General features: G+C 72.2%; 54 protein-coding genes and 1 pseudogene (1 of these 55 cut by a window edge). 34 read left to right on the forward strand and 21 right to left on the reverse strand.

Annotated features, from left to right (window positions below):
- Positions 1–112: 112 nt before the first annotated feature.
- A complete protein-coding gene (locus ACZ79I_RS24565; protein ID WP_471505194.1) occupies positions 113–733 on the reverse strand; it encodes a 2-oxo-4-hydroxy-4-carboxy-5-ureidoimidazoline decarboxylase in 621 nt (206 codons plus the stop codon).
- A 273-nt stretch (positions 734–1,006) separates the two neighbouring features.
- Between ACZ79I_RS24565 and ACZ79I_RS24570 the strand changes: the two genes are divergently transcribed.
- Both ACZ79I_RS24570 and ACZ79I_RS24575 read left to right on the forward strand, forming a co-directional pair.
- Complete coding sequence (locus ACZ79I_RS24570; RefSeq protein WP_471499621.1) at positions 1,007–2,662, forward strand: beta-N-acetylhexosaminidase; 1,656 nt, start codon at positions 1,007–1,009, stop codon at positions 2,660–2,662.
- Positions 2,663–2,823: 161 nt separating this feature from the next.
- The gene (locus tag ACZ79I_RS24575; RefSeq protein ID WP_471499622.1) at positions 2,824–3,393 is read left to right on the forward strand and encodes a hypothetical protein; all 570 of its coding nucleotides are present in this window, start codon (positions 2,824–2,826) and stop codon (positions 3,391–3,393) included.
- 13 nt (positions 3,394–3,406) lie between these two features.
- On the opposite strand, the gene ACZ79I_RS24580 is transcribed toward ACZ79I_RS24575, so the two are convergent.
- Positions 3,407–3,901, reverse strand: a complete 495-nt coding sequence (locus tag ACZ79I_RS24580; RefSeq protein ID WP_471499623.1) for a DUF1877 family protein — start codon at positions 3,899–3,901, stop codon at positions 3,407–3,409.
- Positions 3,902–4,067: 166 nt separating this feature from the next.
- On the opposite strand from ACZ79I_RS24580, the gene ACZ79I_RS24585 reads away from it, so the two are divergent.
- The 5 genes from ACZ79I_RS24585 (at position 4,068) to ACZ79I_RS24605 (ending at position 8,293) form a co-directional block, all read left to right on the forward strand.
- Positions 4,068–4,463: a hypothetical protein gene (locus ACZ79I_RS24585; RefSeq protein WP_471499624.1), complete on the forward strand. Its 396-nt coding sequence runs from the start codon at positions 4,068–4,070 to the stop codon at positions 4,461–4,463.
- A gap of 129 nt (positions 4,464–4,592) precedes the next feature.
- Positions 4,593–5,225, forward strand: coding sequence for an RNA polymerase sigma factor (locus tag ACZ79I_RS24590; protein ID WP_471505196.1), 633 nt, complete (start codon positions 4,593–4,595; stop codon positions 5,223–5,225).
- 59 nt (positions 5,226–5,284) lie between these two features.
- A complete protein-coding gene (locus ACZ79I_RS24595; protein ID WP_471499625.1) occupies positions 5,285–6,061 on the forward strand; it encodes a hypothetical protein in 777 nt (258 codons plus the stop codon).
- 511 nt (positions 6,062–6,572) lie between these two features.
- The gene (locus tag ACZ79I_RS24600; protein ID WP_471499626.1) at positions 6,573–7,247 is read left to right on the forward strand and encodes an RNA polymerase sigma factor; all 675 of its coding nucleotides are present in this window, start codon (positions 6,573–6,575) and stop codon (positions 7,245–7,247) included.
- Positions 7,247–8,293: a hypothetical protein gene (locus ACZ79I_RS24605; RefSeq protein ID WP_471499627.1), complete on the forward strand. Its 1,047-nt coding sequence runs from the start codon at positions 7,247–7,249 to the stop codon at positions 8,291–8,293. Before ACZ79I_RS24600 ends, ACZ79I_RS24605 begins: the two co-directional genes overlap by 1 nt.
- Positions 8,294–8,528: 235 nt before the next feature.
- Here ACZ79I_RS24605 and ACZ79I_RS24610 read toward each other — a convergent pair whose 3' ends face one another.
- Positions 8,529–9,356, reverse strand: a complete 828-nt coding sequence (locus tag ACZ79I_RS24610; protein ID WP_471499628.1) for a L,D-transpeptidase family protein — start codon at positions 9,354–9,356, stop codon at positions 8,529–8,531.
- A gap of 246 nt (positions 9,357–9,602) precedes the next feature.
- Between ACZ79I_RS24610 and ACZ79I_RS24615 the strand changes: the two genes are divergently transcribed.
- The 3 genes from ACZ79I_RS24615 to leuE all read left to right on the forward strand — a co-directional run bounded on the left by ACZ79I_RS24615 (position 9,603) and on the right by leuE (position 12,574).
- Positions 9,603–11,183 carry an acyl-CoA mutase large subunit family protein gene (locus tag ACZ79I_RS24615; protein WP_471499629.1) on the forward strand — a complete coding sequence of 527 codons (1,581 nt, stop codon included), beginning with the start codon at positions 9,603–9,605 and terminating at the stop codon, positions 11,181–11,183.
- 92 nt (positions 11,184–11,275) lie between these two features.
- Positions 11,276–11,857 carry a Uma2 family endonuclease gene (locus ACZ79I_RS24620; protein ID WP_471499630.1) on the forward strand — a complete coding sequence of 194 codons (582 nt, stop codon included), beginning with the start codon at positions 11,276–11,278 and terminating at the stop codon, positions 11,855–11,857.
- 60 nt (positions 11,858–11,917) lie between these two features.
- Positions 11,918–12,574, forward strand: a complete 657-nt coding sequence (leuE, locus tag ACZ79I_RS24625) for a leucine efflux protein LeuE (protein ID WP_471499631.1) — start codon at positions 11,918–11,920, stop codon at positions 12,572–12,574.
- 42 nt (positions 12,575–12,616) lie between these two features.
- On the opposite strand, the gene ACZ79I_RS24630 is transcribed toward leuE, so the two are convergent.
- The 3 genes from ACZ79I_RS24630 to ACZ79I_RS24640 all read right to left on the reverse strand — a co-directional run bounded on the left by ACZ79I_RS24630 (position 12,617) and on the right by ACZ79I_RS24640 (position 16,263).
- Positions 12,617–13,783: an acyltransferase family protein gene (locus tag ACZ79I_RS24630; RefSeq protein WP_471499632.1), complete on the reverse strand. Its 1,167-nt coding sequence runs from the start codon at positions 13,781–13,783 to the stop codon at positions 12,617–12,619.
- A 171-nt stretch (positions 13,784–13,954) separates the two neighbouring features.
- Positions 13,955–15,289, reverse strand: a complete 1,335-nt coding sequence (locus ACZ79I_RS24635; protein ID WP_471499633.1) for an alpha-2,8-polysialyltransferase family protein — start codon at positions 15,287–15,289, stop codon at positions 13,955–13,957.
- Positions 15,286–16,263, reverse strand: coding sequence for a glycosyltransferase family 2 protein (locus ACZ79I_RS24640; protein ID WP_471499634.1), 978 nt, complete (start codon positions 16,261–16,263; stop codon positions 15,286–15,288). Before ACZ79I_RS24640 ends, ACZ79I_RS24635 begins: the two co-directional genes overlap by 4 nt.
- A 198-nt stretch (positions 16,264–16,461) precedes the next feature.
- On the opposite strand from ACZ79I_RS24640, the gene ACZ79I_RS24645 reads away from it, so the two are divergent.
- From ACZ79I_RS24645 to ACZ79I_RS24670, 6 genes are all read left to right on the forward strand, one after another.
- Entirely contained in the window at positions 16,462–17,805 is a 1,344-nt protein-coding gene (locus tag ACZ79I_RS24645) for a DUF6716 putative glycosyltransferase (RefSeq protein ID WP_471499635.1), read from the forward strand.
- A gap of 41 nt (positions 17,806–17,846) precedes the next feature.
- Complete coding sequence (locus ACZ79I_RS24650) at positions 17,847–19,154, forward strand: cytidylyltransferase domain-containing protein (protein WP_471499636.1); 1,308 nt, start codon at positions 17,847–17,849, stop codon at positions 19,152–19,154.
- 14 nt (positions 19,155–19,168) lie between these two features.
- The gene (locus ACZ79I_RS24655) at positions 19,169–20,107 is read left to right on the forward strand and encodes an N-acetylneuraminate synthase family protein (RefSeq protein ID WP_471499637.1); all 939 of its coding nucleotides are present in this window, start codon (positions 19,169–19,171) and stop codon (positions 20,105–20,107) included.
- A 26-nt stretch (positions 20,108–20,133) separates the two neighbouring features.
- Positions 20,134–21,330: a hypothetical protein gene (locus ACZ79I_RS24660; protein WP_471499638.1), complete on the forward strand. Its 1,197-nt coding sequence runs from the start codon at positions 20,134–20,136 to the stop codon at positions 21,328–21,330.
- A gap of 623 nt (positions 21,331–21,953) precedes the next feature.
- The gene (locus ACZ79I_RS24665; RefSeq protein ID WP_471499639.1) at positions 21,954–23,174 is read left to right on the forward strand and encodes an amidohydrolase; all 1,221 of its coding nucleotides are present in this window, start codon (positions 21,954–21,956) and stop codon (positions 23,172–23,174) included.
- Positions 23,175–23,481: 307 nt separating this feature from the next.
- Complete coding sequence (locus ACZ79I_RS24670) at positions 23,482–24,510, forward strand: BMP family lipoprotein (RefSeq protein ID WP_471499640.1); 1,029 nt, start codon at positions 23,482–23,484, stop codon at positions 24,508–24,510.
- 102 nt (positions 24,511–24,612) lie between these two features.
- Here the strand turns inward: ACZ79I_RS24670 and ACZ79I_RS24675 are convergent, their stop codons facing one another.
- The gene (locus ACZ79I_RS24675; protein WP_471499641.1) at positions 24,613–24,957 is read right to left on the reverse strand and encodes a hypothetical protein; all 345 of its coding nucleotides are present in this window, start codon (positions 24,955–24,957) and stop codon (positions 24,613–24,615) included.
- Between the two features lie 308 nt (positions 24,958–25,265).
- On the opposite strand from ACZ79I_RS24675, the gene ACZ79I_RS24680 reads away from it, so the two are divergent.
- The 8 genes and pseudogenes from ACZ79I_RS24680 to ACZ79I_RS24715 all read left to right on the forward strand — a co-directional run bounded on the left by ACZ79I_RS24680 (position 25,266) and on the right by ACZ79I_RS24715 (position 33,028).
- On the forward strand, positions 25,266–26,315 hold the full coding sequence (locus ACZ79I_RS24680) for a BMP family lipoprotein (protein WP_471499642.1): 1,050 nt from the start codon (positions 25,266–25,268) through the stop codon (positions 26,313–26,315).
- 274 nt (positions 26,316–26,589) lie between these two features.
- Entirely contained in the window at positions 26,590–28,254 is a 1,665-nt protein-coding gene (locus ACZ79I_RS24685; protein ID WP_471505198.1) for an ABC transporter ATP-binding protein, read from the forward strand.
- Entirely contained in the window at positions 28,251–29,381 is a 1,131-nt protein-coding gene (locus tag ACZ79I_RS24690) for an ABC transporter permease (protein WP_471499643.1), read from the forward strand. The genes ACZ79I_RS24685 and ACZ79I_RS24690 overlap by 4 nt, the downstream gene beginning before the upstream one ends.
- Complete coding sequence (locus tag ACZ79I_RS24695) at positions 29,381–30,643, forward strand: ABC transporter permease (protein ID WP_471499644.1); 1,263 nt, start codon at positions 29,381–29,383, stop codon at positions 30,641–30,643. The genes ACZ79I_RS24690 and ACZ79I_RS24695 overlap by 1 nt, the downstream gene beginning before the upstream one ends.
- Complete coding sequence (locus tag ACZ79I_RS24700; protein ID WP_471499645.1) at positions 30,640–31,041, forward strand: cytidine deaminase; 402 nt, start codon at positions 30,640–30,642, stop codon at positions 31,039–31,041. The genes ACZ79I_RS24695 and ACZ79I_RS24700 overlap by 4 nt, the downstream gene beginning before the upstream one ends.
- Before the next feature lie 75 nt (positions 31,042–31,116).
- Positions 31,117–32,400 carry a thymidine phosphorylase gene (locus tag ACZ79I_RS24705; RefSeq protein ID WP_471499646.1) on the forward strand — a complete coding sequence of 428 codons (1,284 nt, stop codon included), beginning with the start codon at positions 31,117–31,119 and terminating at the stop codon, positions 32,398–32,400.
- 13 nt (positions 32,401–32,413) lie between these two features.
- A pseudogene (locus tag ACZ79I_RS24710) lies at positions 32,414–32,619 on the forward strand (Uma2 family endonuclease); the annotation flags it as partial.
- 55 nt (positions 32,620–32,674) lie between these two features.
- Positions 32,675–33,028, forward strand: coding sequence for an STAS domain-containing protein (locus tag ACZ79I_RS24715; protein ID WP_471499647.1), 354 nt, complete (start codon positions 32,675–32,677; stop codon positions 33,026–33,028).
- Here the strand turns inward: ACZ79I_RS24715 and ACZ79I_RS24720 are convergent.
- Positions 32,921–33,928 (reverse strand): sigma-70 family RNA polymerase sigma factor, encoded by a 1,008-nt coding sequence (locus ACZ79I_RS24720; protein WP_471499648.1) that lies wholly within the window; start codon positions 33,926–33,928, stop codon positions 32,921–32,923. The two genes, ACZ79I_RS24715 and ACZ79I_RS24720, sit on opposite strands and share 108 nt — an antisense overlap.
- 161 nt (positions 33,929–34,089) lie before the next feature.
- Complete coding sequence (locus tag ACZ79I_RS24725) at positions 34,090–35,367, reverse strand: MFS transporter (protein WP_471499649.1); 1,278 nt, start codon at positions 35,365–35,367, stop codon at positions 34,090–34,092.
- A gap of 62 nt (positions 35,368–35,429) precedes the next feature.
- Between ACZ79I_RS24725 and ACZ79I_RS24730 the strand changes: the two genes are divergently transcribed.
- Positions 35,430–36,383, forward strand: a complete 954-nt coding sequence (locus ACZ79I_RS24730) for a LysR family transcriptional regulator (protein WP_471499650.1) — start codon at positions 35,430–35,432, stop codon at positions 36,381–36,383.
- Between the two features lie 24 nt (positions 36,384–36,407).
- Here the strand turns inward: ACZ79I_RS24730 and ACZ79I_RS24735 are convergent, their stop codons facing one another.
- The gene (locus ACZ79I_RS24735; protein WP_471499651.1) at positions 36,408–37,115 is read right to left on the reverse strand and encodes an SDR family NAD(P)-dependent oxidoreductase; all 708 of its coding nucleotides are present in this window, start codon (positions 37,113–37,115) and stop codon (positions 36,408–36,410) included.
- 101 nt (positions 37,116–37,216) lie between these two features.
- Here ACZ79I_RS24735 and ACZ79I_RS24740 point away from each other — a divergent pair, with 101 nt between their 5' ends.
- The 5 genes from ACZ79I_RS24740 (at position 37,217) to ACZ79I_RS24760 (ending at position 42,612) form a co-directional block, all read left to right on the forward strand.
- On the forward strand, positions 37,217–38,047 hold the full coding sequence (locus tag ACZ79I_RS24740) for a helix-turn-helix transcriptional regulator (protein ID WP_471499652.1): 831 nt from the start codon (positions 37,217–37,219) through the stop codon (positions 38,045–38,047).
- Positions 38,048–38,186: 139 nt separating this feature from the next.
- A complete protein-coding gene (locus ACZ79I_RS24745; RefSeq protein WP_471499653.1) occupies positions 38,187–39,272 on the forward strand; it encodes a substrate-binding domain-containing protein in 1,086 nt (361 codons plus the stop codon).
- Between the two features lies 1 nt (position 39,273).
- Positions 39,274–40,464: a toxic anion resistance protein gene (locus tag ACZ79I_RS24750; RefSeq protein ID WP_471499654.1), complete on the forward strand. Its 1,191-nt coding sequence runs from the start codon at positions 39,274–39,276 to the stop codon at positions 40,462–40,464.
- Positions 40,461–42,023 carry a substrate-binding and vWA domain-containing protein gene (locus ACZ79I_RS24755; protein ID WP_471499655.1) on the forward strand — a complete coding sequence of 521 codons (1,563 nt, stop codon included), beginning with the start codon at positions 40,461–40,463 and terminating at the stop codon, positions 42,021–42,023. The genes ACZ79I_RS24750 and ACZ79I_RS24755 overlap by 4 nt, the downstream gene beginning before the upstream one ends.
- Positions 42,010–42,612, forward strand: coding sequence for a hypothetical protein (locus tag ACZ79I_RS24760; protein ID WP_471499656.1), 603 nt, complete (start codon positions 42,010–42,012; stop codon positions 42,610–42,612). The genes ACZ79I_RS24755 and ACZ79I_RS24760 overlap by 14 nt, the downstream gene beginning before the upstream one ends.
- Before the next feature lie 54 nt (positions 42,613–42,666).
- Here the strand turns inward: ACZ79I_RS24760 and ACZ79I_RS24765 are convergent, their stop codons facing one another.
- The gene (locus ACZ79I_RS24765; protein ID WP_471499657.1) at positions 42,667–43,164 is read right to left on the reverse strand and encodes an ATP-binding protein; all 498 of its coding nucleotides are present in this window, start codon (positions 43,162–43,164) and stop codon (positions 42,667–42,669) included.
- Positions 43,165–43,251: 87 nt separating this feature from the next.
- Entirely contained in the window at positions 43,252–44,013 is a 762-nt protein-coding gene (locus tag ACZ79I_RS24770) for an alpha/beta hydrolase family protein (RefSeq protein ID WP_471499658.1), read from the reverse strand.
- A gap of 113 nt (positions 44,014–44,126) precedes the next feature.
- On the opposite strand from ACZ79I_RS24770, the gene ACZ79I_RS24775 reads away from it, so the two are divergent.
- Together ACZ79I_RS24775 and ACZ79I_RS24780 are read left to right on the forward strand one after the other, a co-directional pair.
- Positions 44,127–45,314 (forward strand): adenosine deaminase, encoded by a 1,188-nt coding sequence (locus ACZ79I_RS24775; protein WP_471499659.1) that lies wholly within the window; start codon positions 44,127–44,129, stop codon positions 45,312–45,314.
- 130 nt (positions 45,315–45,444) lie between these two features.
- The gene (locus ACZ79I_RS24780; protein ID WP_471499660.1) at positions 45,445–45,795 is read left to right on the forward strand and encodes an ATP-binding protein; all 351 of its coding nucleotides are present in this window, start codon (positions 45,445–45,447) and stop codon (positions 45,793–45,795) included.
- A gap of 81 nt (positions 45,796–45,876) precedes the next feature.
- Here ACZ79I_RS24780 and ACZ79I_RS24785 read toward each other — a convergent pair whose 3' ends face one another.
- The 5 genes from ACZ79I_RS24785 to afsQ1 all read right to left on the reverse strand — a co-directional run bounded on the left by ACZ79I_RS24785 (position 45,877) and on the right by afsQ1 (position 49,887).
- The gene (locus ACZ79I_RS24785) at positions 45,877–46,083 is read right to left on the reverse strand and encodes a PspC domain-containing protein (protein WP_471499661.1); all 207 of its coding nucleotides are present in this window, start codon (positions 46,081–46,083) and stop codon (positions 45,877–45,879) included.
- A gap of 155 nt (positions 46,084–46,238) precedes the next feature.
- Entirely contained in the window at positions 46,239–46,790 is a 552-nt protein-coding gene (locus ACZ79I_RS24790) for a VanZ family protein (protein ID WP_471499662.1), read from the reverse strand.
- A 114-nt stretch (positions 46,791–46,904) separates the two neighbouring features.
- Entirely contained in the window at positions 46,905–47,519 is a 615-nt protein-coding gene (locus ACZ79I_RS24795) for a hypothetical protein (RefSeq protein ID WP_471499663.1), read from the reverse strand.
- On the reverse strand, positions 47,516–49,213 hold the full coding sequence (locus ACZ79I_RS24800) for an ATP-binding protein (RefSeq protein WP_471499664.1): 1,698 nt from the start codon (positions 49,211–49,213) through the stop codon (positions 47,516–47,518). Before ACZ79I_RS24800 ends, ACZ79I_RS24795 begins: the two co-directional genes overlap by 4 nt.
- Positions 49,210–49,887: a two-component system response regulator AfsQ1 gene (afsQ1, locus tag ACZ79I_RS24805; RefSeq protein WP_381089046.1), complete on the reverse strand. Its 678-nt coding sequence runs from the start codon at positions 49,885–49,887 to the stop codon at positions 49,210–49,212. Before afsQ1 ends, ACZ79I_RS24800 begins: the two co-directional genes overlap by 4 nt.
- Positions 49,888–50,199: 312 nt before the next feature.
- On the opposite strand from afsQ1, the gene ACZ79I_RS24810 reads away from it, so the two are divergent.
- Positions 50,200–50,952: a SigE family RNA polymerase sigma factor gene (locus tag ACZ79I_RS24810; RefSeq protein WP_471499665.1), complete on the forward strand. Its 753-nt coding sequence runs from the start codon at positions 50,200–50,202 to the stop codon at positions 50,950–50,952.
- Between the two features lie 134 nt (positions 50,953–51,086).
- Here ACZ79I_RS24810 and ACZ79I_RS24815 read toward each other — a convergent pair whose 3' ends face one another.
- Positions 51,087–51,722, reverse strand: coding sequence for a uridine kinase family protein (locus ACZ79I_RS24815; RefSeq protein ID WP_471499666.1), 636 nt, complete (start codon positions 51,720–51,722; stop codon positions 51,087–51,089).
- A gap of 128 nt (positions 51,723–51,850) precedes the next feature.
- On the opposite strand from ACZ79I_RS24815, the gene ACZ79I_RS24820 reads away from it, so the two are divergent.
- Complete coding sequence (locus tag ACZ79I_RS24820) at positions 51,851–52,261, forward strand: hypothetical protein (protein WP_471499667.1); 411 nt, start codon at positions 51,851–51,853, stop codon at positions 52,259–52,261.
- A gap of 166 nt (positions 52,262–52,427) precedes the next feature.
- On the opposite strand, the gene ACZ79I_RS24825 is transcribed toward ACZ79I_RS24820, so the two are convergent.
- The 3 genes in view from ACZ79I_RS24825 to deoC are tightly spaced (at most 6 nt apart) and all read right to left on the reverse strand, a layout consistent with a single transcriptional unit that may run on beyond the window.
- On the reverse strand, positions 52,428–53,447 hold the full coding sequence (locus tag ACZ79I_RS24825) for an aldehyde dehydrogenase family protein (protein WP_471499668.1): 1,020 nt from the start codon (positions 53,445–53,447) through the stop codon (positions 52,428–52,430).
- Positions 53,437–54,876, reverse strand: coding sequence for an aldehyde dehydrogenase family protein (locus tag ACZ79I_RS24830; protein ID WP_471499669.1), 1,440 nt, complete (start codon positions 54,874–54,876; stop codon positions 53,437–53,439). Before ACZ79I_RS24830 ends, ACZ79I_RS24825 begins: the two co-directional genes overlap by 11 nt.
- 6 nt (positions 54,877–54,882) lie before the next feature.
- A protein-coding gene (deoC, locus tag ACZ79I_RS24835; RefSeq protein ID WP_471505200.1) for a deoxyribose-phosphate aldolase crosses the window boundary here: on the reverse strand, positions 54,883–55,525 show its 3' portion. 317 nt of this gene lie beyond the right edge of the window; only the last 643 of its 960 coding nucleotides appear in the window; its start codon lies beyond the right edge, outside the window; the stop codon is at positions 54,883–54,885.

Below are 55,525 nucleotides of genomic sequence, written 5' to 3' on the forward strand. Positions count from 1 at the left end.
GCAATCAAACGAGCACGGACGGGCTAGTCGGCGGACCGGTGACCGGGCGGGGGCTGCTCGCGTCCCCCGGCGCGGGCGGTCGCGGCCGTGCGTCGTCGCAGGTCCGCCGCGCTCAGGGGGTGTGGTGCAGCGCCGGCCGCCCGCAGGGTGCCCGCAGCAGCCGCGTCAGCCGTCCCCGCGCCAGCCGCCGCAGCTCCTCGGCCGCCAGCAGCCGCTCCTCCTCCGGATCGTTCGCCAATCGTGATCGGATGGCGGCCAGGACCCCGTCGGCGGCCTCCTCGGGCGCCACGTCGTCCAGGCAGATGATGAACACATGACCGAACCTGCTCTCGTAGGCGGCGTGTGCCGCGTCGAGGGCGGTCCGGGCCGCCGAGTACGCGCCGTCCGGGAGTGCCATGAGCGACTCGCCGGCCAGCGCCTCGGAGAGGTCCGCGGGCGTGAGGTCGTAGGCCGCCTCGTCGGCCGCGGCGAGCAGGGAGCCCAGGTCGGGATAGGGGCGGTGCTCGGCGACGCGGTGGGCCCAGCGCAGGCTGCGGCAGCAGGCGAGGAGGGCGCGCCGGGCCTCGTCGGAGGCCGCGGAGTTGAACACCTCCAGGCCCGTGGGGGCCTCCGCGCGGTGTTGCACCGGCAGGGCGGTGTGGCCGGGGAGGTGAGGGAGACGGTGCGGATGCAGCGTGGGTCCTCGGCGGGAGGCGCGCGTGACGTCCCGTGGGCATCGCGTGCGGATCGGCAGGGGAGGGTGCGTGGAGTGCGCCGTCACGGTACCGACGGCGGTCGGGCGGATGTCCAATCGTTGTCCGGATTTCACCCGGATGGGAGAGTTTTGGAACGCTGGGTGGACGGTCGCGCGGGTGGCGGCCGTAGGTTCGGGAGAGCAGCGGAGCCTGGAGGTGAGTGGTGTGCGATCTAAGGCCGGATGCATACGGACGGGCGGGCCGGGTGAGGTGCCGCCCGGTCGTCCGGACACGGCGTTGCCGTACCCGGGCGCGGCGCGGGGAGGGGCAAAGTGACCGGCCGCAGGCGGCGGGTCTCCCGCAGGAAGACGTCCGGGAGGCGCAACCGGTTGCTGCTGGGCGGCGGGATCCTCGTCGCGGGTGCGGTCGCGGCCGCCGTGGCCCTCTGGCCGTCCGGCGACGGCTCGCCGGACGGGACCGGCGCCTCCGCGGGCACGTCGGCCTCCCCCACGGGGCCGGTCGCACCCATGGGGTCCGCCGGCACCTCCGTCCCGTCCCCGGCCCGCACCTACCCCCTCTCGCAGACGCCCCGCACCATCCCCGCCGTCCGGGAGCACACCCCGGCGCGCGGCCCCGGCTGGCGGCCCGCCGCCGCGGCCCGGGTGGTCGTCGACGACGACGCCCTGGCCGACGAGGGCCGGCTGCTGGCCGGAGAGCTGAGGATGGGGTACGCCGGGCGGACGGCCGCCCGCGCCGGGGACGTCGAGCTGGGACTGGCCGGCGGCGGCGACCGGGAGTCGTACACGATGACCGTCCGCGCCGGGCGGGTGCGGATCACCGGACCGGGTGAGGCCGGGGTGTTCTACGGGACCCGCACCCTCAAGCAGGAGGTGCACGGCGGCGGCACCGCGCCCGAGGGCGTCGTCCGCGACGCGCCCGCCAAGCCACGGCGCGGGTTCATGCTCGACATCGCGCGCAAGTACTACACGGCCGGCTGGATCGAGGACCGCATACGGGAGCTCGGCGACCTGAAGTACAACGAACTGGGACTGCACTTCTCCGACGACCAGGGCTTCCGCATCGAGTCCGGCACGCATCCGGAGGTCGTCTCCCGGCAGCACCTCACCAAGGCGCAGGTGCGCGGGATCGTCGCCCTCGCCACCAGCCGGCACATCACCGTCGTCCCCGAGATCGACTCCCCCGGGCACCTCGGCGCCGTGATCGCCGCCCATCCCGACCTCCAGTTGCGAGCCGCCTCCGGCACCCCCGCCCGCGGGGCGGTCGACATCTCCAAGCCCGCGGCCGCGAGGATCGTGGACGACCTGCTGGGCGAGTACGCGAGCCTGTTCCCGGGCCCCTACTGGCATCTGGGCGGCGACGAGTACCGGGCGCTGGCGGTGCCGAACCCGGCCGCCTCCTACCCGCGGCTCGCCGCGGCGGCCAAGGCCCGCTACGGGCCGAACGCCGGCGTCGCGGACCTCGCGACCGGCTGGCTCAACGACCGTGCGGCCGTGCTGCGCCGCCACGGCCGGACGGTGCGCGCCTGGAACGACGGGTTCTACCGGACGAGCGCGGTGCAGCCGGCCAAGGGCCTCGACGTCGCGTACTGGACCGGGAAGGAGATCGGCGCCCGGCGTCCGGCGGAGTACCTGGGCGCGGGCCGCACGCTGCTCAACTACAACGACGCCTACCTGTACTACGTGCTGGGCCAGCCGCAGACCTTCGTGTACCCCACCGGGCAGCGGATCTACGAGCAGTGGACCCCGCGCGTGCTGCGGGGCTCCACCGCGGTGCCCGCGCGCTACGACCGGCAGATACTCGGCGGCGTGTTCGCGGTGTGGTCCGACCGCGCGACCGCGCAGACGCAGAACCAGGTCGCGGCCGGGATCCGGATGCCGCTGCGGGCCACCGCGCAGAAGCTGTGGGACGCGGGGAAGCCGGCGCTGCCCTGGGCGCAGTTCCGGCAACTGGCCGGCCGGCTGGGGTGAGAGAGGGCCGCAGGCGCGGTTGGCCGAAAACCCCTTGTTCCCAATCAGTCGCCGACAGGGCGTGGTGCCCCGGTGACACTCCCGGTAGGTTGCACGCAGTAAGGGGAAATGCGGGCTCCGTTGACATGAGGCGCCCCGTCAAGGCGTTTCGAGGAGGCGTGATGAGCCTGGTGGACCTGATCGCACAGGCGGACAGGCGTGCGCTCGCGGCAAGCGGTCTGGCTTGTTTGGATCGGTGTGTTCCGCTCCTCGGAGGCGACGACGAGATCCTGCGGCCGCTGTGGTCGAGCCTCGTCGCGGGGCAGGAGTGGCAGGAGCGGGTCGCCAAGGCGCGGGCCGAACTGGCCGCCGGGGAGATACCCGACGGCGACGCCGATTGTGCCTTCGAAGCCGAGGCCGCGCGGCTCGCCCGCCGCATGCTGGACACGTTCCCCGAGCGGCCCACCACCGAGGCGCTGCGCCAGTGGGCGGACGCCTGCTCGGTCGCCGCGCTGCAGGTCCACCAGCTGCTGGACCCCGCCGAGGACACCTCCCCGGTCGAAGCCCGCCGTGAGGGCGGCACGGAGGGCATGCCGCCCCTGGTCGCCGCCGAACTGCGCCGCCAGATCACCGTGCTCGAACTGCTCGCCGGGCACGGCCCGAACGGGCTGCGCCACGCCCTGGAGGTGTCCACGGAGGGGCGGCGGGTGCTGCGGGCCGTCGTGTCGCGGCGGGCGCGCGGGCGGGCGTGAGCCCCGCCGGCGCTCACCGCATCAGCCGCTTCACCACCGCGTCCCCGTACTCGGCGGTCTGGGCGTAGAAGGCCCTCAGGTCCCGGTGCGCCGACTCGAAGGCGCACCGCGTCTCGGCCTCCGTGGCGCTCCCGCCGTACCGGGGCAGCAGATGGTCGCGGGCGAGCCGCCACAACGCCTCGAAGTCGGTCGTCGTGAGGAACGCGGCCACCCGCGCCGCCCGCGCCGCGGGGAGCAGCAGAAACGGCGGACCCTCCCGGTCGCCGGGGAACACCGGGGCGCCGCCGAGCACGACGTCGTTCCGCGGACCGTTCTCCTCGGGGCGGGACGGGGCGCAGGCGTAGAACAACTCCTGGTCCAGGTAGCGCCGGTCGAGGACTTCCTCGCGGTGCCGGTCGACCCGTCGCCGCACCGTGTCCCAGTCGTCCTCGAAGAGCCTCTGCAGCCAGTTCGCGCTGTTGCGCAGTGCCGGGGCCGGCACCGAGCGGAGGTGGAAGTACATGCTCATCACAGAAGGGAGCGCACACCGCGGCTGAACCGTCACTTCCGCGAAAACCCCGCTGGTGAGGGGGACTTGTGACACTCATGGGGCGGAGGCGGGCCGGTCCTGTGCCGGTTGCGGCGACCGCTCGGATCATGGTGACGAAAAGGCCGCCGACCTCGCTGTCCCGTACGTGACGACACAGCAGGAGACCAGGCCCCATGCCGCCGCGAAGCCGGCGCGATGGGCGGCGGACACGGTGGCGGCGATGCGTGAGGGCGCGGGGCTGCGGCTCGACTACTCGGCGCAGAGCCTGTGGCGCGTGGACCGGTTGATCGAGGAGATACGGCGGGAGGGGGCACCGTACGACGCCGTGGAGAGCGCGCTGCGGGGATTCGGCGCCTACGCGGGCGAGGTGATCGTCCGTCAGACCGGCGCCGAGTGGTGGGCGTCCGGCGGGGACCACTGGGTCCGCGCCCCGAACGGCTCGCTGTGGGACCCGATCGACGAGGCCCGCCGCTGCTTCACCGGGCACGGCTCGCTGCGCCTGCTGTGCCGGGACGCGACGGCCGGGGCGCGGACCGCGTAGGGCGGGCGGGCGGCGGCTGTGACACTTCGGCGGGGCGCGACGCTGTTGACCATGGGGGCGCCGCCGCGCGCCCCGCACGGTGCGGGTTCACCACAGCTCGCTACGCACTCGGTACGAACGAGGACAGTGTTGGGCCAACGACGGGAACCCCGCCGCGCACAGGCGTTCGACGGGGAACTGGGCGCGGCCGTTGCGCGGGCTCAGGAAGGTGACGAGGCCGCCTTTGCGGTGGCGTACCGGATCGTGCAGCCGGGTCTGCTCGGTTATCTGCGCGGGCTGGTCGGCGGCGACGCCGAGGACGTGGCGTCGGACGCCTGGCTGGAGATCGCGCGGGACCTCGGGCGGTTCAAGGGAGACGGCGCGGGCTTCCGGGGCTGGACGGCGACCATCGCCCGGCACCGGGCCCTCGACCATCTGCGCCGGCAGCGGGTGCGCCCCCGCGCGTCGGCGCTGGAGCAGGACGCCCTCGAACTGCCGGGCACCCACAGCACCCACGACCAGGCGCTGGAGTCCATCTCCACCGAGCGCGCCCTGGAGATGGTCCGGGGGCTGCCGCGCGACCAGGCCGAGGCCGTGCTGCTGCGCGTGGTCGTCGGACTCGACGGCCCGGCCGCCGCGCGCGTCCTCGGCAAGCGGCCCGGCGCGGTGCGCACCGCCGCCCACCGGGGGCTGAAGCGGCTGGCCCGTCAGCTCGGTGCCGACGGCGGAACGGGCAGGGGTGTGACGGAAGACGGCTCCCGAACGCTGGGGGAGTCGAAATGAACGGCAACGGCGGCGCACCCGGCGACGAGACCGGCCGTCGGACAGGGATGGATGCGGACATGGGTGAACGGCACAGCGGCGGCGGAGCCCCCGGCCGTCGGCACGTGCACCCCGGCGGCACCGTGCCCGCCCCCGGGGTCGAGGCCGAGAACGCCGCGCTGGAGGCGCTGCTCGCCGCCGCACTGCGCCAGGGCGCCGTGGACGCCGAGGGCGAACAGCGGGCGGTGGCCGCGTTCCGCGCCACCCGGGACGCCCGGGCCCAGCAGGCGCGGACCCGGCGCCGGGACGACTGGCGGCCGCGAGAGCAACGGCGCACGCGACGCTCGGTGAAGGCGACGGTCGCCGTGTTCCTCACGAGTCTCACCCTGGGCGGCGTCGCGGTCGCCGGGATCGGGTCGGCCGGCTTCTCCGGCGACGCGGGCGGCGACCACGGGCAGCCCTCGCACGACGCCACGGACCGCCAGGCCGTGCGGCCCGACCCGACGGAGTCCCACGCGCCGGGCACCGCCGCCTCCCCGGACCGCCCGGAGACCGCGCAGGACACCGTGGCCCACTGCCGTGCCTACGAAGCGGTCAAGGACCGGGGCAAGGCGATGGACGCCACGGCCTGGCAGCGGCTGGTGACGGCCGCGGGCGGCGAGGACAACGTCGAGGCGTACTGCGCGGAGCAGTTGAAGGCCGCCGCCTCGTCGGCCGACAGGACGGGCAAGTCCGGCACCAAGGGCGGGAACGGGACGACGGCCGGCTCGGGTACCGCGACTCCGGCCGCTCCCGCGACGCGGGCCGTCGTGCCCACGACCCCCGCGGCCGGCAAGTCCAGGAGACCCGGGCGGTAGGTTCACCGGCCGCTGCCGCCGGCCGGGCGTGCGCCGGCTCGCGCGTCCGCGGGCCCGAACCGGTTCGTTCTCAGGAGTATGTACTCAGGAGCATGTCCAATGGAGCCCGACGCCCAGCTGTCGTCTGTCCCAGGGCCGGCCGGAGTGCGCCTCGCGACAAGTGTCACGGCGCCGAGGCAACGGCCGGGGCCGCCACCCCCCACAGGAGAGGCCCCGGCCGTCGCGCGGCACGGGCCGCGCGGCGGCCCGTACTCTCTACAGCGCCATGGATGCGTTTTCTGTCACACCCCACCGCGTCATGTATTGGTTGCACGTTGTACGGTCGTGGACGCAGACCTGTTTCAGGCCGTAACGTGCCTTTCGCGCCGACCGCGGACGACCAGCAAAACGGGTGAGGGAAACCGCCGCAGACCACGGCATCAGACCGCAGGGCAAGGACGAGGAATCACGACAGCGACAACCCGGTCCGCGCGGGCGGTGCCGGACGAGGCGCACAGAGGGGCAGTTCGGGGTGCTGGGGGACGACGCGGAGCTGACAGCCGCCGTGCTTGCGGCACAGGACGGGGACGAGACCGCGTTCCGGACCGTGTACCGCGCGGTGCATCCCCGGCTGCTCGGATACGTGCGGACGCTGGTCGGTGACCCCGACGCGGAGGACGTCACCTCCGAGGCGTGGCTGCAGATAGCCCGTGACCTGGAGCGGTTCAGCGGCGATGCCGACCGGTTCCGGGGCTGGGCGGCGCGGATCGCCCGCAACCGTGCGCTCGATCACATACGGATGCGCGGGCGGCGCCCCGCGATCGGCGGCGACGAGACGGAACTGACCGGGAAGGCCGCCGAGTCGGACACGGCCGGCGAGGCCATCGAGGCCCTGGCCACGGACCGCACCCTCTCCCTCATCGCCCAGCTCCCCCAGGACCAGGCGGAAGCCGTGGTGCTGCGGGTGGTCGTGGGCCTGGACGCCAAGTCCGCCGCGGAGACGCTCGGCAAGCGCCCGGGTGCCGTCCGCACGGCGGCGCACCGCGGACTGAAGCGGCTCGCGGAGCTGCTCGACGCGGGCCCCGGGGCGGATCCGGAATCGGCTGGCGCCCTCGGCGCCATGCCTCCCCAGCGAGATGCGCGCAGGCGCGCGGTGTCGCCCGCGGGTGTGACGCGCGTGCGTTCGCGAACGCAGAAGGACATGTGATGGCCGACGAGCAGTACGGGTGGCTTGACAAGGACGCGGCGGAACGGCTGCTGCGCGGAGAGCCGCTGGACGCCGTCGACCCCGACACGCGCGCACGCGCCGCCCGGCTCGCCGAGACCCTTGCCGCACTTGCCGCGACACCGGCGCCCGCCACGGAGGAACCGCCCGGCGAGGCCGCCGCGCTGGCCGCCTTCCGGGCCGCGCGCACCGGCGCCGACGGCGAGGGGGCACGCTCCGGGGCGTCCGCACGTCCGTACGCCGCCGTGTCCGCCGACGCCGGACTCATCCGCCTCGGGCGCCCCGTCGCCGCCGGGCGCCGGTCCCGGTGGTGGGGGCGTCCCGTGCGCTTCGGCCTCGCCGCCGCGGTGGCGGCCGGGGTGATCGGCGGGGCCGCGGTGGCGGCCGGAACCGGAGTCCTGCCGACGCCGTTCCACGACGAACCGGGACCCGCCGCGTCCGAGTCGGCCGCCGCGACGCCGCGGCAGCCGCCGGGCACGCCGACGCCGGGCGGACCCCGGGCGGGCGGTTCCCGTACGCCGGTGCCCGGTGCCACGGGCAGCGCCCGGAACGGCTCCTCGCACCCCGAGGCCGGCAACGGCTCCGCGCCGGGCGGCCGGCCGGGCGCAGGTGACGAGCACGCCGGAGGCGGGGCCGGGCAGCGGTGGGCCGTGGTGTACTCCTCCTGCCGCGATCTGGCCGACGGCAAGGGACTGGGCCTGGAGCGGCGGCGCGCTCTGGAGGACGCGGCCGGCGGCAGCGGACGGGTGAAGAAGTTCTGCAGGGGAGTCCTCGGCGGCAAAGGCCGTGTCCAGGGCACCGGGAACGGCAACGGCAACGGGAACGGCACCGGCAAGGGCACCGGGAACGGCAACGGGAACGGCACCGGGAACGGGAACGGCAGCGCCGGCGACCAGGGCGGCAACGGCGATGACGGCGAAGGCAACATAGGGCCGGCCACCCCCCACTCCGTGGCGCGGCTCCTGCCCCCGCGGACGGCGTCCCCGGGCCCCACCTACAGCGCGCTGGGCGCGCCTGAGGGCCACTGACCCGCCGCGCTCCGACCACATGCCTTTTGACCTGGGGTTTCGTGCTGCGTCGGACTTTGTTCGACGGGGGTGTGACGTTTTCGGCCGCGGTGGCGCAGTAATAAGTGAGCCGACTGGTCATCGGCCGTCGCACAGAGCCGGGGTTCCCCCCGTACCCACGGCTCCGTGCACCCGGCGCGGGCGGGACACGTTCCCCCGGTCCCGCCCGCGCCCCGCACACCTCCTCCGGTCCGTCTCACCAGGAGACGACGACCTTGTCGCCGGTCCGCACCTGCGAGAACAGCGCCGCGATCGCGGCCTCGTCCCGTACGTTCACACATCCGTGGGAGCCGCCGGCGTATCCGCGCGCCGCGAAGTCGTACGAGTAGTGCACCGCCTGGCCGCCGCTGAAGAACATCGCGTACGGCATGGGCGAGTGGTAGATCGTGGACACGTGGTGGCGTGATTTCCAGTAGATGTGGAACACACCCTCCCGCGTGGGCGTGTACTGGGTGCCGAACCGCACCGCCATCGTCGAGACGGTCCGTCCGCCGATCATCCAGCGCAGCGTCCGGGTCGTCTTGCTGATGCACAGCACCCGGCCCGTCATACAGCGCGGGTCCGGTGCGGCGGCCGGCTGCCCGCCCATCAGATACAGCTCCCACGTCCCGGGCTCGTGGGTCATCTTCAGCAGCCGCTGCCAGGTGACGGAGTCGACCTCGCCCGTCCGCGGCAGCCCGCGCTTGCCCTGGAAGCCCTTGACGGCGTTCTCGGTCAGATCGTCGTACGTCCCCGTCGGCCCGTCGAACAGCCAGGCCAGCTGGCGCAGCCTGGCCTGCAGTTCGCGGACCTGCCGGCCGGAGTCACCACGTGCCCACAGGACGGTGGCGGAAGGCTTCGAGGCGGGCGTGGCGCCCGGCGTCGCGCCCGGCGTCGCGCCGCCCGGCGGCGTGGACGGGACCTCGATGCGCACCGGTGAACGGTGCCCGGCGCCCCCGCCCTGCCCGTCCACCGGCTGCGCCGTGCATCCGGCGACCGCGGCGAGCGCGGCCGTCACCGCGAGTACGGCAAGCGATCTCCCCATGCCCCTGGTACGCATCCGCCCCCCGATCGTCCCGCCGGTCCCCGATGCCCGGTCGTGTCACCTGAGATCTTCCCCGCATGTGCCCCCAAGGGAACAACAGGGCATGGTTGTGAGCAAGGTCCCAGCGTGCGGCCCTCCACCGGGCGCACGGCCGCCGCTACAGTCCGTGCCGAGATCGTCCGTACCGGCCGGTAACGTAGTCGGGTCCACCGGGCCGGGAAACGAAGCAACGCGGAGGCACACACCATGGCGCGCGAGTCGGAGTCCGGACTGCCCATCGAGCCGGTGTACGGGCCGGACGCCCTGGAGAGCTGGGACCCGGACGGGAAGCTGGGCGCACCGGGGGAGTACCCGTTCACGCGCGGTGTGTATCCCACGATGTACACGGGCCGTCCGTGGACGATGCGTCAGTACGCGGGCTTCGGTACGGCGGTGGAGTCGAACGCGCGCTACAAGCAGCTGATCACGAACGGCACCATGGGCCTGTCGGTCGCCTTCGACCTGCCCACCCAGATGGGCCACGACTCCGACGCGCCGATCGCGCACGGCGAGGTCGGGAAGGTCGGCGTCGCCATCGACTCGCTCGACGACATGCGGGTGCTGTTCGACGGGATCCCGCTGGACAAGGTGTCCACGTCGATGACGATCAACGCGCCGGCCGCCCTGCTGCTGCTCCTGTACCAGCTGGTGGCCGAGGAGCAGGGCGTGCCGGCCGACCGGCTCACCGGCACCGTCCAGAACGACGTGCTGAAGGAGTACATCGCGCGGGGGACGTACATCTTCCCGCCCAAGCCATCCCTGCGTCTGATCGCGGACGTCTTCAAGTACTGCAGGGCGGAGATCCCGAAGTGGAACACCATCTCGATCTCCGGCTACCACATGGCGGAGGCGGGGGCCTCCCCCGCGCAGGAGATCGCGTTCACGCTGGCGGACGGCATCGAGTACGTGCGCACGGCGGTCGCGGCCGGCATGGACGTCGACGACTTCGCGCCCCGGCTGTCGTTCTTCTTCGTCGCCCGGACGACGATCCTGGAAGAGGTCGCCAAGTTCCGCGCCGCCCGCCGGATCTGGGCGCGCGTGATGCGGGACGAGTTCGGTGCGAAGGACCCGAAGTCGATGATGCTGCGGTTCCACACGCAGACGGCCGGCGTCCAGCTGACGGCGCAGCAGCCCGAGGTGAACCTGGTGCGCGTCGCCGTGCAGGGCCTGGCGGCGGTGCTCGGCGGCACGCAGTCGCTGCACACGAACTCCTTCGACGAGGCGATCGCGCTGCCGACGGACAAGTCCGCGCGCCTGGCGCTGCGCACGCAGCAGGTGCTCGCCTATGAGACGGACGTGACGGCGACCGTGGACCCCTTCGCGGGCTCGTACGCGGTCGAGACGATGACGGACGAGGTGGAGGCCGCGGCGCTGGAGCTGATGGGCAAGGTCGAGGAGCTGGGCGGCGCGGTCCCGGCGATCGAGCGCGGCTTCCAGAAGGGCGAGATCGAGCGCAACGCCTACCGGATCGCGCAGGAGACGGACGCGGGCGAGCGGGTCGTCGTCGGCGTCAACCGCTTCCAGCTCGACGAGGAGGAGCCCTACGAGCCGCTGCGCGTCGACCCGGCGATCGAGGCCCGGCAGGCGGAACGCCTCGCGGGGCTCCGCGCGGAGCGCGACCAGCGGGCGGTGGACGCGGCGCTCGCGGACCTGAAGAAGGCGGCGGAGGGCACCGACAACGTGCTGTACCCGATGCGGGAGGCGCTGAAGGCCCGCGCCACGGTGGGCGAGGTCTGCGACGCGCTGCGCGGGGTGTGGGGGACGTACGTGCCGAGCGACGCCTTCTGACCTGGGCAATTCCTCCGAATGGGTGACCGGGGGCGGAAGGAGCACGTCCCCGGTTACTCTCATGGAGAGTGATCCCCGAAAAGGAGGATGCCGTGGCTGTACTGCAACACGAGCTGACGTTGGGCGAAGCCGCCGACCTGCTCTCCCGTGCACTGCCTGGGCACCGCGTGGAGATTCTCCAGGGGAGGCTCACTGTGACACCGCCACCGGACGGTTCGCATGCGCTGTCGCTGACCAAGACGTGCCGGGCGCTTGAACGCGCAGGTATGGAGGGAAGCGGGGCGGAATGGGCCCAGGGCGTCGGCCTGTGGCTCCCCACGTTGCCCGAGGACTTCGCGATCCCCGACCTCTCCGTCCTAGACGAGGACTTCCGCGACGCCCACATCACCAAGAACTACTACGCGCCCGAGGTCTTCCGTCTGGTCGTCGAGGTGACGTCGTCGAACTGGTCCGATGATCTCGGTCCCAAGGTCGAGTGCTATGCCCAGGCGGGAATCCCGGCCTACCTCGTCGCGGACCGCAAGCACGATCAGGTCTTGTTGTACACCGACCCGGTCGACGGCAAGTACGCCGAGCCTCAGGTCTTCAAGCGCGGCCAGAGCGTGCCCGTGCCGGAGACGGTAGGCGTCCGCGTCGAACTCTCCGTGGACACCCTCCTCGACGGCGACGGCTGACCGTCTCGCCCCGCGAAACCCGGAATCGGAGTGTCGTACCCCCGTGCGACACTCCTTCCCATGTTCGGCGTCATCGATCTCCCCACCTACCTGGCGGGTCTCGTCCTCATCGTCCTGCTGCCCGGGCCCAACTCCCTCTACGTGCTGTCCGTCGCCGCCCGCCGCGGGGTGCGGGCCGGCTACACGGCGGCGGCGGGCGTGTGGTGCGGGGACACGGTGCTGATGACGCTGTCCGCGGCCGGAGTGGCCTCGCTGCTGAAGGCGAACGCCGTGCTGTTCGGGATCGTGAAGTACGCCGGGGCCGGTTATCTGACGTGGCTGGCGGTCGGCATGCTGCGGGCCGCATGGGGGATGTGGCGGAGCCGGCGGCAGGAGACCGCGGCCGCGCAGGCCCCGGCGCCGCTCGTCGCGGCCGCGGAGCGGCCCTTCCGCCGCGCCCTTGTGATCAGCCTGTTCAACCCCAAGGCGATCCTCTTCTTCGTCGCCTTCTTCGTGCAGTTCGTCGACCCCGGGTACGGACACCCGGCGCTCTCCTTCGTCGTGCTCGGCGTCTTCGCCCAGCTCGCCAGCGGCCTGTACCTGAGCGCCCTGATATTCGGCGGCACGCGCCTGGCGGCGGCCTTCCACCGGCGCAGGCGGCTGTCGGCGGGGGCCACGTCGGCCGCGGGCGTCCTCTTCCTGGGCTTCGCGGTGAAGCTGTCGCTGGCCGGCGCGTAGCCGGGGAAGCGGACCGGCCGGCGCGTCCCCTCGCGCCGGGGCTCAGCGACGTGGTGCCGACAGGGCGGTGCGCAGCCGGGGGGTCAGCGGGTTCTCCACGAAGCGGTTGAGCAGCCAGGCCAGCAGCAGCATGCTCGCGGCCGTCAGCGGGAGCGTGCCGTACGACGGGATGCCCAGCGTGCGGTGCAGGGCCTGGATGACGACCCAGCCCAGGTGCTCGTGGACCAGGTAGAAGGGGTAGGTCAGGGCCCCGGCGACCGTGAGCCACCGCCAGTTCGCCCAGCTCAGCCAGCCGAGGGCGATCGCGGCGACCGCGAGGAAGCCGAGCGTGACGACGAGGACGATGCCGTAGGCGGGGCGGTAGGAGAAGGCGTGCGGGTCCGGGGCGTGCCACAGGCGCCGCACCGCGTAGTGCTGGCCGATCAGCCAGCTGACGCCCACGATGCCCCAGGCGTACACGTCCCGCCGGTCGCGGTGCACGAGGTAGAGCCCGACGCCGCCGATGAAGAACGGCGCGTACTCGGGCATCAGGACGATGTCGAGCAGCGGCTCCTTGGCGCCCTGCGCGATGGCCGCCGCCAGCGTCCAGGAGGCGCAGAAGAGGATCACGCGCCGGCGGTTGGCGCCCGGCAGCACGACGAACAGGGCGAACAGGGCGTAGAAACGTATCTCCACCCACAGGGTCCAGCACACGCCCAGCACCCGGTCGGCACCGAGGGGCTGCTGCAGCAGCGTCAGGTTCAGCAGCGCGTCGCTCGGCGAGACCGCCTTGTACGCGACCACCGGCAGCGCGAACACCGCCGTCACGATGACGATCGCCGCCCAGTACGCGGGCAGCAGCCGGGAGGCACGGGAGGCGAAGAACGCCCGCAACGGGCGCCCCCAGCCGCTCATGCAGATGACGAACCCGCTGATGACGAAGAAGATCTGGACGCCCAGACAGCCGTACGCGAACCACGAGTGGAGCGTCGGGAACTGTTCCCGTGGCGAAGTGCCCCAGGCGCGGGCGACGTCGCCGCCGCGGCCGCCGTAGTGGTACGCGGCCACCATCAGCGCGGCGAGCAGCCGCAGGCCGTCCAGGGCCCGCAGCCGGCCCGCACCGCGCGCACGGCCCGCACGGGGCTTCGGGAGGCGGGGCGCGGCGGTCGACGGCGGAAGGGCGCCGCGTATCGCCGTGTCCGTGGCGGTCCCGCGGAGGGTCCCGGGCATGTCGATCACAGGTTTCCCCTCGGCGGGACTGGGCTGACCCACAGCACATTAATCGGATGAGAAGGTGATTCCCGTGGGTGGACTGCCGCTTCGCCGAACGCTCCGTGCCCGTTCACCTGCGCGTCACCCCGGGTTCCGGGGCCGGCCCGAACCGACCGGCCCCCAAAGACCTCAGCCGCGCACCGACCGCCTGAGGGAACGGGCCCGGCGCGCCACCCGGCGCACCGTCGCGTTGCGCGGGATGAACGCGAGCTGGGCGGGGACCGCGCCGGGCAGGGCCAGCGACGTGAGGCGCTTGCGCTTGAAGTAGCGCCAGGTGTACGAGGTCAGACGGGCCGTCAGATACTCCTCGGCGGCCGGACGCAGGTCCGGGTAGATCTTGGGCTGCATCGCATAGCCCACCGCGGCGACCAGCCCGGTCAGCTCCCGCACGTCCATGCCCCGGCGCCCGTCCGTGACCGCCTCGCGGTCGGTCAGCTCCGGCAGCAGCGCGTCGACGATCGTGACGGGGACGCGGTTGCTGTTCTCGTACGGCGCCAGGCGCTCCAGCAGCGTCTTGGTGCCGGTACGGGCCACCGGGAGGCCGTAGAGGGCGGACGCGGTGAGCAGGGCGGTGGAGAAGCAGCCCACGACCAGCGCCGGACGCATGCGCTGGTAGAGGACCTCGGCGAGGACGGGGGTGTCGAGCACCGTCAGATCGGCGCCGAGCCGGTCCGCCTCCTTCTCCAGGGTGCGCGACCAGCGCGCCGGGGCCGTCGGGTGCGGCTTGAACACCACGCGGGTGTGCCCGAGCGCGACCGCACCCTCCAGCATCCGCACATGGAGGTTCTCCTCCTCCTCGGCGGTGAGGATGTCGAGCGCGGACAGGTACTGGCCGAGCAGCAGCGCGGGTGCCTCGACGGACGGCAACGCCTCGCCGGTGTCCTCGAGTTCGGCGAGGACCTTGGAGAAGGCGTCCGTCGGCACGATCTCCGGCTCGACCCCGAACTCGGTGAGCAGCAGCGGCTTCAGGCCCGGCACCAGGTCCAGGTGGAGCAGCCGGTCCACGCGGGTGCCGACCAGCGGATCGATCTTGTTGCGGGTGGGGCCGTAGCTCATCAGGCCGTCCGCGTACACCGTGACGGGCGCCCCGGTGAAGATCTGGCAGATGCCCAGCGCCGGGTTGACCTGGATCGACTCGACGGCCAGTTGCACGTCGTCGTCACCGAGGTCCCAGGCCAGCCGCAGGTGCCGCTCCCACAGCGGGACGTCGTCCGGGCGCGGGGCCCAGCCGCCGGGGTGGAAGGGGGAGATGGTCTCGTTCCAGGAGATCACGTCGTCGAACCGGCCGCGCAGGTGCGCGAAGCCGGGCATCTCGTCCAGGCCGGGTGTGGTCTCGGGCGTCGCCGCGTTGTTGGAGACGAGCAGGACGCGCCGGTCGGCGGGCGCGAAGCACTCGCTGTCCAGGGCGGCGGCCAGCGTCGCCGTACCGTACAGCGTCGACGCCAGGAAGATCTGCGTCGTCACGCGGCCACCCCCGCGGAGGCGGGACGGCGGCGCAGCCGGCGCAGGCGCGAGGCGCGCTGGACGTCCATGGAGTCGAGAGCCCCCTCGAGTACGTCCTGCGGCATGCGCCGCAACGCGACAGCACTCATCGACTTCAGTTTCCGTGCCACCGGCGGCTCGAACCTTTCGATGGATCCCAGATGATGGGAAATGATGGCGCAATACGTGCGAACGGCTTTGGGGAGGAGTTTGTCCGCGTCCGGGTCCTCGGCCGTTTCGGCCACCACCTGGTCGAACGCGCGAATGAAGTCCAATTGTCGTACATCGCCGATCTGGGTGAGCGAGGAGGCGACTCCGCGCCGGTAGAAGACGCCCAGCAGACTCACCGCCGCGAACGACTCCGCCTCACGGTGCAGCCGCCAGATCCACGGCCGGTCCTCCGCGGTGCGCAGCCCGTGGGTGAAGTGCAGCAGGCCGCGGTCGACCAGCCGGCGGTGGTAGACGCCCGCCCACGCGTAGGGGTAGTCGACGGAGGTGGAGCGGTCGGCGGGCAGGATCGCGTCCCGCGGGGTCATCACCACGCCGCGCCGGCCGTGCGGCACCCGGTGCACGGTGCGGGCCCGCGCGGTGCACTGCACATGGTCGGTGCGGACGAAGTCGCACCCCAACTCCTCGATGGCGGCGACCAGCCGGGGGTAGTAGCCGGGTGCGAGCCAGTCGTCCCCGTCGAGGAACGTGAGGTACTCGCCGCGCGCCGCGTCGATCCCGGTGTTGCGGGCGGTCGCCAGTCCTCCGTTCTGCTCGTGCCGGACGAGCACCGCGCCTGGCAGCTCGCGCTGCGCGCGCGCGAGGATGTCCGGTGTCTCGTCGCGCGAACAGTCGTCGACGAGAATGAATTCGAAGTCCTCGCGCGCGTTCGCACGCAGGCTCTTCAGGGTGTCGGGCGCGTATTGCTGCACGTTGTAGAACGGCACGATGACGGAGAGCTTGACCACCCGAGTGACGTTAGGGGGCGGCCCGGCATTCGTCTTGACCGTCGGCTTGATACCGGGTGAACGACGCGTGGCGGAATAGTGAACCCAGTTGTTCCGGACGTGTTTCGCGGCCCGATTCGCCATTCGGCGAAGTGCTGTTAACCATTTGTTGGATTCCGGTTGGGCTGGGCATCGGAATCGCTTCCTAGCGTCTTCGACGTGCCAGCAAGTACCGCGAACACCCTGCGGATTGCCGTCCTCGCCGATTCCGACACCCGGTGGAAATGGGGCGCGCTCACCGCGAACCGCATCTCACCGACACGGCCCGGGGAAGCCGGCGAATCGCCTGAAACGGCCGCTCCGGACATACGACTGGACGGTTTCCTGCTACGGGGCCGCGCCACCCCCACCGCGCGCCAGCTCCACGAGGTCGGCGTCCGCGCGGACTCCCTCCGGGAGGTGACCGCCGTCGAGTTCCTGCGCGAGATGACGCAGGAGACGTACGACGTCCTCGTGCTCGCCCTCGTCGGCGGCGGCGTCCAGGCGATACTGCACGGGCTCGCCCACGCCTGGCGGGAACGCACCCGGCGGCCCGTGGTCGTCACCGGCTATGTGGGCGTCGTCTACGAGAAGCTCGCCGACGGCCTGCTGCTGCGGCACGGTGCGGACCTCGTCCTCGCCAACTCCCGCCGGGACGCCGAGCGTTTCCGCGCGGTGTACGAGGGAGTGGGCGCCGACGCCTCGTCGGTCACCGAGGTGGCGCTGCCCTTCCTCGGCGGGGCCCCGTACGAGAAGAAGGACCCGTACACGGTCGTCTTCGCCGCGCAGCCCTCCGTGCCCGAGAGCCGCGGGGACCGCACGTACCTGCTGAACCGGCTGATCGAGCACGCGCGCCGCCACCCCGAGCGCGAGGTACTGCTCAAGCTCCGCTCCAAGCCGGGCGAACACACCACCCACATCGAGGAACTGCCCTACCAGAAGCTGGCCCAGAAGCAGCAGCCGCCGGCCAACTTCCGCCTGGTGTACGGAAACATGGGCGACGTCCTCGACCGCACCGATCTGCTGGTCACCGTCAGCTCGACGGCCGCCCTGGAATCCCTGCACCGCCGCATCCCCACCGTCGTCCTGACCGACCTCGGAGTGCGGGAGGCGCTCGGCAACCACCACTTCGTGGGCTCCGGCTGCCTCGCCTCCTGGGACCAGCTGGACGCCGGACACGAGCCCCTGCCCGACCCGGAGTGGGTGTCGCGGCAGGGCGTCGCGGCCGACGGGGCGTACGCGACCGCCTTCGACGAGGCACGCCGGCGCATCACCGCGCTGCTCGCCGCCGGTGGACTGCCACCGCTGAAGCCCTACTACACGCCCCTCACCGCGCCCGGCTATCTGCCCGGCGTCCTCGCCCGCCACCACCTCGCCCCGGACGGCAGCCCGCTGCCCGGCGCACCCGCCGCCGACAGGGCCGCCGGCCCGGTGCGCCAGATCGTCCGCCGCGCGGCCCGCGGCGCCTACCGCCACGGCGTGCAGCGTGTCGCGCCCGTGATCCGGCGGATGGGGGAGCTGTGAGCGGGCGGATCCCACGCCAAGGACCCCAAGGAGTACAGCCCATGTCGAACCCGGAAGCGGGACAGGCGGCACCGGCGCGCCGCGTGCTCGCGGTGATCCCCGCGCGCGGCGGCTCCAAGGGCGTGCCCGCGAAGAACCTGGCCCCGGTCGGCGGGGTGCCGCTGGTGGCCCGCGCGGTGCGCGAGTGCCGGGCCGCCCGGCTCGTCACCGACGTCGTCGTCTCCACCGACGACGCGGCGATCGCCGCCGCGGCCCGCGAGGCCGGTGCCGAGGTCGTGCTGCGGCCCGCCGCCATCGCCGGCGACACCGCCACCTCCGAGGACGCCGTCCTGCACGCCATGGACGCCCACGAGGCGCTGCACGGCTCACCGGCCGACGTGGTGCTGCTGGTCCAGTGCACCAGCCCCTTCCTGGTCCGCGAGGACATCGACGGGGTGGCCGCCGCGGTCGTCGAGAACGGCGCCGACACGGCGCTGACCGTAGCCCCCTTCCACGGCTTCCTCTGGCGCGACGCCGCCGACGAGCCCGCGCCCGTCATCGACGCGCGGCACGCCGGCGAGGTGTCCGGGACGGGCGGCACCCGGGTCGCCGGCACCACCGCCACCGAGTGCGGATACGGCGTCAACCACGACAAGTCGTTCCGCCCCCGCCGCCAGGACCGCCCCCAGGACCTGCTGGAGACCGGCGCCGCCTACGCCATGGACGCGGCCGGACTGCGCGAGCACCGGCACCGCTTCTTCGGCCGCACCGACCTCGTGCGCACCGACCCGGCCCGGGTCCTGGAGATCGACGACCCGCACGACCTGGCCCGAGCCCGCGCCCTGGCATCGCTGTTCGACGCGGCCCGGCCCGGCGCCCTCCCGACCCGCGCCGACCTGGACGCGGTCGTGCTCGACTTCGACGGCACCCAGACCGACGACAGGGTGCTGATCGACTCCGACGGACACGAGTTCGTCTCCGTGCACCGCGGGGACGGCCTCGGCATCGCCGCACTGCGCAGGAGCGGCCTTGCGATGCTCGTCCTGTCCACGGAGCAGAACCCGGTCGTCGCCGCCAGGGCCCGGAAGCTGCGCATCCCGGTCCTGCACGGCATCGACCGGAAGGACCTCGCACTCAAGCAGTGGTGCGAGGAGCAGGGCATCGCGCCCGAGCGCGTGCTCTACGTCGGCAACGACGTCAACGACCTCCCGTGCTTCGCCCTCGTCGGCTGGCCCGTGGCGGTCGCGAGCGCCCACGACGTCGTGCGCGGCGCCGCACGCGCGGTCACCACCGCCCCGGGCGGTGACGGCGCGATCCGAGAGATCGCCAGCTGGATCCTCGGCCCCTCTCTCGACTCCCTCGACACGTAAGGAATCCCCCCGCCATGAGCAGCAACTCCCGTCTCCGCCAGCTCGGTTCGCGCGCCGCCGGCCCCGGCCGGCCGGTCTACATCTGCGGCGAGATCGGCATCAACCACAACGGTGAGCTGGAGAACGCCTTCAAGCTGATCGACGTGGCCGCCGAGGCCGGCTGCGACGCCGTCAAGTTCCAGAAGCGCACCCCCGAGATCTGCACCCCGCGCGACCAGTGGGACATCGAGCGCGACACCCCCTGGGGCCGGATGACCTACATCGACTACCGCCACCGCGTGGAGTTCGGCGAGGACGAGTACCGCCGGATCGACGCGTACTGCAAGGAGAAGGGCATCGACTGGTTCGCGTCCCCGTGGGACACCGAGGCGGTCGCCTTCCTGGAGAAGTTCGACGTCCCGGCGCACAAGGTCGCCTCCGCCTCCCTGACGGACGACGAGCTGCTGCGCACCCTGCGCGCCACCGGCCGCACGGTCATCCTGTCCACCGGCATGTCGACCCCGAAGCAGATCCGCCACGCGGTCGAGGTACTCGGCAGCGACAACATCCTGCTCTGCCACGCCACCTCGACGTACCCGGCGAAGGCCGAGGAGCTCAACCTCCGCGTGATCAACACCCTGGAGAAGGAGTACCCGAACGTCCCGATCGGCTACTCCGGCCACGAGACGGGCCTGCAGACCACGCTTGCGGCGGTCGCCCTGGGCGCCGCGTTCGTCGAGCGGCACATCACCCTCGACCGCGCCATGTGGGGCTCCGACCAGGCCGCGTCCGTGGAGCCGCAGGGCCTGCAGCGCCTCGTGCGCGACATTCGCACCATCGAGGCGTCGCTCGGCGACGGCGTGAAGAAGGTCTACGACTCCGAGCTGGGCCCGATGAAGAAGCTGCGCCGCGTCGCCGGCGTGGTCGCCGAGGCGGAGATCGCCGCGGCGGCCGGTGAGCCGGTGTCGGTCTGAGCGCCTGACGGGACGGTCCCACGCCGATGAGCCCCCGCGCCGCATCCGGCGGCCCCCGCGCGCTCGCGTTCGTCGAGAGCCCGGTACAGCTCCTGAACGTGCTGGAGTGGGCGCACACACACGCGCACGCGCTGGGCGCGACGGGGACCGGTGCGCCCGGCCGCCGGGCGGCGATCCCCGCAGGGGGCGGCCGGCGGTCCGGCGCGGGGCGCACGGCGGCGAGCGGCGCGGCCGGCGGTCGGACGCCCGCGGGGCTCACCCTCGTGGTGCTGGCACCCACCGACCCGATGACCCGCGGCCAACTGCGCCGCATGGCGGAACTCGCCCGCGAGGAGGGCCACGAGGTCCGCTGGGAGGAGGCCCGGGGCGGCGCGACGGCACCCTTCCAGACCGTCGGCCGCCTCGCCCCGCTGCTGCGCCGGGCGGGCTGCGTGGTGATGGGGGACCCCTTCTCCCGCTACGTCCAGCTGCTGCTGACGATCACCCGCGCCCACGACCTGGTCGTGGTGGACGACGGCACGGCGACGATGGAGTTCGTCGCCCAGCTCGCCCGCGGCGAACGCCTGGTGCGCTGGCACCGCAAGGGCGGCCGCCCGGGCGCCCGTGACCTGCTGTTCGCCCCGGTGTCCTCGTCGGCGCGCCGCCGCCTGACACCCGGCGCGCGCCGCACGGTGGAGGTCTTCTCCTCGATGCCGATCCACGAGGCCCCCACCGGGGTCGCGGTCACGGCGAACGACTTCGCCTGGACCCGCGCCCGCTTCGGTCCGCCGCGCCTGACGAAGGGCGCGGACCTGGTGGGCACCTCCCTCGTGGAGACCGGCGTGGTGGACCCGGAGCGCTACCTGGAGGCGGTCCGGGCCCTCGCCGGGGCGCACGGCGCCGGGCGCTACTTCGCCCACCGGCGCGAGAGCTCGGAGAAACTCCACCGCGTGGCGGCCGAGACGGGCCTGGAGGTGGTCCGCCCGGACCTCCCGCTGGAACTGATCGCGCGCCGGGGCCCCATCGGCCGCACCATCCTCAGCTTCCCCTCCACGGTCGTCCACACCCTGCCCCTGGCACTGGCCGGCACGCAGGTCCGCGTGGCGGTGTGCGACATCGACCCGGCCTGGCTGACCGACCGCGCGTCACCGCGGGCGCAGGGCTTCCTGTCGGGGGTGACGGGGACGGCCAGGGGCGTGGACCGGGTGCCGTCGCCCGCGGAGCAGGACATCACCACGGGATAGGGCCGGGGTGCCACCCGGCGCGTCCCCCGTGCGGAGCCGGCCGGCACCGCACGGGGAGACGCGTTCGCGGCCCCGCCGACGGGCCGGCGCCCGCCGTGCGCCGCCGGGGACGTCACCGTCGTCGCCTCGCTCAGCGCATCGGCCGGCCGCCCACCCGTATGCCGGGGCCGCGGTCTCGCCATGCCGGGGCCGCGGTCTAGCCCTCGCGGTCTAGCCGTCGCGGTTTCGCCGCCGGCGCGGCGGCGTCCGGGAGGTCTCCCACGACCGTGCGACGCCCTCCGGGAGGCCGGACGGCCCCCCGGCGTGGTATCCGTGAGGGGAAGGGAGTCGCCCGGGTGGTCCGGGCGGTTCCCCGGGTCGGGAGCGCTCGGACACGGGAGCGGTCCCGTGCAGGATCACCGGGCGCCCTCGGCGGTGCCGGGACGGCTCCGCTCACACCCCGGCGGGCCGCTCCGGACTCCCCCGGTATCCCCTTCGTCCGGAAAGCCGGGCGAGTTTACCCATCCTCATCGTCGGCTATGCGGCGAGCGGCCAGTTTTTCTCCCCCTGACGGGTTGAAGTTTTGTTGATCGTGGGGAGGCCGGCCGCCCGATCGCCCTACCCTTCAAAGGGTGAACCAATTGATGTCCCGAGAGTCCGAGGCCGATCACCCCGGGGACGCGGTGCTCCCCGGCGCGCTGCCCGAGGCGCTGCGCGCCGAACTCGTCGCCTTCCGCCGCGACCTGCACATGCACCCGGAGCTCGGCAACCAGGAGTTCCGTACGACCGCCGCGATCAAGGCCCGCCTGGAGCAGGCCGGACTCGTTCCGCGCGTGCTCGACACCGGCACCGGGCTCTTGTGCGACATCGGCGACCAGGACGGCGTACGTCCCGTGCTCGCGCTGCGCGCCGACATCGACGCGCTGCCCATCCCCGACACCAAGACCGGGTGCGCCTACCGCTCCACCGTGCCCGACCGCGCCCACGCCTGCGGCCACGACGTGCACACCACGGTCGTCCTCGGCGCCGGGCTCGTCCTCGCCGAACTGCACCGCCGGGGGCGGCTGCCGCGGCCGGTGCGGCTGATCTTCCAGCCCGCCGAGGAGGTCCTGCCGGGCGGTGCCACCGAGGCCATCGGGTCCGGTGTCCTCGACGGCGTCGGGCGGATCATCGCCGTGCACTGCGACCCCAAGGTGGAGGCGGGCCGCATCGGACTGCGCCACGGCCCCATCACCTCCGCGTGCGACCGGCTGGAGGTCGCGCTCGACGGGGCCGGCGGGCACACCGCGCGCCCCCACCTCACCACCGATCTCGTCACGGCCGCCGCGCGCGTCGCCACCGAGGTGCCGGCGCTGGTCGCGCGCCGCGTGGACGCCCGCAGCGGGCTTGCCGTCACCTGGGGGCGCATCGAGTCCGGGCACGCCTGCAACGTCATCCCGCAGCACGCCGAGCTGTCCGGGACCGTGCGCTGCCTCGACCTCGACGCCTGGCGGCAGGCACCGGACGTCGTCCACGCGGCCATCGACGAGATCGCGAACCTGTACAAGGCGAAGTCCGAGATCAACTACATCCGCGGGGTGCCGCCGGTGGTCAACGACCCCGACGTCGCGGACCTGCTGCGCGAGGCCATGACCGCCCGCCGCGGCGCCCACTCCGTCGAGGACACCGAGCAGAGCCTCGGCGGCGAGGACTTCTCCTGGTACCTGGAGCACGTCCCCGGGGCCATGGCCCGCCTCGGCGTACGCCGGCCCGGCGACCGCACCGTCCGCGACCTCCACCAGGGCGACTTCGACGCCGACGAGCACGCCATCACCGTCGGAGTGGAACTGTTCACGGCGGCGGCGCTGCTGGACGCGGAGCGGTAGACGCACAGCCGGACCCCGCGGGCACCGGGGGGTCCGCACGGCCGGAAGGGGTGCCCGATCGGCACCCCTTCGTCCGCTCGCGTCACCCGCCCGTAACGGTCGGTGCCCGGACGTAACCAGGCGTCGGCACGAATCGATAACGGCCGCGACGAACCCCGTACCGCTCCGCTTCTACGCGCGTTACTGTGCGCCGGACCGCTGCGGTGCGGCGCGTCGGGCAAGCGGGCCGGGTGACGGTGCCGTGGGGATGAAGGGGTGCTTTGCTGTGCGTCTGATCTCTCGGAGGACGAGGTTCTCCCAAGCTGCGGTGACCGTCGCGGTCATCGCCCTCGCGGCCGCCGGGTGCGGCAAGTCCAGCAGCGAGTCGTCCGGGGGCTCCTCCGAGTCCGGCAAGTACTCGGGCAAGGGCATAGGCCTCGCCTACGACATCGGAGGCAAGGGCGACCAGTCCTTCAACGACGCCGCCTTCACCGGCTTCCAGAAGGCCGAGAAGGACTTCAAGATAGGCGGCCGGGACGTCGAGCCGAGCGACAACGAGACCGACGCCGACAAGGTGCAGCGGCTCGAACAGCTCGCCAAGGCGGGCTACAACCCGATCATCGGCGTCGGCTTCGTCTACGCGCCCGCCGTCAAGGAGGTCGCGGCGAAGTTCCCGAAGATCACCTTCGGCATCATCGACGACAACAACGTCCAGGCGAAGAACGTCGCCGACCTCGTCTTCCATGAGGAGCAGTCCTCGTACCTGGCGGGTGTCGCCGCGGCCAAGGCGACCAAGAAGAACCACATCGGGTTCATCGGCGGTGTGGACATCCCGCTCATCCACAAGTTCGAGGCGGGTTTCGTCCAGGGCGCCAAGTCGGTCAACCCGAAGATCAAGATCGAATCGCAGTACCTGACCCAGACCGCGCAGGAGGGCGGCTTCGCCAGCCCCGACAAGGGCAAGGACGCGACGAACGGTCAGATCGAGGCGGGTGCCGACGTCGTCTACCACGCGGCCGGCCTGTCCGGTCAGGGCGTCATCCAGGCCGCCGCCGCGCACAAGGTGTGGGCCATCGGCGTCGACTCCGACCAGTACCAGCAGGGCGCACTGGCCAAGTACAAGGACTGGATCCTCGGCTCGGCCCTCAAGAACGTCGGCGGCGCGGTGTACGAGCTGACCAAGTCCGTAGTCGAGGGCAAGCCGCTCAGCGGCGACGTGCGCGGCGACCTGAAGTCGGGCGGTGTCGGCTTCGCCGACTCCAACCCGAAGTACCAGGCGATGAAGGATGTCGTCGCCGCCGTCGACAAGGCCAAGCAGGACATCATCGACGGCAAGGTCACCGTCAACACCCGGTGAGCCGTTGACCACAGACGCGGGAGCCCCGGCCCGTACGGGCCGGGGCTCCCTCTCGCTCATGGTGGTCCGGGAGCGCTGGGCGCGCTCGCCGGGACCCGGTGGCTAGAGCGGTTCGTCCGTCTCGATGTAGATCTTGAGCACACCGACACCGGTGTTCTTCGGGTCGGTGGTGCAGACGGCCTTCGACGTCTGACCCTTGCGGGTGTTGACCCACGGGCCGAAGACATTGGACGTCGTGCCGCGCGGCCCCACGCACACCACCTTCACCCGGTGGATGCTGTAGCGGGTGTTCCCGCCGGTGCACTTGCCGTAACCGGTCGCGCCGTCCTTGGACACCCATGTGCTGCAGTTCGACGCGGCCATGGCGGGTGCGGCGACACCGACCACCGTGGCGGACAGAGCGATGCCCACGCCGGCGGTGGCGGCGGCGAGCTTGTTGAGTTTCACGATCCTCCCCGTGATTCCGTAAAGAGACACCGCAGGTTGGTCCGGCCTGCGGGGATGCGCATCTCGGTCGGTCAGTCTGCCGTCGGCGGACTGCGAATAGATCAACCGCTGGAAGGATCTTGAAGGCTGCGGCGGCGTGTTATCTGCGCCGAGTGCTCCGGGAGTGCTTCCCGCCCGGAGGCCCACCGAAGGTTCAAAACGGTCGGATAACACTCTGGCAAGGTGGGGTTCTCTGGGGTGTCTACGCGCGTTACGCTGCGGCGGAACCAGCGCCTGGTGTAGGCGCTTGCACAAAGGAGTCTCGTTCCATGCACCGGGTGTCCCGTATCGCGGTTGCGGGCGTTGTGGCCGCGGCCCTCGCCGTCACCGCATCCGCCTGCGGCAGCAGTTCGACCAGCGCCTCCGCCGGGGGCGGAAAGAACAAGGGCATCGGCCTTGCCTACGACATCGGAGGCAAGGGCGACCAGTCCTTCAACGACGCCGCGTACGCGGGTTTCCAGCGGGCCGAGAAGGACTTCGGCGTGAGCGGCCGCGATATCGAGCCGCAGGACGGCGAGACCACGGCGGACAAGGTGCAGCGCCTGGAGCAGCTCGCGAAGTCGGGCTACAACCCGATCATCGGCGTCGGCTTCGTCTACGCGCCCGCCGTCAAGGAAGTCGCCGCCAAGTACCCGAAGATCACCTTCGGCATCATCGACGACGAGAACGTCCGGGCGAAGAACGTCGCCGACCTCGTCTTCCACGAGGAGCAGTCCTCGTACCTGGCGGGTGTGGCCGCGGCCAAGACCACCAAGAAGAACCACATCGGGTTCATCGGCGGTGTGGACATCCCGCTCATCCACAAGTTCGAGGCGGGCTTCGTCCAGGGGGCCCAGTCGGTCAACCCGAAGATCAAGATTGACAAGCAGTACCTGACGCAGACGGCCGAAGAAGGCGGCTTCGCCAGCCCCGACAAGGGCAAGGACGCGACGAACGGTCAGATCGAGGCGGGTGCCGACGTCATCTACCACGCGGCCGGCCTGTCCGGTCAGGGCGTCATCCAGGCCGCCGCCGCGCACAAGGTGTGGGCCATCGGCGTCGACTCCGACCAGTACCGGCAGGCCGCCCTGGCGGGCTACAAGGACACCATCCTGACCTCGGCCCTCAAGAACGTTGAAGGCGCCGTCTACAACCTCGCCAAGTCCGTCATCAAGGACAACAGGCCGGAGACCGGTGTGATCCGCGGCAGCCTGGACAACGGCGGTGTCGGCCTGGCCGACTCCAACCCGGTGTTCAAGAACAACGCCGATCTGCAGGCCGCGCTGAAGAAGGCCGAGCAGGGCATCAAGGACGGCACGATCACGGTCAAGACGTCCTGACGTCCATGGGCCCGAAGTCCGGGCCGAAAGGTCGTCACGGACCATGGTCAACGCGTCGCCGTAATGGCAGCGTTACGGCCGCGGAACGGGGTGGGGGAAGGATGACCTGCTCGCACCCCGTTCGCACGGCACCACGCTCGGAGCGGACTGGAGACCTCATCGGGATCCGGTCGGGTCCGGGCACTATTCAAGGCAGGGGCGCTACGCGCGTAGATAGCCCTTTTTCCAAGGAGAGTGCGCCATCGACGCGTCCAGCAGCCCTCCGCTCACCGCACTGTCGACGATCGCGGTCGAGCTGGCGGGGATCACCAAGCGCTTCCCCGGTGTCGTCGCCAACCACGACATCGACCTCGCGGTCCGCAAGGGCACCGTGCACGCCCTCGTCGGCGAGAACGGCGCCGGCAAGTCGACGCTGATGAAGATCCTCTACGGCATGCAGAAGCCGGACGAGGGCACGATCACCGTGGACGGCGAGCAGGTGGTCTTCAACAGCCCCGCCGACGCCATCGCGCGCGGCATCGGCATGGTCCACCAGCACTTCATGCTCGCCGACAACCTCACGGTGCTGGAGAACGTCGTCCTCGGCAGCGAGAAGCTGCACGGCATCGGCGGCGGTGCGCGCAGGAGGATCAAGGAGATCTCCGACCGGTACGGGCTGGGCGTACGCCCCGACGTCCTGGTCGAGGACCTCGGTGTCGCCGACCGCCAGCGCGTGGAGATCCTCAAGGTCCTCTACCGCGGCGCCAGGACCCTGATCCTGGACGAGCCGACCGCCGTGCTCGTCCCGCAGGAGGTCGACGCGCTCTTCCGCAACCTGCGCGAGCTGAAGGCCGAGGGCCTGTCCGTCATCTTCATCTCGCACAAGCTGGGCGAGGTCCTGTCGGTCGCCGACGACATCACCGTCATACGCCGCGGTACGACGGTCGGCACCGCCGTACCCTCCGAGACGACCCCGCGCCAGCTCGCCGAGCTGATGGTCGGCAGCGAGCTGCCCACACCGGAGACCGCCGAGTCCACCGTCACCGACAAGCCCGTCATCCGGGTCGAGGGACTCACCGTCCACGCGGGCGGCGGCGCCGTCCCCGACCGGCTCACCGAACCCGCGGGCGCCGCCGCCTCCACGGGCCCCGGTCTGCCCGCGGGTGACACGGCCGGGGCGGACGGCACGCGGCGCGTCCTCGACGACATCACCTTCACCATCCACGCGGGCGAGGTCCTGGGCATCGCCGGCGTGGAGGGCAACGGCCAGAGCGAACTCATCGCCGCGCTGATCGGGCTCAAGCGGGCCGACTCCGGCTCCATCACCTTCCTCGGCCAGGACGTCACCCGCTGGAGCACCCGCAGGCTCCGTGAACTGGGCATCGGCTACATCCCCGAGGACCGTCAGCGCCAGGGGCTGCTCCTGGAGTCCCCGCTGTGGGAGAACCGCATCCTCGGCCATGTCACCGAGCGCCCCAACGCCAAGGGCTTCTGGCTCGACCCCAAGGGCGCCCAGGAGGACACCCGGCGCATCGTCGAGGAGTTCGACGTGCGCACACCCGGCATCGACGTCACCGCCGCCTCCCTCTCCGGCGGCAACCAGCAGAAGCTGATCGTCGGCCGTGAGATGAGCCACGACCCGAAGTTCCTGATCGCCGCCCACCCCACGCGCGGTGTGGACGTCGGCGCGCAGGCGCAGATCTGGGACCGGATCCGCGAGGCCCGCCGGGCCGGCCTGGCCGTGCTGCTGATCTCCGCCGACCTGGACGAGCTGATCGGCCTCTCGGACACCCTGCGGGTGATCTACAACGGCAGGCTGGTCGCCGACGCCGACCCGGCCACCATCACCGCGCAGGAGCTGGGCTCGGCCATGACGGGTGCCGTGTCGGGCCACCTGGAACACGTGGAGGAATCCACCGACAACGCAACGGACGCCGCCGCGGAGGACGAGGCCCGATGAAGAAGTTCGACAAGGAGCGGGTACTGCTCGCGGTGGCCGGTCCGGTCATCGCGCTGGTCTCCGCGATCCTGCTCACCTCGGTCGTGCTGATCGCCTCCGGCAAGAACCCGTTCGAGCCGTACCGGCTGATGATCGAGCAGGTGACCTACTCCGACATCCAGGTCCTGATCGTCAACCAGGCGTCGCTGTACTACATCGCCGCGCTCGCGGTCGCCCTCGGCTTCCGCATGAACCTGTTCAACATCGGCGTCGACGGCCAGTACCGCCTGGCGGCCGTGACGACCGCCATCGTCGGCGCGCACGTGGCCCTGCCGTCCTTCCTGCAGATCCCGATGCTGCTGCTCGTCGGCGTCCTCACCGGCGCCTTCTGGTCCGGCATCGCGGGCGTCCTGAAGGTCACCCGGGGCGTCAGCGAGGTGGTCGCCACGATCATGCTCAACGCGATCGCCACCAGCCTTATCGGCTACCTCACCCTCACCGACAACTTCGGTGTGCTGGTCGGCGACAACAACACGACCGGCGTGATGAAGAAGTCCGGGTGGGTGCCCGGCATCGACCTGGGCCCGGACGTCGGCGAGATCTACGGCCTGGTCTTCCTCGCCGCCGCCCTGGGCGTCGCCTACTGGCTCGTCCTCAACCGCACCCGCTTCGGCTTCGACCTGCGGGCCACCGGCGCCTCCGAGACCGCCGCCGCGGCCTCCGGCGTCGACGCCAGGAAGATGGTCCTCACGGCGATGCTGATCTCCGGCGGCGTCGCCGGCCTCTCCGGACTGCCGCTGCTGCTCGGCGACGCCCACACCTACGCCCTCACCTTCCCGGCCGGCCTCGGCTTCACCGCCATCGGCATCGCCCTGCTCGGCCGCAACAACCCGGGCGGCATCGCCCTCGCCGCGCTGCTGTGGGCCTTCCTGGAGAAGACCTCCCCGGCCCTCGACTACGCCACCCCGGTGGCGTACGAGAAGGAGATCGCCACGATCATGCAGGGCCTCATCGTCTTCGCGGTCGTCATCTCGTACGAGGCCGTACGCCAATGGGGTCTGCGCCGCCACCAGAAGCGCGTCGGCGCGGAACTCGCGGCCGAAACCGTCGGCACCATCAACTCGCACCAGAAGGAGGTGGCTGCCTGATGACCACCGCGACCGTCGCGAAGCCGAAGGCGCAGCAGCCCGTCAAGGGCGGCCGCCACCTCTCGCTCCCCGTGCTCCTGCTCGTCATCGCGGGCGTCCTCGTGCTCACCTCGGTGGTCCGCATGATCAGCGGGGCCAACGGCATCACCTCGACCGGCCAGATGTCCACCGCCCTGCGGCTGGCCGTGCCGATCGGCCTCGCGGGCCTCGGCGGCCTGTGGTCCGAGCGCTCCGGCGTCGTCAACATCGGTCTTGAGGGCATGATGATCCTCGGCACCTGGTTCGGCGCCTGGGCGGGCTACCAGTGGGGCCCCTGGACCGGTGTCGTCTTCGGCATCATCGGCGGCGCGCTGGGCGCCTTCCTGCACGCCGTCGCCACCATCACCTTCAACGTGAACCACATCGTCTCCGGTGTGGCCCTCAACATCCTGGCCCTCGGCGCCACCCGCTATCTGTCGAAGTTCACCTTCGACGACGTGCCGCAGGGCTCCTCCAAGCAGTCCCCGCCGATCGAGTCGCTGGGCAGTTTCGACATCCCCGGCCTGTCCAGCGCGATGGACACGCTCAACCAGAAGCACTGGTTCCTGGTCTCGGACCTCGCCGGCCTGATCGGCGGCCTGGTCACCGACCTGTCACCGCTCACCGTCGTCGCGGTCGCCCTCGTCCCGGTCTCCTGGTGGGTGCTGTGGCGCACCGCCTTCGGCCTGCGGCTGCGCTCCTGCGGCGAGAACCCGGTGGCGGCGGAGTCGCTGGGCGTCAACGTCTACAAGTACAAGTACCTCGCCGTGATCATCTCCGGTGGTTTCGCCGGTCTGGGCGGGGCCTTCCTGTCGATCGTGGCGTCCAACGTGTACCTGGACGGCCAGACGGCCGGCCGCGGCTACATCGGTCTGGCCGCGATGATCTTCGGCAACTGGATGCCGGGCGGACTCGCCCTCGGCGCGGGCCTGTTCGGCTACACCGACAGCCTGAACCTGCGCGGCGGCACCACCAACGTCCACGCCCTGATCCTGCTGCTCGCGATCCTGCTGGTGGTCGGCGCCGTGTACCTCGTGTGGCGCAGGAAGTACGTCCCCGCCGTGATCACGGCCGTGGTCTCGGCCCTGATGTTCCTCTGGTACGTCGACACCAACGAGGTCCCGAAGCAGCTCGTGTCCGCCACCCCGTACCTCGTCACGCTGCTGGTGCTCTCGCTGTCCGCGCAGCATCTGCGGATGCCGAAGGCGGACGGCCTGCCGTACCGGAAGGGACAGGGCAAGTGACCGGGCCCGCGACGGTCGACTGGGCGGCCCTGCGGGAGGAGGCGCGCGCTGCGATGTCCCGCGCCTACGCCCCCTACTCGGGCTACCCGGTCGGCGTCGCGGCCCTGGTCGACGACGGGCGCACCGTCACCGGCTGCAACGTCGAGAACGCCTCGTACGGCATCAGCCTGTGCGCCGAGTGCGGGCTGGTCTCCCAGTTGCAGAACACCGGGGGCGGCCGGCTGACGCACTTCACGTGCGTGGACGGCAACGGGGACATCCTCGTCCCGTGCGGTCGCTGCCGTCAGCTGCTGTACGAGTTCGGCGGCCCCGACCTGCTGCTGGAGACACCGGCCGGGATCGTGCCGCTCTCCGCGATGCTGCCGCAGCCCTTCGGTCCGGACCACCTCACCACGTGACTCCCGTGCGGCCCCGCCGAGTCGTCCGCCACGGCTCAGGGGGGCCGCGCACCCTTGCACCTCCGGAAGGAAGCCATGGCCATGGACGCCGTCTCCGTCATCCGCACCAAGCGGGACCGCGGTGAGCTGAGCGACGAGCAGATCGACTGGGTCATCGACGCGTACACGCGCGGCGAGGTCGCCGACGAGCAGATGTCCGCGCTCGCGATGGCCATCCTGCTCAACGGCATGAACCGCCGCGAGATCGCCCGCTGGACCGCGGCGATGATCGCCTCCGGCGAGCGCATGGACTTCTCGTCCCTGTCCCGCCCGACCGCCGACAAGCACTCCACGGGCGGCGTCGGCGACAAGATCACGCTGCCGCTGGCACCGCTGGTCGCCGCCTGCGGCGCCGCGGTGCCGCAGCTCTCGGGCCGCGGCCTCGGCCACACCGGCGGCACCCTGGACAAGCTGGAGTCGATCCCGGGCTGGCGCGCCCTGCTGTCGAACGAGGAGATGCTGCACGTCCTCGACACGACGGGCGCGGTGATCTGCGCGGCGGGCGACGGCCTGGCGCCTGCGGACAGGAAGCTGTACGCGCTGCGCGACGTCACCGGGACGGTCGAGGCGATCCCGCTGATCGCCTCCTCGATCATGTCGAAGAAGATCGCGGAGGGGACCGGCTCCCTGGTCCTCGACGTGAAGGTGGGCAGCGGCGCCTTCATGAAGACCCTTCAGGACGCCCGCGAACTGGCGCGGACGATGGTGGGTCTGGGCACGGACCACGGAGTGCGGACGGTCGCGCTGCTGACGGACATGTCGACTCCGCTCGGCCTGACGGCGGGCAACGCGCTGGAGGTGCGCGAGTCCGTGGAGGTCCTGGCGGGCGGCGGCCCGACGGACGTCGTGGACCTGACCCTGGCGCTGGCGCGGGAGATGCTGGACGCGGCCGGACTGAAGGACGCGGACCCGGCGAAGGCCCTGGCCGACGGCTCCGCGATGGACGTCTGGCGCCGCATGATCCGCGCCCAGGACGGCGACCCGGACGCGCCGCTGCCCACCTCCCGCGAGCAGCACGTGATCACGGCGCCGTCGTCGGGCGTGCTGACCCGCCTGGACGCGTACGCCATCGGCGTCGCCGCCTGGCGCCTCGGCGCCGGCCGCGCCCGCAAGGAGGACCCGGTGCAGGCGGCGGCGGGCATCGAGATGCACGCCAAGCCCGGCGACCCGGTGACGGCGGGCCGGCCCCTGCTCACCCTGCACACGGACACCCCGGAGCGCTTCGCCTACGCGCTGGAGGCGATCGAGGGCGCGTACGACATCGCGGCCCCGGGCACGGCCGTCACGCCGTCGCCGGTGGTGCTGGAACGTATCGCCTGACCTGGGGATTCCCAACAAGCCCGCCGCCTACGCGACCGCGGGCATCCCCCTGTACCTCCTCGTCGACCGCTGGGCCTCCGGCGGTCCCACGGCGACGCTGTACGGCGAGCCCAAGGGCGATGTCTACCAGGTCCTGGCCGAGGCCGAGTCCGGCGAGGCCATCAAGCTGCCCCACCCTTCGACCTCTCCCTCGACACCAGCGAATTCCCAGTCGGGTAGGGACTCACGCGAGCCGCAGCCGATGAGTTGGGTGGCCCCGCCCGGTCCCCCCTCCATGGACGCGACGACACCCGCCGTGCTGGCCCTGCCCCCCTCCGTCGGCCGTGACGAGGTGGCGGCGCTGTGCGCGGACGTGCGAGCGCTGCTGGTGTCGACCGGCGCCGGGGTCGTGGTGTGCGATGCCTCGGCGCTGGGTCCGCCGGGACTCGCGGCCGTGGACGCGCTGGCCCGGCTGCAGCTGGCCGCCCGGCGGGCGGGAGGGCGCATCCGGCTGCGCGGCCCGGCGCCCGCGCTGCGGGCGTTACTCGATCTCGTCGGCCTCCCTTTCGAGGTGGAGGGGGAGCCCGAACAGCGGGAACCAGCGCTCGGTGTCGAGGAAGCAGTGGAGCCCGGTGAGCCGGCCGTCTGATATCTCCAGGACCTGGATCGCCCAGGCCGTGAAGCCTCCCGTGTCGGGGTCCGGCTTGTACTGGGCGAACCCCGGCAGGCCGTTGGCCGCGACCGGCACCAGCCGCGAGCCCGCGCAGGCGGAGCCGAGCGTGGTCATGAAACCGGTGATGTCCGGCGTGCCGCGCAGCCACAGGTCGAACGGCGGCATCGTCATCACCGCGTCCTCGTGCAGCAGGGCCGTCAGCGCCGTCATGTCGTACCCCTCGAAGGCCGCCACATAGCGCTCCAGGAGTCTGCGCTGCTCCTCGTCGAGAGGGGCCGAGACGGACGCGTCGGCGCCCTCCCCGCCCTTCTCCGCGAGCGTCGCCCGGGCCCGCTGCAGCGCGCTGTTGACCGACGCGACCGAGGTGCCGAGCAGCTCCGCGACCTCGCTCGCCCGCCAGGCGAGCACCTCGCGCAGGATGAGCACCGCGCGCTGCCTGGGCGGCAGTTGCTGCAGGGCCGCCATGAACGCGAGCCGCACCGATTCCTTCGCCACCGCGGCCTCCGCAGGGTCGCTGACCGCCGGCAGCGCCCGGGCGTCCGGCATCGGCTCCAGCCAGGTCTCCTCCGGGCGCGGGGAGAGGGCGGCGCGGGCCAGCGGGGTGGAGTCGGTCAGGTCCATGGGGCGGGCGCGCTTGTTGCCCGCGCTCAGCATGTCCAGGCAGACGTTCGTCGCGATCCGGTACAGCCATGAGCGCAGGGACGAGCGGCCCTCGAACTTCTCGTAGCTCCGCCAGGCGCGGACCATCGTGTCCTGGACCGCGTCCTCGGCCTCGAAGGCGGAGCCGAGCATGCGGTAGCAGTACCCCGTCAGCTCCACCCGGTGCTTCTCCAGCCGGACGTCGAGGTCGTCCGCCGTCGCCGTGCCGTCACCCATGGTCCACCCACCCCTGTGGCCGTTCCCGTGGTGCGCGCCGTCGCGCCCCAACACCTTCGGAAGCTACCGCAGGCCACTGACAATGGCCCCCGCGTGTGCGAAGGGCCAGGTCAGAGCAGGCGTGGCACGATCGGCTCAGGCCGGAGGGAGGCGCCCGGGGCTCAGGCCGCCAGTGGCCGCCGGGCGGCCCGGGCCGCCCGCGACCCGGCCAGCGTGACCGTCACGACGCCGAGCACCGCCAGCAGGCCCATGCCCACCGTCCCTCCCCAGCCGCCCGCGTGGAAGGCCACCGCACCGACGGCGCTGCCGGTGCTGGAGCCGACGTAGTACGCCGACTGGTAGAGGGCGGCGGCCTGCGCGCGGCCCCGCTTCGCCGTGTGGCTGACCGCCGACGACGCCACCGCGTGGCCCGCGAAGAACCCCGCCGTGATCAGGACCAGGCCCAGCAGCACCGGCGGCAGCGACGGGGCCAGGGACAGCAGCAGGCCCGCGGTCGTCGTGCCGCCCGCCAGATAGAGCGCCCCGCGGCGGCCCAGGCGGCCCACCAGCCGGCCCGCGGCCGACGCCGCCGCCGTCCCCACCAGGTACACCAGGAAGACCGAGCCGACGACGCCCTGCGGCAGCCCGAAGGGCTCCTCCGTCAGGCGGTAGCCGATCACCGTGTAGACACCGCCGAACACCGTCATGAACAGCGCGCCGATCGCGTACAGCCGGCCCAGCAGCGGGTTGGAGAGGTGGTCGCGGACCGTGCGGGCCAGCACGCGCGGGCGCAGCGATCCCGCCCTGAAGTGCCGCGGCGCCGGGAGCAGCAGCCGGAAGGCGACCGCGCAGCCGACCGCGATCACACCGATGGTGCCCACGGCGACCCGCCAGCCCCACTCCTGCGCGACCCAGCCGCTGATGATCCGGCCGCTCATGCCGCCGACGCTGTTGCCGGCGACGAACAGGCCGATCGCGGTGATCAGGGCCCTGGGGCGGACCTCCTCGGCCAGATACGCGGTCGCCGACGCCGGCAGCCCGGCCAGGGCCGCCCCCTGGACGGCCCGCAGCACGACCAGCGCGCCCAGCGACGGGGCGAAGGGCACCAGCAGCCCGACGGTGACCGCGACCGCCAGCGACGCCGTCATCACGGTACGCCGTCCGAACCGCTCGGAGAGCGCGCTCATGGGCAGGACGAACAGGGCGAGGCCGCCGGTGGCGGCCGACACCGTCCAGCTCGCCGCGCCGGCCGTCGCCGCGAAGTCACGGGAGACGAGCGGCAGCAGGGCCTGCGTCGAGTAGAGGAGGGCGAAGGTCGCGACGCCCGCGAGGAAGAGGGCGAGGCTCATCCGGCGGTAGCCGGGGCCCCCGGGAGCCATCCGGGAGTCGGGAGCGGCGGCGGGGACGGTGACGGCATCGGCGCCCACGGTGGTGGACGCCCCGGTATCGGCGGAAGGCATGCTTCGACCGTACGGAGCCGCCATTCATCCGTCCAATGCACAGAAACCCCATAATCGTTCCCATGGTGCATCAGCAGAGGTCGGCCGCGGGCCTGTCGCAGTCCGGTGACACAGAAGACATCGTCACGGTGCTCGCGCCGCGCCTGGCGTACTTCGCCGGTGTCGCCCGTACCGAACACGTCACGCGTGCCGCGCAGGAGATGCAGGTCCCGCAGTCCACCCTGTCCCGCGCGCTCGTCCGGCTCGAACAGGACCTCGGCGTCGAGCTGTTCGCCCGCCGCGGCCGCACGGTCTCGCTCACCCCCGCCGGCCGTACGTTCCTCACCTCCGTGGAGCGTGCCCTCGCCGAGATCGGGCGGGCCGCCGAGGAGGTGCGCGCGGACGCCGACCCGGCCGCGGGCAAGGTCGCCTTCGGATTCCTGCACACGATGGGCGCCGAGACCGTGCCCGGCCTGCTCCACGCCTTCCGCGCCGACCACCCGCGCGTCCGCTTCAGCCTCGTCCAGAACCACGGCGAGGCGATGCTGGAGCGGTTGCGGGCCGGGGAACTCGACCTGTGCCTGACCTCGCCGGTGCCCGACGCCCCCGACCTCGTCGGCCGCCGGCTCGACGAGCAGAAGCTACGGCTCGTCGTGCCCGCCGACCACCGGCTCGCGGGCCGCAGACGCGTCCGCCTCGCCGAAGCCGCCGACGAGACCTTCGTGACCCTGGAGCCCGGCTACGGAATGCGCCGCATCACCGACGACCTGTGCCGCCAGGCCGGGTTCACGCCGCGCGTCGCCTTCGAGGGCGAGGAGGCGGAGACCCTGCGCGGGCTGGTGGCGGCCGGCCTCGGCGTGGCCCTGCTGCCGCCGCCGGCCGTACCGCGCCCCGGAGTCGTGGAACTGACGGTCACCGCTCCGCGGGCGGTGCGGGAGATCGGGGTCGCGTGGCCGGCGGGCCATGTGGACACGCCGCCGGTGGCGGCATTCAAGAGGTTCCTGCTGTCCCGGAGGGGACGGCTGCTCCCCGAATGACCGCCGCCCCGCCACGGGTTGCGGCTACCAGGGAAGGGCGCCCTCCGCGTCGAAGTAGCCCCCCGTGGGCCCGTCGGGGCCCACCCGCGCCATGCGCACGATGATCTCGGCGCCCTGTTCCACGGTCTGGATGCCGGTGTTGCCGTTCAGGTCGGTCCTGGTGAAGCCGGGCTCCACCGCGTTGATCCGCATGCCCGGGAACGCCTTCGCGTACTGCAGGGTGACCATGTTGAGCGCGGTCTTCGACGCCGGGTAGGCCACCCCCGGGTAGGCGTACGCCGGGGTGCCCGGGGTGCCGACCCGGGTCAGGGAGGCCAGGCCGCTGCTGACGTTGACCACGACGGGCGCGGTGGAACGCCGCAGCAGCGGGAGGAACGCGTGGGTGACGCGGACGGCGCCGAAGACGTTCGTCTCGAAGACCTGTCGCATCTGGCCGGCGGTCACCTCCTCCGCGCCGGGCACGCCGTTGTCCGCGTCGCGGACCTCGATGCCGGCGTTGTTGACCAGTACGTCCAGGCCGCCTTCGGCTTCGACGGCCTCGGCCGCTGCCGCGACGGACGCGTCGTCGGTGACGTCGAGCCGCACGGCACGCGCGCCCAGCCGCTCGGCGGCCCGTCGGCCGCGTCCGGCGTCGCGGCTGCCGATCCAGACGGTGTGGCCCGCGGCGACGAGCCGACGGGCGGTCTCGAAGCCGAGACCCTTGTTCGCTCCGGTGATCAGTGTGGTGGTCATGCCTCCACGGTGGGGTGGGGGCGCGCGGTCAGCCAGGCGTCCCTCCTTCCTGGGACTGCCAGTACCAGGAAGACCCGAGCGTCCTGGTGCACAGTGGTGGCATGGCGGGCACGGAGTTCGGGCGCGCGGTGCGGCGCTGGCGCGACCGTATGTCCCCGGAGGCGGCCGGGCTGCCCACGGGCGGGCGACGGCGCTCGGCCGGGCTGCGCCGCGAGGAACTGGCCCTGCTGGCCGGGATCTCGGTCGATTACGTGACCCGCCTGGAACAGGGGCGGGCGGCCCACCCGTCGCAACAGGTCGTCGAGGCCCTCGGCCGGGCGCTGCGCCTGTCCCCGGCCGAGCGCGAGCATCTGTTCCGTGCAGCCGGGCTCGTTCCACCGGGGCGGGGCACCGTGCCCGCGTACATCACGCCGAGCGTGCACCGGATGCTGGACCGGCTGACCGGGACGCCCGTGGCGGTCTCCGACGCGGCCTGGACGCTGTTGCTGGCCAATCCGCTGTACACGGCGTTGATGGGAGAGTGGCACGGCAAGGACCGCAACGCGGTGTGGCGGAACTTCCTCGGCTCGGGCACCCGAGTCCGCTACACACCGCAGTCCCGGCGGGCGCTGGAGACCACGCAGGTCGGCGCGTTGCGCGCGGCCGCCGGCCGCTATCCGGCGGACCGGAGGCTGCGGCGCCTGATCGCGGAACTGCGCGCGAACAGCGAGCGGTTCGCCGAGCTGTGGGACTCCGGGGCCATGGCCCGGTACGAGGCGTCACGCAAGACCGTCGACCATCCACAGGTGGGTACCGTGACGCTGGACTGCGACGTGCTCAGCGTCGCGGGCAGCGACCTGCGCATCGTCGTCTACACGGCCGAGCCCGGCACCGAGGACGCCGAACGCCTCGCGCTCCTCGCCGTCCTGGGCACCCAGACACTCGCCGGCTAGCCGGTCCGCCGGCCGCGACCCGGCCTCCTCCTCCTCCTAACCGGAGACCCCCGTTCCCGTTGCATACCGGGAACGGCCCGTCATCCGGTGTTCACCCGGAACCGGCAGGAACGTTGGGTTCCGGGAGCACGCTCCCGGCGTGAAACGTATCGCAGGAATCGTCCTCGCGGTGCTGCTGATCGGCGGCGTGGTGGCAGCCGTCGTAGCGGGCCGTGGAGAGCGGGACACGGGCACGGCAACGAAGACCGTGCGAGGAGTGATCGGATCGGAGAAGGCGGAGTTCTTCGCCGATCCCGCCGTGGTGAAGGCCCTCGCCGCCAAGGGCTACACCGTCAAGACCGAGACATCCGGCTCCTGGGCCATGGAGCAACTCTCCCTCAAGGGCTACGACTTCGCCTTCCCCTCCAGCCAGGCCCCCGCCGACGCGCTCGCCGGCACGTACCACGTTCGGCAGCCCCTGCCGCGGCCCTTCTACTCGCCCCTGGTCGTTGTGGCGCACCGCAGCGCCGCCCAGGTGCTCGCCGCGAACGGGCTGGCCACCCTGGACCGCGGTCGCGGCACCCTCCGCATGGCCGCCTACCTCGACGCGGCCCGCCACGACCGCACCTGGCAGCAGCTCAAGGGGGCGAGCGCCCACACCGAGCTGACCGGCACCCTCTACATCGCCACCACCGATCCGGAGACCTCCAACTCCGGTGCCCTCTACCTGGCCGCCGCCAGCTATGTGGCGGGAGGCGGCCGCGTCGCGGCCGACGACGCCGGCATCGACCGCACCGCGCCCCTCATGCGCAAACTGATCAGCGTCCAGGGCGCCCAGCAGCCCAGCTCGGACGCGGCGTTCCGCGACTTCGTCAGCGGCGCGGGCAATCCCCTCGTCCTCGTCTACGAGTCCCAGGTGGCCGCCCTCCTCCACGACGGCCGGGGCGTGGACGACCTCACCGTCCTCTACCCGGACACCACGGCCACCAGCGACCACACCGTGGTACCCCTCACCCGGGCGGGCCGCGATCTCGGCGAACTCCTCGCCTCCGACCCGGCGTTGCGCAGGCTCGCCGTCCGGCACGGATTCCGGCCGCAGGGCGACACCGCCGAGTTCACGAAGGCCACCGCCGCCTACACCTCGTACCTCAACCAGAAGCTGACCGGCGTCCGGCAGGCGCCCGTGCCCACCTCCGCGGTGCTGCACGAGATGGCGCGCCGGGCCCGGAACCAGGGGGGAAACTGACATGACCGGTACCGACAACGACGCCGGCGACGGCACCTTCACCCTCACCCCACCCGAGCCCGTCGCACCCGTGCCGCGGGAGAAGGCCGGCGGGCTCGTGCCGCTCGACGACTCCGCGCGCGCCGACATGACCCGGAAGGCCGCTGCCTACGTCGAGGGGCTCGCCGCCCTCGACGCCCGCTCCCCCGAGTTCGCCGGCCGGATCGGGGAGATCACCGCACTCGGCGCGAGCGACATGCGCACCGCCGCCGCCCAGTCCAACCGGATGCTGGAGCGCACCCTGCGCAGCCTTCCCGGCAAGGGCGAGGACGCCGGGGCCAGGGTCGGCGGCTCGCTCGTCGAACTGCGGCGGGTGGTGGAGGACCTGGACCCGCGCGACCTTCCGGCGGCCAGGGGACGCAGGTTCCTCTCCAGGCTCCCCGGCGGCAACAAGCTGCGCGACCACGTCGCCAAGTACGCCTCCGCGCAGGGGACCCTGAACAGGATCGTGGGATCCCTGCGCGGCGGCCAGGACGAACTGCGCCGCGACAACGCCGCCCTGCAGACCGAACGCGTCCGCCTGTGGGAGACCATGGGCACGCTGCAGGAGCACGTCGTGCTCACCGAGGCCCTGGACGCGGCCGTGGAGCAGCACATCGCCGGCGTCGAGACCACCGACCCCGCGCAGGCCGACACCCTCCGCGCCGACGTGCTCTTCCCCGTGCGCCAGAAGCACCAGGACCTGCTGACCCAACTGGCGGTGTGCGCACAGGGCTACCTCGCCATGGACGTGGTCCGGCGCAACAACGACGAGCTGATCAAGGGCGTCGACCGCGCGGCCACCACCACCGTCTCCGCCCTGCGGATCTCCGTGATGCTGGCCTCGGCCCTCGACAACCAGCGCAAGGTCGTGGACCAGGTGAACGCCCTGCGCGGTACCACCGAGGACCTGATCCGCGGCAACGCCGAGATGCTCGCCACACAGAGCGGCGAGATCCAGCGCATCGCCGCCGACCCCGCGGTCGGCGCGGAGACGCTCCGCGCGGCCTTCCAGCAGATCTACCGCACCCTCGACGCCATCGACACGTACAAGGCCCAGGCGACCGAGACGATGGCGGCCACGGTGGAGTCGCTGACGACGGAACTGCGGCAGGCGAGCGCCCACCTGGAGCGGAGCCGGTCGCAGGCGGCGCTGGAGGGAGGGATCGCATGAGACGCGGACGACGCGACACCGCGCACGCCGCCCTCGCCGCGGCCGCCGCCCTCGCCGTCCTGCTGACGGCCTGCACGGGGCAGCAGCGGGAGAAGCAGGCGGACGACGGCGGGCCCCGGCCCGGCACCCTCCGCATCCTGGCCTCCAGCGAACTCAGTGACATGGGCCCGGTCCTGGACCGGGTCCGCGCGTCCACCGGAATCACGGTCCGCCCCACCTACATGGGCACCCTCGACGCCGTGGACCTGCTCGCCAAGGGCACGGTGGACGGCGCGTACGACGCCCTGTGGCTGTCCTCCGACGACTACCTCCGGCTGCGCCCCGAGGCCGCGAGGAAGGTCGTCTCCGAGACACCGGTCATGTCCAGCCCCGTCGCCATGGGCGTCAGGCCGAAGACGGTGAGCGCACTGCACTGGAAGCCCGACCAGGTGACGTGGTCGCAGATCGGGCAGGCAGTGCGGGAGGGCAGGCTGACGTACGGCATGACCGACCCGGCCCGCTCCAACTCGGGCTTCTCCACGCTGATCTCCGTCACCTCCGGCCTGTCCGGCGCCCAGTCCGCCCTCACCGACGCGGACGTCGCCCGCGCCACCCCGCGGCTGAAGGAGTTCTTCAAGGGGCAGAGGCTGACGTCGGGTTCGTCCGGCTGGCTGGCCTCCGCCTACGCCCGCCGCGGCAACGTCGACGCCCTGCTCAACTACGAGTCCGTCCTCACGGGCATCCCCGGCCTGACCGTGATCCGCCCCCGCGACGGCGTGGTCACCGCCGACTACCCGCTGTCCTCCCTGGCGTCGACGAGCCCCGGCACCCGCGACGAGGTCCGCCGTCTCGCCGACGCCCTGCGCACCCCGGCCGTGCAGCGGCTGATCACCGACCGCACGCACCGCCGTCCGGTGGTCGCGTCCGTACCGCCGGGCGCGGGACTGGACACCGGCCTACGGCGCGAACTCCCCTTCCCGGGCACCCGGTCGGTCGCCGACCGGCTCCTCGACGCGTACGAGAACACCCTGCGCCGGCCCTCCCGCACGGTCTACGTCCTCGACACCTCCGGCTCGATGGAGGGCGACCGCCTCGCCCGGCTGAAGAAGGCGCTGACGGACCTCACCGGCCGCTTCCGCGACCGTGAGGAGGTCACGCTGATGCCGTTCGGGTCGGACGTGAAGAGCGTACGGACCCATGTCGTCGACCCCTCGGATCCGCAGCGGGGGCTGGACGCCATCCGCGCGGACACCCGGGCGCTGGAGGCCGACGGCGAGACGGCCGTCTACACCTCCCTGGAGAAGGCGTACGAGCACCTGGGTACCGACCGCGACACCTTCACGTCGATCGTGCTGATGACGGACGGCGAGAACACCACCGGCGCCAAGGCCGGCGACTTCGACGCCTTCCACCGCCGGCTGAGCGGCCACCGGCGCGACATCCCGGTGTTCCCCGTCCTCTTCGGCGACTCCGACCGGGCGGAGCTGGAGCACATCGCCGAACTGACCGGCGGCCGCCTCTTCGACGCCCGGAAGGGCTCGCTCGACGGAGCCTTCGAGGAGATCCGTGGCTACCAGTAGGCTCCTGCGCTACGTCGAGTCCCGGAAGAACCTCGCCGGGAGCGCCTGCGGACTCGCCGGTCTCGCACTCACCTTCACGGGCCTCGCGGGCGTGTACTGGCCCGTCGTGGTCGCCGGCCTCTACGGTGCCGGGGCGCTGATCGCACCGCCGGAGCGTCCGGCGCCCCCGGAGTTCCCCGGCCCCTCCGCGCAACTGGACGCGCTGCGCGCCGACTTCGAGGCACTGCGCGGCTATCTGGCGGACGTCGAACTGCCGCCCGCCGCCTCCGGCAGGCTCACCGAACTGACCGGGCTGCTGGGCGCGTTGCTGGATCCGGGCTGGGTCGCCGAGGCCCTCGCACGGCATCCCGAAGGCGTGCACGCACTCTCGCGGGCTGTCCGGCAGGACATCCCGGAGGCCGTCGACACATTCGTACGGACCCGCTGGTGGAGCCGGCTGACGCCGGGGCAGGAACCGCCGGTGCGCCATCTCGAACGGCAGCTGGAACTCCTCCACGAGGAGGCGGGCCGGCTGGCCTCGGACCTGCGGGACACCGAGGCACGCCGCCAGGAGACCCACACGAGGTACCTGGAGGACCGCTCGAAGTGAGCCGCCCGGCTCGGATCGTGCGGCGGCCGGGCGAAGCGGAGCGCGGCCGCCCGTTCACCTGTCCGGCCTCAGGCCGGCCGTGACGCCGGTGCCGCCCGCAAACGCACCGGCCGCATGCTCCAGCCGACGGCAGAAGGAGGTCGTTCTCGCCGCTCCCGAGGGGGCGATCCGGGTCAGGCTCTGTGTGGCAATGCGGAGTTCGGCGATCTGCCCGGGGGCCGGGCTGCCGGCCAGGAACTCCGTCAGGCACTGCTCGGCCTTGTCCCAGTGGGGCGTCACGCAGTGGGCGAGGAAGAGGTTCCCGTCGGCCACCGACTCGTCGGCGTACGCCGTGAGCGCCTCCGCCTCACGGGCAGCGCTCTCCAACTGCCGCACCAGGGTGGACTTGCCGACCCCCGCCTGGCCGTGGATGTGGAAGACGAACTGCGGCGTCTCCTCCGGCGATCGCCTCAGGGCGTCCCGGAAGGCGGTCAGTTCGCCCTGACGCCCCACGAACCCGCCCTGCCGCCACCGCCGGATCAGTTCCTGCCGCGAAGGGCCCCCACCCGCCACGTGCTCGCACCTCCGTCAACGGACCGGCACACCGTCACGGCCATGCTCTCGCAGACGGATGACGCCTGTCACCGCCGGAGTTCCCCGTCATCTCCGCAGGGACCGCCCGAACCCCGCCGCCAGCGGCATCCGCAGCCCCAGCGGCGGCGGTGCCGCCAGGGCGTCCTGGAGGGGGCGGGAGAAGGACCGGCCGAGCAGCGTGCCCATCACGAAGTCCTCGGCCAGCGCGAGCACTTCGGAGCGGTACTGGTGCAACCCGTGGCCGTCGGCGTGCACTTCGAAGCGGCAGACATCGCGGTTGGCCTTCTTCGCCCGCTGCGCAAGCCGGAACGACAGCTCCGGGTCCGTCCGTTCGTCGTGCGTGCCGTGCACGATCAGCACCCGCCGGCCGGTGAGCTGCTTCACCGGTTCGGGTGCCGCCGCCATGTCCTCCTCGGGCAGCCAGGGGGCCAGCGCGAGCACGGCGGCGACGGCGGTGTGCCCGCCCGCGTGCAGCGCCGCCCGGCCGCCCATGCCCACGCCGACGAGGCAGACCGGTACGTCTCCGTAGCGTCGTACGACCTCGTCGGCGGCCCACGTGGCGTCCTGTGCCAGATGCGCCTCGCTGCCGTTCCAGCCCCGGTAGCGGTAGTGCACCACGTGGGTGACCAGACCCTCACCGCGGCCCGCGCGCGCCAGCCGGCGGCCGAGCCCGCGGACGGAGGCGGCCGCCAGCAGGGGGGACGGTCTGCGGGCGGAGGTCTCGTCGCCGCCGGGGAGCAGCAGCACCGCGCCGCTCACCGCCATCGGTTCCGGGCCGAGCGGCCTCCCCAGCCGGGCCCTGCGAACCGGCGTAGCTTGGTGTGCCATGAAAGAACAGTGTCAGACACGGCGGTGGACGAAACCCGCCCCGTGGGTCACCGTTGGATATCGACGTCTCGCGGCCTCCCCGACTCTACGCGCGTAGGGGCTATGGTGCGGAAATGAAGAACCAGCACCAGATCACCCCGAGCTGGGATCAGATCCGCCGCGCGCCCAAGGTCCTGCTGCACGACCACCTGGACGGGGGCCTGCGCCCGGGCACGATCGTGGAACTCGCCCACGAGACCGCCCCCCACCGCCTCGACGGCGCGGGAGGCACCCCCGTCCCGCCCCTCCCCGAGACCGACCCGGACAAGCTCGGAGTCTGGTTCCGCGAGGCCGCCGACTCCGGTTCGCTGGAGCGGTACCTGGAGACCTTCTCCCACACCGTCGGCGTGATGCAGACCCGCGAGGCGCTCGTGCGCGTGGCCGCCGAGTGCGCCGAGGACCTCGCCGAGGACGGGGTGGTCTACGCCGAGGTGCGATACGCCCCCGAGCAGCACCTCGCGGGCGGGCTCAGCCTCGAAGAGGTGGTCGAGGCCGTCAACGAGGGCTTCCGCGAGGGCGAGCTGCGCGCCCGCCGAGGCGGCCGCCGCATCCGTGTCGGCGCGCTGCTCACCGCCATGCGGCACGCGGCCCGCGCCCTGGAGATCGCGGAACTGGCCAACAGGTACCGGGACCTGGGCGTGGTGGGCTTCGACATCGCCGGCGCCGAGGCCGGCTACCCGCCCACCCGGCACCTGGACGCCTTCGAGTACCTCAAGCGCGAGAACAACCACTTCACCATCCACGCCGGCGAGGCGTTCGGGCTGCCGTCCATCTGGCAGGCCCTGCAGTGGTGCGGCGCCGACCGGCTCGGGCACGGGGTGCGCATCATCGACGACATCCAGGTCCTCGACGACGGCACGGTCAAGCTCGGGCGTCTCGCGTCCTACGTGCGCGACAAGCGCATCCCCCTGGAGCTGTGCCCCAGCTCCAATCTGCAGACCGGGGCGGCGGACTCGTACGCCGACCACCCGATCGGGCTGCTGCGCCGGCTGCACTTCCGTGCCACGGTGAACACGGACAACCGCCTGATGTCGGGGACGAGCATGAGCCGGGAATTCGACCACCTGGTCGATGCTTTCGGTTACACGCTCGATGATCTCCAATGGTTCTCCGTCAATGCTATGAAGTCAGCATTCATTCCTTTCGATGAACGGCTGGCGATGATCAACGACGTCGTCAAGCCCGGCTATGCGGAATTGAAGTCCGAATGGCTGTTCCAGCAGACCGCCTCCACCAGGGGTTCCCTGGCGTCCGACGGTTGACGGGACCGTTTTCCGGGCGGCCGGTGAGCGGGAAACCGGCCGTATCCCGATGTTTGCGGAGCCCGCTTCCGCGCGTTTACGGTTTTGGACCGCTCACATCCCCGTCATCGGATCCAAGGACGCATTCACCATGAAGCAGTCTGCCGCCAAAACCCTCGGTGTCGCCGCCCTGGGTGCCGCCTTCGCCGCCGCGGGCGCGGGCGTCGCGAGTGCCGCCCCGGCCACGCCGGACACCGTCGGCCTGGACACCGTCACCCAGGCGCTGCCGGTCGGCAACGTCGCCAGGACCCTGCCGGGCGCGGGCGAGGCGCTCGGCCAGGGGCAGAACGCGCTCGGCGCGACCGTGGCCGCGGCCCGGCCCGTCGCCCGGCAGGCCGTCGCCGACGGTCCGGCCGCCCCCGTCGCCGGGCTCCTCGGCGGGCTGCCGGTCCACGGACTGCCCACGCACGGCGCGCCGGTCAACGGACTCCCGCTGGGCTGAGGCCCCGGACACGCCGATGGGCGCCCCGGCCCGGGGCGCCCATCGACGTGTCGGTGCGTGCCGGCGCCGCGGCGCCGGCCGTCACCAGGCGGTGCGGCCCGCCGTCTTGTCCTCGGAGGGCAGCAGGATCCACAGCGCTATGTAGAGCAGGAACTGTGGGCCCGGGAGCAGGCACGACAGCAGGAAGATGACGCGCATCGTGGTCGCGGAGGTGCCGAAGCGCCGTGCCAGCGCTGCGCACACTCCGCCGATCATCCGTCCGTGGGTGGGCCGGGCAAGGGCGGTCATGGTGGCTCCTTCGCGAACCGTGGTGGGGGCCGGCTCCCGGCGGCTGCCGGTAGTCCGGCCGGTCTCGATGCCGGTGCCCGGTGCCGCCGCTGTTCCGGCGCCCCGACGTTCCGGCGTGTTCCACGCTACGCGGACGAAGCGGACGAAGCGTCGCTCTACGGGGCTATCCCGACCCTGGGAATCGTCGGGGTCCGCCCCTGAGCCGGCTCCTCCCGGGGGAGGGCGGCCCGGTGCCGGGACTCCGCCCGGCGGCGGAGCCGGACCCGGGCCGCGGGAACCACGAGGAGATGGGCCAGTGCCACCCCCGCCGTGTTGAGCAGGATCGCGTCGATGTCCGCCACCTGGCCGGGCACACCGGTCTGCAGCAGTTCGATGCCCAGAGAGATCAGGGCGCCCGCGGCGACGGTACGGGCCAGCGAGGCGAGCGGCGAGACGACCAGCCGGCCGCCCGCCATGGGCAGCAGCACCCCGAGCGGCGCGAGCAGCGCCAGCCCGTTCCCGATGCGGCGGGCGCCCTCGGGCCAGCCCAGCGCGAGATCGGCTCTGATGCCGGCGAGCGGACGCAGGTTGGCGGGACTCACCCAGGGCACGTCCAGCGGGCGCAGCGTGATCCAGGCGACGAGTGCCAGGTGTGCGACGAGGAGGACACCCCCTGCCACACGGACGCGGTTCACGGCGCTGCCGCCGTTTGAGCCTTGACGCTGCACGCCCCCCAAGACGCGGGTCCCGGTGGGATCGGTTCCGCCATACGCCCGGGAGTATGAGGGGCGCGGCGGCGCGCGGGGCGCGTGTGCCGCCGCGGACGCCGCTCCCGCGCCGGTTCAGGCCCCCAGCACGTCGCTGGACGGCGGCGTCTCCGTGCCCGGGCGGGAGCGCACCGCGGTCGTGCACTGGTAGCGGCGCACCGGTCGCCCGTCCGGGCCGCCGAGCACGACGCTCCCGTCGTCGTCGGCGGTCGCCTCCGAGTCCGCGAAGGTGCAGACGATCTGCGCCAGGGTGTACGGGGTGAGGTCCTGAGGGCGGGCGCCGAGCCGGAAGGTGCTTTCAGGGTCACCGTCGCGCGGGCCGGTCACCTTCAGACCGCCGGCCACGGCCGTGCTGTAACCCGCCTGCTTCTCGGCGGCCGAGGGTTTCGCGGCGAGCTCGTTCAGCAGCCCCTGCGCCACCAGCACCCGGCGCTCGGCCTCGGCGGTGCCGTCCGGGATGCGCACGGAACGGTCCACCGGCACCAGCTGCGAGGCGCACAGGAGGAAGACCTGGACGGGGATGCCGGGGCCCGCCTGCGTGGACAGGTCGGCGCCGGACAGGGTGCACGGCACCCGGGACGGGGCAGGGCCGAAGTCCGTCGGCACCTGGGTGGGACGGATGCCGCAGCCGGCCAGCAGCGCGGCCAGCAGCGGAAGGGCGAGCCAGGGACGTCCGCCTCGTATGCTCATCGGGCGTTCTCCTCGGCGCCGTTCCGGTCCGTGTTCCCGTCCCCGCTCGGCTTCCCGTCGCTGCCCGTCTTCCCGGTCCTGCTCGTCTTCCCGTCCCCGCTCGGCTTCCCGCTCCCGGTGGCGTTCCCGCCCATGCCCCCGTTCCCGTTGCTGCTCCCGTTCCGCGTCTCGTCCTCGATCAGCGGCGAGGCGTCACGAGGCAGCCGCAGCGTGAACACCGCGCCCCCCTCTGGCGCGTTGGCGGCCGTGATCGCGCCGCCGTGGATGTGGGCGTTCTCCATCGCGATGGACAGGCCGAGGCCGCTGCCCTCGGAGCGCGGGCGCGAGGCGCTCGCCTTGTAGAAGCGGTCGAAGACGTGCGGCAGTACGTCCTCGGGGATGCCGGGACCGTGGTCGCGCACCTTGATCACCAGCTCCTCGCCCTCCTCGCGCACGGACACCCGTACCGGCGAACCGCCGTGCTTGAGCGCGTTGCCGATCAGATTGGCGAGGATCACATCGAGGCGGCGCGGGTCCAGATGGGCCATGATGCCGCGCTCGGCGTCCAGCTCGACGGCGTCCAGCCAGGCGCGGGCGTCGATGCACGCGGTGATCTGGTCGGCGATGTCGACGTCGTCCAGGACCAGCCGGGCCGTGCCCGCGTCGAAGCGGGTGACCTCCATCAGGTTCTCGACCAGGTCGTTCAGCCGCCGGGTCTCACTGACCACGAGCCGGACGGCGGGTTCGATCATCGGGTCGATGCCGCCCGTCTCCGCGTCCAGCTCCTCCTCCAGCACCTCCGTGACGGCCGTGATCGCCGTGAGGGGTGTACGCAGCTCGTGGGACATGTCGGCGACGAAGCGGCGGGACGCCTCATCGCGGGCGCTCATGTCCGCGACCGTCTTCTCCAGGGACTCGGCGGCGCGGTTGAACGTCCTGGACAGCTCGGCCAGTTCGTCCGTGCCGGACACCCGCAGCCGGGTGTCCAGCTTGCCCTCGCCCAGGCGCCGGGCCGCGATGCCGAGGCGGTGCACCGGCTTGAGCACGGTCGTTGCGGCGGCCTGCGCGAGCAGTGCCGAGCCGATCAGCGCCAGTCCGGTGGCGATGCCGAGCGACCACGCCAGCGAGTTGAGGTCCTTCGCCTCCGGCTCCAGCGACTTGAGCATGTAGCCCGTCGGTCCGCCGCCGATCACCCTCGCCCCGCCCACCAGGTACGGCTTGTCGCCGTCGACGATCCGCTGCCAGTACAGGTGGTAGGGGTACTTGTTGGCCGACGACACCGGCTGCTGCCTGTTCACCGCCCGCTGCAGGGACTTCGGCACGTCCTCCAGTGTGAAGGTGTCCAGGTCGGAGTTGCCGACGACGGTCCGGCCGTGTTCGTCCTGCGCGACCAGGAGCACGCTGAAGCGCTGGCTGCTGCTCGCCATCTGCCCGGCGGTGTACTGCAGTTCGTCCTGAGTGGGATGCATCGGCAGGGAACTGGCCCGGTTCTGCATCTCCTGCTGGAAGTCGCGCAGCACCGCGTCCTGGGTGCGGGTGAGCACGGCCTCGCGGTTGAGCCAGTACGCGATGCCGGACGCCGACACGGCGGCGGTCAGGGCGACGAGCCCGAACACCACGACCAGGCGCAGACGCAGACTTGTGAAGCGGAGACGTGACAGTACGGTTCTGCGTGCCGCGGCCCAGCCGCGGAGTCCCCCTGGAGAATCGGTCACTGAGGAGCGTCCAGTCGGTATCCGACCCCACGGACCGTGCGGATCAGCGTGGGGGACGAGGGCACGTCCTCGACCTTGGCACGCAGCCGCTGGACGCACGCGTCGACGAGCCGCGAGTCGCCGAGGTAGTCGTGCTCCCACACCAGCCGCAGCAACTGCTGCCGGGACAGCGCCTGTCCGGGCCGCCGGCTCAGCTCCAGCAGCAACCGCAGCTCGGTCGGGGTGAGCTGCAGATCCTCGCCGTTCTTGGTGACCGTCATCGCCGCCCGGTCGATGACGAGGCTGCCGTACGTCGCCGAGTCGCTGGCCTCACGCTCGCCGCGCCGCAGCACGGCCCGGATCCGGGCGTCGAGCACCCGCCCCTGCACGGGCTTGACCACGTAGTCGTCGGCGCCGGACTCCAGCCCCACCACGACGTCGATGTCGTCGCTGCGCGCCGTGAGCAGGATGATCGGCAACTGGTCGGTGCGCCGGATGCGCCGGCACACCTCGAACCCGTCGATGCCGGGCAGCATCACGTCCAGCACGATCAGATCCGGCCGTTGCTCGCGCAGCAGCTTGAGACCGTCCTCGCCGGTGGCAGCGGTGGCCACACGGTGTCCCTGGCGCGTCAGTGAGAGCTCCAGGGCCGTTCGGATGGCGTCGTCGTCCTCGATCAGCAACAGGGAAGGCACGGGGGCCATTCTGGCCCATGCCAGGGTCGTCTTTCGACTGTTGGAGCGCTCCCTCACATCTCGCCCACGCCGAGGCCCCCGTCCGCGTGCCTGCGTAGCCGTACGACTCTGCTCCGTCACCGGCCCGTCGTGCCGGCGTGCGGGACCCCTGTGACAGGTCTGTGACAGTCGGCGGACACGGTCATGAAGTCGCCCCGGCAAGCTTTTCCGCACAAGCAGGGCCGAGCGGAGCGGAGCCGCACCGAACACGGCACGACCGCACGGCACGGCACGACCGCACGACGACCGGGACTCCACGACGGGGGGCGCGAGATGAACACGCTGCACAGCACCAGCACGAGCGCAGTTGTCACGCGTCTGCACGACGTCACCCGGACCACCGAGAAGTCCGGTGCCGTGAGCGGGCGGGGGTGCGCTCGCGGCACCGGGCGTCAGCACACCGTGTACATGACGGTGGTTGACGCGCACACGGGGGGCGGCACGGCGGGGGAAGCTCACGGGGGAGCCGCGTACGGGGAGGGATCGGGGGAGCGCCGTTCCGCGGCGGAGGCGGAGTTCACCGCCTACGTCGAGGAGCGCCGCGCCTCCCTGTACGCAACCGCCTATCACCTGACCGGCGACCGGTTCGAGGCCGAGGACCTGCTGCAGAGCGCGCTGTTCTCGACCTACCGGGCCTGGGACCGGATCAGCGACAAGGCCGCCGTGGGGGGATACCTGCGGCGGACGATGACCAACCTGCACATCAGCGCGTGGCGCCGCCGCAAGCTGAACGAGTACCCGACCGAGGAACTGCCGGAGACCGCCGGCGACACGGACGCGATGCGCGGCACCGAACTGCGCGCCGTCCTGTGGCAGGCGCTCGCCAGGCTGCCCGAACTCCAGCGCACCATGCTGGTCCTGCGCTACTACGAGGGCCGTACGGACCCGGAGATCGCGGAGATCCTCGGCATCAGTGTCGGCACGGTGAAGTCCAGCATCTGGCGGTCCCTCCGCCGGCTGCGCGAGGACGAGGTCCTCAGCTTCGGCCGTGACGAGGAGGAGTCCTTCGGGGAGCTGGTCGCCTGAGGGATCGGGGGGACACGGGGGACACGGGGGACAACGGGGTCGGGGGACCACGGGGGACTCGGGGGACAACGGGGGAGCACAAGAGAGCGGGACTGGAAGGCCGGGGGGTCCGTCCAGTCCCGCTTCTCGTGGCTCTACGCCGCCGTCCTCACCGAGACGTGCCGGCCCGCGGCCGCCGCGGCCAGCCGGCCCAGCGCCTCCTCCCGGTCGCAGGCGTACGCGCCCAGGGCCGTCTGCCGGGCGACGATCGACCGCTCCGCGCGCATCAGCCGCCAGCCGCGGCGCAGCAGGAACGGGACCGACTTGCGGCCCTCCCGGAGGTCGCGCACGAAGCGCCGGCGGAACGTGGTGAGCGGCCCGCGGCTCAGGCACAACGCGTCGGCGAGGACACCCAGTTCACGGCAGCGCCCCACGATCTCGGCGGCGAAGACGCCCTCCGCGACGAACACCGGCGTCCGGCCGATGTGCAGCGTCTCCTCGTCCGTCCGCGCGCTGAGCGCGATGTCGTACACGGGCACCGTCGTACGGCCGGTGGCGCACAGGGCGGCGATGGCCGCGACGGCGACGTCGGCGTCCCACGACCGCGGATGGTCCCAGTCGATGTCCGAACTCCCTTCCACCAGCGGCAGGGTCGGGTCGTCGCCCTCCTTGTAGAAGTCGTCGAGCCGCAGCACGGGCAGGCCGGAGCGGGCGGCGACGAGGGACTTGCCGGAGCCTGAGGGGCCGCACAGCAGCACGACGCGGGCGGAGACCGGGGGACGGGGATTCACGAGAGACCAGTCTGACGCATCGCGCGCCCCGTGCCGAGCCCGCGGGTCGGCCTTGGAGCCCACATCACAGGTCAACTACCCTTCGTGTCGACATGATGACGCTTCGCAGCAAGAAGGTGGCAGCAGCCATGGCACGACACGCCTCCCCCCGCACCACCACCGCCCCGCGCGCCCTCGTCGTCCTCGTGACCGCGGGTGCCGCACTGGGCACGGGCGCGGCCGCGGCATCCGCGACACCCGTGGACGGTGCGCCGGTCGTCGACGCGATGCGCGCCCGCTCCGTCTCGCTCGGCACGGTCGACCCGCACGAGGGGCTGCAGGTGCTGAGGGGGAGCCTGGGATACGTCACCGGGCCGCTCGCGGACCTCAAGCCCAACCCGCTGGCGGGCACGGGCACGGACCCGCTCGACAACGGGGTCGCCACCCGGCTGGCCGACTTCAAGCCGCTGTCGTCGCAGGCACTGACCCGGCCGGTGGCGCAGGCACGGTCGCTCGGCGGCGTGCCGGTGGTCGGCCAGGCGCTCGGAGCGCTGCGCTGACCTTCCGACCGCCAGCGATCCGCCCGGCCGGTGACTCGTTGCGGCTGGTGACCGTTCCGGCCGGTGACCCGCTTCAGCCGTCGACCGGCTTCGGCCGGTGGCGACCGACGGAGGGCCGTGTTTCCCCGGGCTCCGGGGAAACACGGCCCTCCTGTGCCGGGCGGCCTCAGTACGAGGAACCGGACACGCCCAGTGACCCCGTGGGGTGCCAGACCGTCTTCGTCTCCAGGAAGGCCGTCAGCCGCTCGGTGCCCGGCGTCGAAAAATAATCCACAGGCTGTGGACGAAGAACTCGCTTCAGGTTGTCCGCCGCCGCGATCTCCAGTTCCCTGGCCAGGACGTCGTCGGCGCCGGCCAGATCGATCGCGTTGACGTCCTGATGGGCGGCCAGCGGCGCCGCGACCTCCGCCGTGCGGCCCGAGAGGATGTTGACGACGCCGCCCGGCACGTCGGAGGTGGCCAGGACCTCGCCGAGGGAGAGGGCCGGCAATGGGGACCGCTCGCTCGCGATCACGACGGCCGTGTTGCCGGTCGCGATCACCGGAGCGACCACCGAGACCAGGCCCAGGAAGGACGACTCCTGGGGGGCGACGACCGCGACCACGCCCATCGGCTCAGGGGTGGAGAGGTTGAAATAGGGGCCCGCGACCGGGTTTCCGCCGCCCACCACCTGGGCGATCTTGTCGGTCCAGCCCGCGTACCAGACCCAGCGGTCGATCGCCGCGTCCACCCGGAGGGCCGCCTCGGCCCCGGACAGGCCCTCGGCGTCGGCGACCTCGCGGACGAACTGCTCCTTGCGGCCCTCCAGCATCTCCGCGACGCGGTAGAGGATCTGGCCGCGGTTGTAGGCCGTCGCGCCCGACCAGCCGCCGAACGCCTTGCGCGCGGCGACCACCGCGTCACGGGCGTCCTTGCGGGAGGCGAGGGGCGCGTTCGCCAGCCAGTTGCCCTCGCCCGCCGCGTCAGCATCCGATGTCGCTGTGGTCACCTCGTACACCCGGCCGCTCTCGGACCGCGGGAACTTCCCGCCCACGTACAGCTTGTAGGTCTTGAAGACGGCGAGCCGCGGCTCGCTGGTCACGCCATTCGCACCCTTCTCGGCATTCCCGCTCTTCGTGGTCTTCCCGCTCTTCGTGGTCTTCGCGGCCTTCGCGGTCTCTTCGGCGGCGTCGCTGTTACCGGACATCGAGGTATGCCTCCAGACCGTGGCGGCCGCCCTCGCGGCCGAAGCCCGACTCCTTGTAGCCGCCGAACGGCGAGGCCGGGTCGAACTTGTTGAACGTGTTGGACCAGACGACGCCGGCGCGCAGCCTGCTCGCGACGGCCAGGATCCGGGAGCCCTTCTCCGTCCAGATGCCGGCGGACAGGCCGTAGGGGGTGTTGTTGGCCTTGGCCACGGCCTCCTCCGGGGTGCGGAACGTCAGCACGGACAGCACCGGGCCGAAGATCTCGTCGCGGGCGATGGTGTGCGCCTGGGTGACGTTGGTGAAGAGCGTCGGCGCGAACCAGTAGCCGGACCCCGGGAGTTCGCAGGCGGGGGACCAGCGCTCGGCCCCCTCCGCCTCGCCCTGCTCGGCGAGCGCGGTGATCCGGGCGAGCTGTTCGGCGGAGTTGATCGCGCCGATGTCGGTGTTCTTGTCGAGGGGGTCGCCCAGGCGAAGCGTCGACAGCCTCCGCTTCAGGGACTGCAGGACCTCGTCGTGGACCGACTCCTGGACCAGGAGTCGGGAGCCCGCGCAGCAGACCTGGCCCTGGTTGAAGAAGATGCCGTTCACGATGCCCTCGACGGCCTGGTCCACGGGTGCGTCGTCGAAGACGATGTTGGCGCCCTTGCCGCCCAGTTCGAGGGTGAGCCGCTTCCTCGTGCCCGCGACCGTGCGCGCGATCTCCTTGCCGACGGCCGTGGAGCCGGTGAACGCGACCTTGTCCACGTCGGGGTGCGCGACCACCGCGGCGCCGGTGTCGCCGTAGCCGGGAAGGATGTTGACGACGCCGTTGGGCAGGCCCGCCTGGCGGCAGATGTCCGCGAAGAACAACGCCGAGAGGGGAGTGGTCTCCGCGGGCTTCAGCACGACCGTGTTGCCGGTCGCCAGCGCCGGGGCGACCTTCCACGCCAGCATCAGCAGCGGGAAGTTCCACGGGATGACCTGGCCCGCTACGCCGAGCGGCCGGGGGTCCGGACCGAACCCGGCGTGGTCGAGCTTGTCGGCCCAGCCCGCGTAGTAGAAGAAGTGCGCGGCGACCAGCGGGAGGTCCGCGTCACGGGTCTCCCTGATGGGCTTGCCGTTGTCCAGCGTCTCCAGGACGGCCAGTTCGCGGCTGCGCTCCTGGATGATGCGGGCGATGCGGAACAGGTACTTGGCGCGCTCGGCGCCGGGCAGCGCCGACCACGTCCGGAAGGCCCTGCGGGCGGCCTTCACCGCCCGGTCGACGTCCGCCTCTCCCGCCCGGGCGACCTCGGAGAGGACCTCCTCGGTGGACGGGCTGATCGACTTGAAGACCCGGCCGTCGGCCGCCTCGGCGAACTCGCCGTCGATGAACAGGCCGTACGACGGCGCGATGTCGACGACCGAGCGGGACTCGGGCGCGGGTGCGTACTCGAATGCGGATGCCATGGGGGATCAGTCCACCGTCACGTAGTCGGGGCCGGAGTAGCGGCCGGTGGCCAGCTTCTGACGCTGCATCAGCAGGTCGTTCAGGAGCGAGGAGGCGCCGAAGCGGAACCAGTGGTTGTCCAGCCAGTCCTCGCCCACGGTCTCGTTCACCAGGACCAGGAACTTGATCGCGTCCTTGGAGGTGCGGATGCCGCCGGCCGGCTTCACGCCGACCTGGACGCCGGTCTGCGCCCGGAAGTCGCGCACCGCCTCCAGCATGAGCAGGGTGTTGGCCGGGGTCGCGTTGACGGCGACCTTTCCGGTCGAGGTCTTGATGAAGTCCGCGCCCGCGAGCATGCCGAGCCAGCTGGCACGGCGGATGTTGTCGTACGTCGACAGCTCACCGGTCTCGAAGATGACCTTCAGACGGGCGTTCCCGCAGGTCTCCCTCACGGCGACGATCTCGTCGTACACCTTCAGGTACCGGCCCGCGAGGAACGCCCCGCGATCGATGACCATGTCGATCTCGTCGGCGCCCGCGGAGACGGCCTCGCGCACGTCGGCCAGCTTCACCTCCAGCGCGGCGCGGCCCGCCGGGAAGGCCGTGGCGACGGACGCGACCTTGACGCCGGAGCCGGCGACGGCCTCCCTCGCGACGGCCACCATGTCG

The sequence above is a fragment of the Streptomyces sp. PSU-S4-23 genome (assembly GCF_055632315.1).

Bases quoted from the DNA above. Each gene is read 5' to 3' on its own strand.
- ACZ79I_RS24660 (WP_471499638.1), top strand. From the start codon at position 20,134: ATGAGCCCCCGCGCCGCATCCGGCGGCCCCCGCGCGCTCGCGTTCGTC.
- ACZ79I_RS24735 (WP_471499651.1), bottom strand. From the start codon at position 37,115: ATGACCACCACACTGATCACCGGAGCGAACAAGGGTCTCGGCTTCGAG.
- ACZ79I_RS24655 (WP_471499637.1), top strand. From the start codon at position 19,169: ATGAGCAGCAACTCCCGTCTCCGCCAGCTCGGTTCGCGCGCCGCCGGC.
- ACZ79I_RS24830 (WP_471499669.1), bottom strand. From the start codon at position 54,876: ATGGCATCCGCATTCGAGTACGCACCCGCGCCCGAGTCCCGCTCGGTC.
- ACZ79I_RS24690 (WP_471499643.1), top strand. From the start codon at position 28,251: ATGAAGAAGTTCGACAAGGAGCGGGTACTGCTCGCGGTGGCCGGTCCG.
- ACZ79I_RS24730 (WP_471499650.1), top strand. From the start codon at position 35,430: ATGGTGCATCAGCAGAGGTCGGCCGCGGGCCTGTCGCAGTCCGGTGAC.
- ACZ79I_RS24665 (WP_471499639.1), top strand. From the start codon at position 21,954: ATGTCCCGAGAGTCCGAGGCCGATCACCCCGGGGACGCGGTGCTCCCC.
- ACZ79I_RS24705 (WP_471499646.1), top strand. From the start codon at position 31,117: ATGGCCATGGACGCCGTCTCCGTCATCCGCACCAAGCGGGACCGCGGT.
- ACZ79I_RS24615 (WP_471499629.1), top strand. From the start codon at position 9,603: ATGGCGCGCGAGTCGGAGTCCGGACTGCCCATCGAGCCGGTGTACGGG.
- leuE (WP_471499631.1), top strand. From the start codon at position 11,918: ATGTTCGGCGTCATCGATCTCCCCACCTACCTGGCGGGTCTCGTCCTC.
- ACZ79I_RS24595 (WP_471499625.1), top strand. From the start codon at position 5,285: ATGGGTGAACGGCACAGCGGCGGCGGAGCCCCCGGCCGTCGGCACGTG.
- ACZ79I_RS24695 (WP_471499644.1), top strand. From the start codon at position 29,381: ATGACCACCGCGACCGTCGCGAAGCCGAAGGCGCAGCAGCCCGTCAAG.
- ACZ79I_RS24785 (WP_471499661.1), bottom strand. From the start codon at position 46,083: ATGACCGCCCTTGCCCGGCCCACCCACGGACGGATGATCGGCGGAGTG.
- ACZ79I_RS24725 (WP_471499649.1), bottom strand. From the start codon at position 35,367: ATGCCTTCCGCCGATACCGGGGCGTCCACCACCGTGGGCGCCGATGCC.
- ACZ79I_RS24680 (WP_471499642.1), top strand. From the start codon at position 25,266: ATGCACCGGGTGTCCCGTATCGCGGTTGCGGGCGTTGTGGCCGCGGCC.
- ACZ79I_RS24755 (WP_471499655.1), top strand. From the start codon at position 40,461: ATGAGACGCGGACGACGCGACACCGCGCACGCCGCCCTCGCCGCGGCC.
- ACZ79I_RS24630 (WP_471499632.1), bottom strand. From the start codon at position 13,783: ATGCCCGGGACCCTCCGCGGGACCGCCACGGACACGGCGATACGCGGC.
- ACZ79I_RS24780 (WP_471499660.1), top strand. From the start codon at position 45,445: ATGAAGCAGTCTGCCGCCAAAACCCTCGGTGTCGCCGCCCTGGGTGCC.
- ACZ79I_RS24770 (WP_471499658.1), bottom strand. From the start codon at position 44,013: ATGGCACACCAAGCTACGCCGGTTCGCAGGGCCCGGCTGGGGAGGCCG.
- ACZ79I_RS24740 (WP_471499652.1), top strand. From the start codon at position 37,217: ATGGCGGGCACGGAGTTCGGGCGCGCGGTGCGGCGCTGGCGCGACCGT.
- ACZ79I_RS24750 (WP_471499654.1), top strand. From the start codon at position 39,274: ATGACCGGTACCGACAACGACGCCGGCGACGGCACCTTCACCCTCACC.
- ACZ79I_RS24610 (WP_471499628.1), bottom strand. From the start codon at position 9,356: ATGGGGAGATCGCTTGCCGTACTCGCGGTGACGGCCGCGCTCGCCGCG.
- ACZ79I_RS24575 (WP_471499622.1), top strand. From the start codon at position 2,824: ATGAGCCTGGTGGACCTGATCGCACAGGCGGACAGGCGTGCGCTCGCG.
- ACZ79I_RS24715 (WP_471499647.1), top strand. From the start codon at position 32,675: ATGGACGCGACGACACCCGCCGTGCTGGCCCTGCCCCCCTCCGTCGGC.
- ACZ79I_RS24810 (WP_471499665.1), top strand. From the start codon at position 50,200: ATGAACACGCTGCACAGCACCAGCACGAGCGCAGTTGTCACGCGTCTG.
- ACZ79I_RS24775 (WP_471499659.1), top strand. From the start codon at position 44,127: ATGAAGAACCAGCACCAGATCACCCCGAGCTGGGATCAGATCCGCCGC.
- ACZ79I_RS24825 (WP_471499668.1), bottom strand. From the start codon at position 53,447: ATGTCCGGTAACAGCGACGCCGCCGAAGAGACCGCGAAGGCCGCGAAG.
- ACZ79I_RS24650 (WP_471499636.1), top strand. From the start codon at position 17,847: ATGTCGAACCCGGAAGCGGGACAGGCGGCACCGGCGCGCCGCGTGCTC.
- ACZ79I_RS24820 (WP_471499667.1), top strand. From the start codon at position 51,851: ATGGCACGACACGCCTCCCCCCGCACCACCACCGCCCCGCGCGCCCTC.
- ACZ79I_RS24795 (WP_471499663.1), bottom strand. From the start codon at position 47,519: ATGAGCATACGAGGCGGACGTCCCTGGCTCGCCCTTCCGCTGCTGGCC.
- ACZ79I_RS24605 (WP_471499627.1), top strand. From the start codon at position 7,247: ATGGCCGACGAGCAGTACGGGTGGCTTGACAAGGACGCGGCGGAACGG.
- ACZ79I_RS24580 (WP_471499623.1), bottom strand. From the start codon at position 3,901: ATGAGCATGTACTTCCACCTCCGCTCGGTGCCGGCCCCGGCACTGCGC.
- ACZ79I_RS24720 (WP_471499648.1), bottom strand. From the start codon at position 33,928: ATGGGTGACGGCACGGCGACGGCGGACGACCTCGACGTCCGGCTGGAG.